This is a genomic window from Pseudomonas sp. S36, from assembly GCF_016647875.1.
Classification (GTDB): domain Bacteria; phylum Pseudomonadota; class Gammaproteobacteria; order Pseudomonadales; family Pseudomonadaceae; genus Aquipseudomonas; species Aquipseudomonas parafulva.
This window is the reverse complement of record NZ_JACVVG010000036.1, coordinates 1-52508: the sequence shown is the minus strand read 5'-3', so window position 1 is coordinate 52508 and position 52508 is coordinate 1. Positions and strand designations below refer to the sequence as shown.

Sequence of the window (52508 nt, the reverse complement as noted above, 5' to 3'; positions counted from 1 at the left end):
GTATGGCACCGGCTTTGCCGGTGTTCGCGGCTGAAGCCGCTCCCACAAGGTAGATTGCGCCAGCGTTCAGATTTTGTGGAAGACAGTTGCTCCCACAGTGATTGCGCCAGTTTTGAAATCTTATAGAAGACAGTTGCTCCCTCGGTGTGGGTTGCGCCAACTTCCAGCTTTTAGGCAAAACAGCTGCCTTCAAAGAGGCACCGATACCCGCTTAATGGGGTTTGATATCCACACGCTGTAGTGCCCGCCGTTCATACAGGGGGTACAGGTGGCTGACACTGCGGATCAGCTCGTACCGGGCCAGGCGGATGCTGGCGAACCGTTCAGGGATTGGGGTGCGGATCACCTCGGTCATGTCATCCCCGCGCTCGGCACCCTCGCGCATCAGCCCATCCAGCCAGCCCAGGTAATCACGCATCTGCTCCAAGGGCTGCGGATCGCTGGCCAGCGGCCCATGGCCCGGCACCAACTGCTTCCAGGGCAGCGCCTGCAAGGTGTCCAGGTCGTGCAGCCAGGTGTCCAGCCCGGGGCTGTTGGGTGTGGTCAAGGCGCGTTGATAAAACACCAGGTCACCCGCAAACAACACACCGGTGGTTTCATCGAAAATCGCCAGGTCGGCACCGGTGTGGCCTGCCAGCCCCAGCAGGCGCAAGCGGTGCCCACCCACAGTATGCAGCCCTGGTTCCAGCACGTGTGTCGGCAGCACCACTTCGGTGCCGCGCATCCAGTCCCCGACCAGCCGATACATGTTCTCGGCCATGGCATCGCCCTGCTGGCGCAGCAGTTCAGTGGTGCCCGCCAAGGCCCTGATGGGCACGTCGGCAAAGGCCTGATTGCCCAGCACATGGTCGGGGTGATGATGGGTCAGCAACACCTCGACCACAGATTTGTCGGTAATGCTGGCAATGGCCTGGCGCAGCGCCTCGCCATAACGCTTCGAGGGCCCGGTGTCGATGACCACAACGCCGTTGTCAGTGACGATGAAGGCCGTGTTCACCACGTTGCCGCCATTGTCCTTGGCAAAATTGTCGGTACTGCCCTCCAGCAGCCAGGTGCCCTCGGCGATCTGCCGGGGTGCCAGCCGGTATTGCAGGTCGGCCAGGGCGGGCAAGCCCAGGCCCACCAGCAGCAATAACATCCAACGCATGACGGCTTCCCCCGTTAGTCATAAGCCAGGCATGGCATCACGGCACAGCGGCCTCGAAGCGGTTGCCGCTGTTGTCCTGCAATACCAACCGGGTCAGCCCGTGACCCTGCAGATCAAAGCCCAGGTTGGGGTTCTCGCTCACCGCCGGGTACAGCGCCAGCGTGGCAAGAACCTGGCCCTCGGCGCCCTGCAACTCGGCATGGTCGATGAAGAATTCAGGGATGCCACTGACCAGCCCGTTGTCCATCGGGTGCGCCACCTGCACCCGCAGACGGTCGCCGGCCCCACGCGGGTAACGCCCGCCCAGCACTTCACCCAGGTGCTCCTCCCAGCCGGGTTGCGTGCGCACCACGCTGGGCGCTGTACAGCCGCCGCCGGCGGCGTCGATCAGGGTCGAGCCCACATGCCAGGTACCGTCGCGGGTGAGTACCGCCGCGCGTAACGGCGTTGCCTGCTCGATGCGGATACGGATGGACAGCCACGGCAGCACGCCCGGGCCGGGTTCGAAGTCGACGATGCGGGGCAAGGGGTTGAGCTCGGCCCAGGCGATGATCCGCACCACCTCCGCACCCAGCGCCCGGGCGTCGATTTCCAGCGGCACCTGGCGGGCATCTTCGGCAAATGGCGGCGCCAGGAGCTTGACCCGCTCATCGAAGACAAACGCGCCCTGCCCCAGCAGTTGCTTGTGGTAAAAGGCCCACATCACCGAAGGCACCGGGTCGGCGTTGCCGCGGCTGTCGCCCGCCATGGCGGGGCTCGCCAGCCAGCACAGCAGCAGTGTGGGCAGCAGCCCGGCCAGGCGCATGGCCGTCACTCCTCGACGTGAACGCTGTCGAGGTAGGTACGCACGGCCCACAGGGCTTCCTGGCTCAGGTAGTCAGCCATTTTTGGCATGTACACCCGGCCATCGCGCACGGCGCCGTTGCGCACGCGCTCCACAAACCATTCGTCCCCGGCATCACCGGCGTCGAGCATGCGCAGGTCCGGGGCGATGCCACCGGATTTCGCCTCCAGGCCATGGCAGGCCGCGCAATTCTGGTTGTAGGCAGAAGCGCCGATCTCCACCGCCCTGTCGTGCTCGGGGGAGGTGCGGTACGGGTTGGCCATGGCCCAGCCGTTATCGTCGAGGGTGGCGCCGGTATCCTTCACCGGGGTCAGGCCCTTGGTCTCCACGGCCTCGGGCACCACATTGCCATGGGCCCAGGCCGTTCCGGCCACCAGCGCGCCGACCAACAGGCCTGAAGCAAGCACGACGTTGCGTTTGGTTTTCATTGTTATGCCCTCACGGTTGCACGCAAAGCCTCAACCACAGAGGCCGTGCCGCCATACTAGAAACCGCCCTGCAAGGCCCGAATGCTGCTTTGGTGGCCGCGGCCTCGTCCGTTGGTAGTAGGGCTTGTGGCGAAGGGCCAAAAGAGGTGGGCAATGGGAAGTTTTCCCGTGTTCACCGGGACTTTCTCCCTATGCCCAGGCCTCACGCAGGACCACCCTGTGCTGGCCAAAACTCCACAGGGAATTGCAACCATGACAACAAGATCGCTACCCGCCCCTTCCCCCCTGGCCCTGAGCGTGCGGGCCCTGTTGCTGGCCGGGAGCCTGGCCATGGGGACAGCGGCCACGGCGGCCAACCCACCCGCGGCACCTGCCACCAAGAACGTGACCTGGGAAGACATCGCCAACGACCACCTCACCACCACCGATGTGCTGCAGTACGGCATGGGCACCAATGCCCAGCGCTGGAGCCCACTGGCCCAGGTGAACGACAAGAACGTGTTCAAGCTGACGCCGGCCTGGTCGTACTCGTTCGGCGACGAAAAGCAGCGCGGCCAGGAGTCCCAGGCCATCGTCAGCGACGGCGTGGTGTACGTCACCGGTTCGTATTCGCGGGTGTTCGCCCTCGACGCCAAGACCGGCAAGCGCCTGTGGACCTACAACCACCGCCTGCCAGACAACATCCGCCCGTGCTGTGACGTGGTCAACCGCGGCGCCGCCATCTACGGCGACAAGATCTACTTCGGCACGCTGGATGCCCGCGTCATCGCGCTGAACAAGAACACCGGCAAGGTGGTCTGGAACAAGAAGTTCGGCGACCACAGCGCCGGCTACACCATGACCGGCGCACCGGTGCTCATCAAGGACAAGACCAGCGGCAAGGTGCTGCTGATCCACGGCAGTTCCGGGGATGAGTTCGGGGTGGTGGGCCAGCTGTTCGCCCGCGACCCGGAAACCGGCGAAGAAGTGTGGATGCGGCCCTTCGTCGAAGGCCACATGGGCCGCCTGAACGGCAAGGACAGCACCCCGACCGGTGACGTCAAGGCGCCCTCCTGGCCCGACGACCCCACCACCGAGACCGGCAAGGTTGAAGCCTGGAGCCATGGCGGCGGTGCACCGTGGCAAAGCGCAAGCTTCGATGCCGAGACCAATACCATCATCGTCGGCGCCGGCAACCCCGGCCCCTGGAATACCTGGGCGCGGACCTCCAAGGATGGCAACCCGCACGACTTCGACAGCCTCTACACCTCTGGCCAGGTGGGCGTGGACCCCAGCACCGGCGAGGTGAAATGGTTCTACCAGCACACCCCTAACGATGCCTGGGACTTCTCTGGCAACAACGAGCTGGTGCTGTTCGACTACAAGGACAAGGACGGCAAGGTGGTGAAGGCCACCGGCCACGCCGACCGCAACGGTTTTTTCTACGTGGTGGACCGCAACAACGGCAAACTGCAGAACGCCTTCCCCTTCGTCGACAACATCACCTGGGCCAGCCACATCGACCTGAAGACCGGCCGCCCGGTGGAAAACCCCGGCCAGCGCCCAGCCAAACCGCTGCCGGGTGAAACCAAAGGCAAGCCGGTCGAGGTTTCGCCACCGTTCCTGGGTGGCAAGAACTGGAACCCCATGGCCTACAGCCAGGACACCGGCCTGTTCTACATCCCCGGCAACCAGTGGAAAGAGGAATACTGGACCGAGGAAGTGAACTACAAGAAGGGCTCGGCCTACCTGGGCATGGGCTTCCGCATCAAGCGCATGTATGAGGACCACGTCGGCACGCTGCGCGCCATGGACCCCACCACTGGCAAGCTGGTGTGGGAACACAAGGAGCACCTGCCGCTGTGGGCTGGGGTGCTGGCGACCAAGGGCAACCTGGTGTTCACCGGCACCGGCGACGGCTTCTTCAAAGCCTTCGACGCCAAGACCGGCAAGGAACTGTGGAAATTCCAGACCGGCAGCGGCATCGTCTCGCCGCCCATCACCTGGGAACAGGATGGCGAGCAGTACATCGGCGTTACCGTGGGCTACGGCGGCGCGGTGCCACTGTGGGGTGGCGACATGGCCGAGCTGACCAAGCCCGTGGCACAAGGTGGGTCGTTCTGGGTGTTCAAGATTCCGAGTTGGGATAACAAGACCGCGCAGCGTTGACCCTGCCGGGGGCGGGCTTGCCTGCCCCCGTCATGCCTCTACAAGCCAGGAGACCTCGACCATGAACTACCTGCCACTCGCCCTGCTGCTGGCCCTGAGCCCCGCTTTCGCCACCCAGGCGGACGACGACGGTGGCGATGAACCGTTGGTGATCAACGGCTGCGTGATCGCCGAAGCCAGCCAGTGCCCAGGTGCAAACCTGCGCGGCGCCAAACTGGCCAACCAGGATATGCGCAAGATGAACCTGGCCGGTGCAGACCTGCGTGATGCCGACCTGCGCCATACCCGGCTGGACCTCGCCAACCTGGAAAAAGCCCGCCTGCAAGGCGCCAACCTGACCCGCGCCAGCCTGCAGCAGAGCAACCTGCGCCTGGCCGACCTCAGCGGCGCACGCTTGATGGCCGTGCAGGGCTGGGGCCTGTTCGCCCAGGGCGCGCAGTTCGAGAAAGCCGACCTGAGCGCGGCCTACCTGCAGTTCGCGCGGTTGACCGGCGCCAAGATGCAGCAAGCCAACCTGCAGGCCGCCGACCTGGAAATGGCCTGGTTGAGCAAAACCGACCTACAGGGTGCCCACCTCAACGATGCCAACCTGCAGGAGGCCAAGCTCGGCCAAAGCAACCTCGCCCGCGCCGACCTCACCGGTGCCCGCCAGCACTATGGCAACTTCCAGGATGCCGACATGGAAGGCTGCAGCGGCTGCCCCGACAGTTGGGACCATTGAGCCCCGTCAACCGGCAAGCCTCACCACGCCCAGCTGTATCCCCAGGTGCACCAGTTCTGCATGGGAGCTGACCTGCAGTTTGCTCTTGAGCAATGTGAGGTGGTTGGAAACGGTCTTGGTGCTGATGCACAGCTGGCCTGCGATGGACCGCGTCGGCGTGCCGTTGGCCAGCATCATGAAGATCTCCAGTTCCCGTTGGGTCATGCGCTGCAACCGTGGGTCCTGGGCGCTTGGCTGGGAGGCGCAGGCCAGTTGCGTGGCCAGCGGCTGCTCGATGTAGGCGTGCCCGGCCATGACCCGCTGCACGGCCTCGACCAGTACGTGCGGGTCGGCCTGCTTGGTCACATAACCCATTGCGCCCGCATCCAGCACTTGCCGCACGATCAGGGGTTCGTCGTGCAGGCTGAAAAACAGCACCCGCAACTGAGGCAGGCGTTGGCGCAGGCGGCGCAGGGTTTCCAGGCCGCTGATGCCCGGCAGGCCAAAGTCCATGATGACCAGGTTGGGCACCTGCTCATGCACCCGGGCCAGCGCCTCTTCACCATTGGCCGCTTCGCGCACCTGCAGCGCGGGGAACGCTGCGAGCAGCAGGCTGGCATAGCCACGGCGGACCACAGCGTGGTCATCTACCAGCACGATATTCATGGCGACACTCCTGCGCGGCTTTTTGGCCATCGTAGGGCCGCCCGGCCGGGTGTTGGCTACTACTTTGGTACTGCCCGGGCCGTCTGATCGTCGCATTCACAATTGCGCAGCCCTGGCATGTAATGGCGCTATAACAAGAAGGATCTGACCATGCCACGTGCCCTGCCCCGGCTGCCATGCCTCCTGCTGGCCGCCGCCTCGTCATGCCTCTCGCCGGGCGGCGCCCACGCCGAAACGCCCGCGCTGTTTACGCCCGATGGCTACCGCGCCACCTTGTACCGCAGCCCTACGCCCCAGGAGGTTGCAGGCGGCACAGTGATCGACACCGCCACCTTGCAGCACTTGCTGAACCAACAGCCACGCCCTGTGCTGATCGACGTCTACCGCCGCCAGTGGCTCCAGGGCCGCTTCATCGAGGACGAGCCCCACGCCAACCTGCCGGGCAGCCTGTGGCTGGCCAACACGGGCGATGGGCAGCTGACGCCGGCCTGGCAGGCCTATTTCGCTCACAACCTGCAACGGGCCACCGCCGGCCAGGCTGAGCAACCGCTGGTGTTCTATTGCCGGTCCGATTGCTGGCTGAGCTGGAACGCGGTAAAACGCGCTGCAGGGCTGGGGTACAGCACGCTCTATTGGTACCGCGACGGCCTGGATGCGTGGCAGCAGGCCGATTTGCCCGTGCAACCCGCGCAACCTGTGCCGTTCCCTTGAAACTGCCGCCATGCCAGAGCGTGCCAGGGCCATCCAATAACAAAAAGGTGAAAAGGCCATGTACAAAATCTTGATCGCCGACGATCACCCGCTGTTCAGAGAAGCCATCCACAACGTCATCAGCGACGGTTTTCAGGGCACCGAGGTGATGGAAACCGCCGACCTGGACAGCGCCCTGGCGTTGACCCAGGCGCATGACGACCTCGACCTGATCCTGCTGGACCTGAACATGCCGGGCATGCACGGCCTGAACGGCCTGATCACCTTGCGCAACGAGGCGCCCACCACCCCGGTGGTGATCGTATCCGCCGAGCAGGACAAGCAGATCGTGCTGCAGGCCATTACCTACGGTGCGGTAGGGTTCATCACCAAGTCCTCCCCGCGCGGGCAGATGATCGAGGCCATCGAGCAGATCCTCAACGGCAACGTGTACCTGCCCCCCGATATCATTCGTGCGCAAAAAAGCACCACCAGCCGGCGCCTGAGCGATGCCCCCAGTTTCCCGCCGGAGATGCTGCAAGCCTTGACTCGCAAGCAGTTGCTGGTGCTCGAACGCATGACCAAGGGCGAGTCGAACAAGCAGATCGCCTACACCCTGGACATTGCCGAGACCACGGTAAAGGCCCACGTCTCGGCCATCTTGCGCAAGCTCAACGTGCACAACCGGGTACAGGCCATTCTCAGTGCCGGGGACATCGACTTTACCGACTACCTGCGCCGCTAGGCGCTCGGGGGCTGATGCATGGCCAGTAAATGAGTCATGGCAGTTTTCAGCTTCATGGGCCGCACCGGCTTGTGCATCAGCGTGTGGCCCAGCTCGCGCACCTGCTGCTTGAGCTCATTGCTGTAGTTGGCCGTGATCATCAACGCGGGGAGTGGCCGTGCCCGGCGCCCATTGATGCGCGCCACTGCATCCACACCGTTGCAGTCGTTGTCCAGGTGGTAATCGGCAATCAGCAAGTCGGCATGGGCGTGGAAGTTGTCCACCTGGCGGGCCAGGTCCTGCTCCGAGAGCGCGGTAACCACCCGGCACCCCCAGCCCTCCAGTAACGTGCGCATGCCGGCACAGATGGCGGCGTCGTTGTCCAGCACCCAGACCTGGGCGCCACGCAGGCACTCAAGCATCGGCTCGCACACGGCCTGGGCCAGCGGTGCTTTGGGTGCAGCAGCGCTCAACGGCACCTCCACGGCGAATACCGACCCTTTGCCAGGCCATGACCGCACCGCGATGCGGTGGCCCAGAATGCCCGCGATCTTTTCCACGATCGCCAGCCCCAGCCCCAGGCCACGGTCCTGGTCGGGCCGCTGCACGGCCCCGCGCTTGAACTCCTGGAACATCTCCTCCAGGTGCTCTTCGGCGATCCCGATACCGCTGTCCCAGACCTCGATGCGCACCCGGTCGCGCAAGCGACGGCAACCCAGCACCACCCGGCCCGACGGGGTGTAGCGGATGGCATTGCTGAGCAGGTTGCGCAGCACCCGCGCCAGTAACAGGATATCGCTGCGCACCACCGCCGAGCAGCCCACAAAGTGCAGCGCCAGGCCTACACTGCGCGCCACCTGGGCATATTCGGCGGCCAGGTTGTCCATCAGTTCGGCCAGGGCGAAGGGCGCGATATCGGCCTTGATCACCCCGGCGTCGAGCTTGGAAATATCTACCAGGGTACCCAGCAGGTTCTCCACGTCCTCCAGCGAGTTGCTGACGTTACGCACCAAGTGCGCGCTGGCCTGTGGGTCGCGGCGTTCGAGCAAGGCCGCGGTGAACAGCCGTGCGGCATTGAGCGGTTGCAGCAGGTCGTGGCTCACAGCCGCCAGAAACTTGGTTTTCGACAGGTTGGCCTGCTCGGCCTCGCGCTTGGCTTCTTGCAGCCGCGCTTCGGCGCGGCGGCGTTCGTCGATTTCGCGCAGCAGCTGGCCGTTGAGCGAGGTCAGTTCGGCGGTGCGCTCGCGCACGCGCAATTCCAGATGCTGGTAGGCCTGGTGCAATGCCTGCGAGGTATTGCGCCGCTCGGTGATGTCGCGGATCAGCACAAAAATACCCACCACCTCCCCCGCCAGACGGTTGGGCACATAGGAGCGCAACATGTAGCGCTCCTGGCCGCTGGTGTTGGTTTCGGCGAACTCGAACGTGACGCTCTCCCCAGCCAGGGCCCGTGCCACATAGGCCTCCAGGCGCTGACAGTGTTGCTCACTGTGGGCTTCGCGCAGGCTCTGGCCCAACATCAGGCCACTGGGCCAGCAGTACCATTGCTCGTACACCTTGTTGGTGAACTCGTAGACCAGGTCAGCGTTGAGGTAAGCGATAAGGGCCGGCACATGGTCGGTGATCAGCCGGATCCAGCGGGCGCTTTCACTCAACGCTTCCGCATGCTGGTAACGCTCGGTGATGTCGGTGAAGGTATTGACGAACCCGCCGGTGGGTAACGGGTGGGTGCGGATCTCCAGCATGCGGCCGCCGAACAGGCGTTGTTCGCACTCGTGCAGCACGCGCCCGTGCGCATCACGGCTGTCGGGGGTAAGCAGCCGCAGCTCGCTGTCGGCGATCACGTCGGCGAAGGGGCGGTGTGCAGCCACCGGTGCCAGGCCGCTAAGCTCCAGAAAACGCCGGTTCCACAGCTCCAGTACGCCCTCGGCATTGACCATGGCCACGCCCTGAGACAGGTTGTCCACCGCCCGTTGCAGCAGGTGCGACTTCTGCGCCAACGCCTGCTCGCGGCGCAGGGTCTCGCTCTGCTTGACCTCGGTGATATCGGTGAACAGGATCACCCGTCCACCGTCGCAGGTAGGCCGCTCGCTCACCTGCAACCAGCGCCCGTTGTGTTGCCGGTACAGCACGTTTTCTTCAGCATGGCCGCGCGGCTCTTCACTGAACAACCCGCTGCCGGCCATCAACCGCCTGACTTCGGCCAGGCGCATGCCGGCCATGATGCGCACCCGTCGGTTGGCCCAGAATGCCTTGAAACGGCTGTTGCACAGCACCATGCGCAGGTTGTGGTCGAATAGCACGAAAGCATCCGAAATACTTTCGATGGCATCGACCAGGTGCTGGTGAGCCGTTTCGGCGCGCAAACGGGCCTCGCTGAGCAACTGGTTGCCCGCCTTGAGTTCGGCCATGGCCTGGTTGAGGGCGTCGGTACGCTCGCGCACCTGTTCGGCCAGCACCACCGAATGCTGGAACGCCGCATACGGGCCGTTGCCCCGCGTGGCCCCGGTTTCGATGCGCTCGATCAGCGCACCATTGATGCGTTGCAGCTTGTGGTTTTCGTGCTGCAGCCGAGCGATTTCGGCGTGCAGCTCATCGACCGATGGGGGGGTGATTGCGGGCAATGGCAACGCCGGTGAAGGTCTGGTTGATGTGCATGCCATTGAACTGTTCTCCGTAGGTGTTGAAGCCGATCACCCGTTGCTCGCGCAGAAACGCCCCGACCGGCTCCAGGCCGCGCTGGCCCTCGAGCTCCAGGCGGCGCAGAAAACAGTCGCAACCAATGGTCAGCAACAGCGGGCCCAGGCGCTGCTGCAAGCCTTCGAACAGCTGATGCAGGTTCGGCAACAGCGGGCCTGGGGTCATGGCGGTCAGCACGATGCCGGTTTCCACAGCGCAGTAGAAGCTCAAGCTCAGGTCGGCGTGCACCTGCTGGATGGCCCGTACGTAATGCTGGTCGTGCATGCGCACGGCCAAGGGGTGGGCGGCGAATACACGGTGGTCCAGCGCCGCCACCGGCACACCGATCAGCCGGGCATATTCCTCGGCGGCAGGCTCGGCGTTCAACTCATAGACCCTGCGCTGGGTGCTGTCGGCGCCGGTAACCACCAGTTTGTCCTGCCGGGGCAGGATGTGGTGGGTGGTGAACACCTCGAAATCGAGCCAGGTGTTGACCAGCACCACCACAGCCGCCCCGGTGTGAAACGCCCCGGCGTAGTAAACGTGGGTACGGGTGAGGTAGTTGTCGTCCCCGGCCGACCCGCCAAAATGCGGGATGTCACCCAAGGCTGCGCTGAAGGCTGCCAGCACTGTCTCCTCGCGGCTGGATAGCCCATCGAGCAAGGTCAGCGCAAAACTGTGGCCTTTAATGGGCGCCAGGGTGTTGCTGCGACAGCAACTCACCAGCCGTTCGACCGTCTGCTGGGCGTCGATCAGGCTGAAGCGCTCCATTTCGTCGATCAACTCTGCGGCGATCGAGAAGTGGCGGTGGTCAAAACCGACCGCCGTGACGCAATTGCGCCCATAGCCTTGCGGGGTGATCTCACCGGCGCTGGTGCAGCCCACCAGGCGAATGCCGCCAAAGCCCTGCTCCAGGGCTTCGGCCAGCGTCGGCAGGTCGTACTCGGCCGTGCAGAAAAACAGCACGAACCCCAGGTGCGGATGCAGCAGTTGCCGCGCCAGTTCCTGGGCGGCCAGGCGGGCATCGCTGGCCTGGGACATGGCGCTGACCACGCCCTCGTTGTGCGCCTGCTGCATCGTGGTCTCCGGCATGGGCTGGCTGAACGGTCAGTGTACGAAGCCCGCGCCGGGGCACGAATGCTACTTGGGTAGCGGGTGGGGGCTTCGATGGTTGTAGTAGCTGCTGCCGCGCTTGGCCGGCTGCTTACCAGGTGAGTACCGCACCTACGGCAAAGGTGTCGGTGTCTTCGTTCTGGGCGCTGGTGGCATGCCCATCGATGGAGAACTGGTTGTACTCGGCCACCAGTTTGAGGTTGTCGTTGATGTCATGGAACAGCGCAATGACGCGGGTTTGGTAATCTGCGCCGCTGCCCACCGCGCCATTGCCGTCGTCCTTGGTCTTGCCGTAGGACAACGCCAGGCGGTTCTTGCCCAGCTTGTACGACGCCTGCAGCAAGTAGCCATCACTGTCGACGTTGCGCAGCGCCGGCTCCCCCGCATTGTTGGTGAAGAACGGGTTGATGCCTTTGGCCTGGAACCCTGAACCGGTCACAGAGAAGCCACCCATCTTGGCCTGGACGCCATAGCCAAGCCCCTTGGAGGTGACGGCGTGCACGTCGGCGTCGGTGTTGTCGGAGGTCTGGTAGCTGCCGTTGAGCCAGCTGTAGACCTGCGCACCGCCCAGGTCGAACTGGTAAGTGATTTCAGCCTCGGTACGCGGGTTTTTCTGGTAGGCCTTGCCGGTTGGGCTGCTGTCGTTGGTGTCCACCGGGTCCATGATGCCCACCGCTACCCGCAGCCCCTGCATGACCGGCGTACGGTAGGTGATCTGCGAGGTTGGGAACGGGTACGGGTAGCCGCTGCCGATATTGCCGAACGAGACACCGCCACCGTCCACCAGCCCGAGCGTGTCGCTGACCTGGCCGTAGCCGGCAAGCAGTTGGTCCAGCAGAATGTTGGAGCGGGCGAACAGCCCGAAGTCCTTGCCGATCAGCACTTCACCCCACGCCGGGTTGGCCACGGTGCCGTAGAACTGCCTGACATCGATGGCGGTATCGGTGCCGTTGCTTTCGCTGTCATTGATGCTGACCCAGAACGAAGCGCGTGCACCGAGCTTCAGGTCATTCACCTGTTTGCCCATGTTGAAGCCCAGGTAGTTGGGCAGAAACCCCATCTTTACCCGCGACTGGCGGCGGTCGAACTGCTCGCCTTCACGGTCGACCTTGCTGTTGACGTAAAAGGCATTGATGTAACCATCGGTCGAGAACGTGGTCTGGTCCTTGTCATACAGCATTATTTCGGCACTGGCGGCCTCGCTCAGGCACAGCGCTGCAACGCTCAACGTGGCAGCTGCGAGCAGACGGGGGTGCGGGTTCTTATTGTTGTACATGGCGCGCTCCGGAACGGGGACGGGTTGTCGGAGGCGATTATCAGAAGCCGCATGGGCGCACGGTACGCTGCTTTGGGTGGCATTGGCCTGGGCTTTGGGCAGCCTGGCCGGGCGCAATGATTCAGTGCCGGGACCGGGCTAAGCCAGGTCTCGGCACTTCAGGCCTACGCCTGAGTAGCAGGCAGGGCCTGGCACTTGCGCAGGCCGCGGGAAGGACATACATGAGGAGTACCAGGCAAGCACCGCCTGGCAAGCGTTGGCGTCAGGAGACCAGGGCCGAGGGGCGCTGGGATACCGGCCTTGGGAACCTGTGCGGTTGCTGCCAGGCCAATTGCGCCTGCACCTCGCCGGCTGCCTGCAGCACCTTCTGTGCCCAGTGCCGGTCCTTGGGGCACACCACCACCACGCGGAAACCATGGTCTACGCCTTCGAGGCGCACGCCTTCGGAATCGTCGACATGCAGGTCGATGTCGAACGCCGACGGCAACTTCGACGGCGCCAGGGTCAGGCCCTTGTCAGCCAGCACCTGCTGGTGCCGGTCGCTGTTGACCACGCCATCGACGCGGATGCCATACAGCATCAGCCAGCGGCGGATATAGGCCGGCGTGCGGCCGGACGAGGTATAGATCCAGATGCTGCAGCCCTGCCGACGCAAGTCACGGATGAGCGCGCGGGTACCCTTGCGCAGCGGCTCGCCCCACCAGCGGTGGACAAACGCGGGCAAGCGGCTGCCCTCTGCCGCCGCATGGTCCGGCTGGCAGGCCAGCGTGTCGTCGATGTCGAACGAAATACGCACCTGTGGGCGGCGCAGTGTACGCGCCAGGGCCCGTTGGCCTCGCTGCAGCATTGAAATACGCTCCATCAGCGGCTGCCCCCATGAGCATGCGCCCCACGCAGGAAGAACTTGCCAGGGGCAGGTGCCTTAGCTTCAAGGAAGGCAGCGTATTTTTTCTTGATCTTGGGCAATTCGTACAAAGCTTTCACACCATGCTTGGCGGAGTTGCGAATGACCGAGGACGGGTTGAAGTAGCCCTCGGCGTTGTCCAGCGACAGCACGAACGGTGGTAACCCTGCGCGCATCAGCAGGTAACTGACGATCAGCGAACCGGTGCGGTTGTTACCTTCGATGAACAGCTGCGGCTTGCTGAGGATGCGCACGTAAACGCCCGCTGCACGTTTCCAGATCGAATCGCTGCCGTAGGAGCAGTACCAGTTGTACAGGTCCTTGATGCCGCCTTCGACGTTGTTGAAAAAGTGCGCCTCGGTGGCGGCCAGGTGCGGCGCGAATTCCTTGCGCCGCTCAGGGTCGCTGCCGCACAGCACGGTGGCGTTGATTTCGAGCATCAGGTTCAACTGCTGCAGGTCGAACAGGTCGATACCGCGAGCGACATAGTCGTCAATCAGCGCATAGCCTTCAAGCACATTCAGCAGCACCTCGTCGGTGAACGGGTCGCGGGGTTCGGTAAAGTGCCGGCTGAGTTCGGCAAAGTGCCCCTGCACCTCGCGCAGTGCGCGCTCTATCGCTGAAAGATCAAGTCGGGGTATGGCTGCCATCGGTTATCCCTGGTTACATTTTAGTGACACACATGCAGCCGGGTGCAGGCGCCTTCCTGGCCCCTGCACCCGGCTGCCTGAAGCGCATCAGCGTCAGCTGAACTTGCCGCTGATGTAGTCGGAAGTGAGCTGCTCACGCGGGTTCTGGAAAATCTGGGTTGTCGGGCCCATCTCGACCAAGTAGCCGGTGCGGGTACCCTGGGTGATGTCCACCGAGAAGAACGCGGTGGTATCCGCCACACGGATCGCCTGCTGCATGTTGTGGGTGACCAGGGCGATGGTGTAGTCCTTTTTCAATTCCACCATCAGTTCTTCGACCCGGCGCGTGGCGATCGGGTCCAGGGCCGAGCACGGCTCATCGAGCAACAGCACTTCAGGCTCGGTGGCAATGGCGCGGGCGATGCACAGGCGCTGCTGCTGGCCGCCGGACAACGACAGGCCGCTGACCTTGAGCTTGTCTTTCACCTCGTCCCACAGCGCGGCCCCTTGCAAGGCGTGTTTCACGCGGTCGCCGATATCACCCTTGTAGCGGTTCAGGCGCAGGCCGAAGGCAACGTTGTCGAAAATGCTCATGGAAAACGGGTTGGGCTGCTGGAACACCATGCCGATGTAGCGGCGCACCACGACCGGGTCAACACCTTTGCCGTACACATCCTGGCCCAGGAAGTGCACGTGGCCTTCGAAGCGGAAGCCCTTCACCAGGTCATTCATGCGGTTCAGGCTGCGCAGCACGGTACTTTTGCCGCAGCCGGACGGGCCAATGAAACCGGTTATCTCGTTTTTACGGATAGGCACGTGGCTGTCGCGCACGGCCATGAAATTACCGTAGAAAATCTTGTCCAGCTTGCAGTCCATGACGATGGGGGCTTCGCTGGCCAAGGGAGCGGCTCTTTGGGCGGTGGATACGTTCACGGTCGAATGCTCCCTTTCTCAATACTTGGGCTTGCCGAAAACTCGGCTAAGAATGTTGATTACCAGCACGATCATCACCAGTACCAGCGAGGCCGCCCAGGCGAGCTCGAGCTGGTTGTCGAACGGCATGCCGGAGAAGTTGTAAATGAGCACGGCCAACGACGCAGTCGGGTTCATCACCGCCAGGCTGCCGTCGTGGTAGATCCAGTAGTTGCTGAACAGCGCGGTGAACAGCAGCGGTGCGGTTTCGCCCGCAGCCCGTGCCACGGCCAGCATGACGCCGGTCAGGATGGCCGGCAGCCCGGTGGGCAGCACGATTTTCCAGATGACCTGGGCACGGGTGCAGCCCATGCCGTAGGCAGCGTCTTTCATGATCTTGGGTACCATCTTCATCGCTTCTTCGGCGGTGAGCACCACGATCGGCAGCATCAGTACCGCCAGCGCCACACCACCGGCCGGGGCCGAGTAGGTGCCCGTGGTCATCACCACCAGGGCGTAGGCGAACACACCCGCCAAGATCGACGGCAGGCCGGTAAGCATCTTGGCCGCGAAGCGTGCCGCGTTGGCCAGCTTGCTGTCAGGGCCCAGTTCGGCGAGGAACACCGCAGCCAGGATACCCACCGGTACTGCGATGGCGGCCGCAATGCCGACCATGACAAAGGTACCGGCCATGGCGTTGCCGAAACCGCCGCCCATTTCGAAGCCGGTGGGCGGCAACTCGGTGAACACTTCGAGGTTGAGCCGCGCACCGCCGCGGGTGATCAGCATGTACAGCACTGAAATCAGCGGTACGCTGGCCACCAGGGCGGCGAACCATGCCAGGCTGGTCAGCAGCACGCTGCGCAGGGCGCGGCCTTCGAGCTTGCGCTGCAGGCTGGGCAGCGCGGCAACAGGGGTCGAGAGGTCAGTCATCATTTATTACCCCGCTGGGCGTAGAGCATGATCATCGAGCCGAGCACGTTCACCAGCAGGGTGATGAACATCAGCACCAGGGCGGCGTACATCAGCACCTCCACCTCGTTGGGGCCAGCCTCCGGGAAGTTCAGCGCCAACAGCGCAGCCAGGGTGTTGGCCGGGGCGAACAGCGACAGGGAAATGGTGTTGGCGTTGCCCACCAGCATGGCCAGTGCCATGGTTTCCCCCAGGGCGCGGCCCAGGCCGAGCACCAGTGAGCCGAAGATGCCGGTTGCAGCGGAGGGCACCATCACCTTGAGGATCGCTTCCCAATGGGTGGTACCCATGCCGTAGGCGGCCTGCTTGGTCTTCATCGGTACGCTGGTCAGCGCGTCCTGGGACACCGCCGCGATGGTCGGCAGAATCATGATTGCCAGTACCAGTGCCGCTGGCAGCAGGCCAGGGCCGCTCAGTGAAGTACCGAAGAAGGGGATCCAGCCCAGCTCGCTGTTCAGCCACGCCGTGAGCGGGCGGATGGCCGGGATGACCACGTAGATGCCCCACAGGCCATAGACCACGCTGGGGATGGCAGCCAGCAGCTCGACGATGGTGCGAAACACCGCCGCCAGCCTGGCAGGAAGAAAGTCCTGGGTCAGGAAAATAGCCATGCTGACGCCGAAGAAGCCTGCGATCAGCAATGCAATCAGGGCGCTGTAGAGCGTGCCCCAAATGGCAGGAAGAATGCCGTACTTGCCTTGGTTGACGTCCCAGACGCTGCCGAACAGCACGTCGAAACCGTGCTTTTCGATGCCGGGCAATGCCTTGCGGCCCACTTCATAAACCAGCGCGAAGACCAGCGCCAGCACCAGCACCACGCCAATACGGGCGAGCGCACGGAAGGTGCGGTCCACCAGAAAGTCTTTTGTCGACGGTGGCTGGCACGCGGAGTCTGGGTTATCCGGTATGGCAAAGGGTGTGTTCATTGGCAGGTTCCGGGACAGGGTGCAACACCCCCGGCGCGGTACACGCACGCCGGGAGCGCCTGGGTGTTACTGGATGTTGGCGGACGCTTTACGCACTTGCTCGACAACCGACGGTGGCAACGGGATGTAGCCCATGGAGTCGGCGATCTTCTGCCCTTCGGTCAGGCTGTACTCGACCATTTCACGCATGGCCTTGGCCTTGGCCGGGTTGCCGTTGTCCTTGCGGAAGATCATCCAGGTGTACGAGGTGATCGGGTAGGACTTGGCGCCATCCGGGTCGGGCAGCCAGGCCACCAGGTTTTCCGGCATGTTCACGGCAGCCAGGGCTTCTGCACCGCTCTCGGCGGTCGGTACCACATACTGGCCGGCCTTGTTCTGCAGCTGGGCGAAGTCCACTTTGGCCAGCTTGGCGAAGCCGTACTCGATGTAGCCGATGGCGCCTGGGGTCTGGCGAACGGTGGCGGTTACGCCATCGTTTTTGGGCGATTTGATGAACTTGTCGGTGGCGGGCCAGTTGACGGTGTTGCCCTCACCCAACCCCTGCTTGAAGTCTGGGTTGATGGCCGACAGGTGCTTGGTGAAGACGGCGGTGGTGCCGCTGGAGTCGGCACGTACCACCACGGTGATCGGCGTGGCTGGCAGTTTCAGGTCAGGGTTGGCCGCAGCGATCTGTGGGTCGTTCCACTGGGTGATCTTGCCCAGGAAGATGTTCGAATACACATCACGTGGCAGTTTCAGGCCCTTGGGGTTGCCTGGCAGGTTGTAGGCCAGAACGATTTCGCCGGCAGTCATGGGCAGCAGTTGCACGCCCTCGCCTACTTTGGCGATGTCCGCTTCGCTCATGGCCGAGTCGCTGGCAGCGAAATCGACGGTCTTGTTCAGGAAGTCCTGAACGCCTGCGCCGCTACCCTTGGATTGGTAATCAACGGTGACACCCGCGGTCTTCTTGCTGAAGTCCTTGAACCAGGTCAGGTAGATCGGTGCAGGGAAACTGGCGCCCGAACCGGTCAGGCGGACGTTTTCTGCGGCGATGGATGCCGAGGTGGCGCAAAGGGAGACCGCAACGGCGAGTGCAGCAGACTTCATCAGGCGTATCATGGAAAAGCGCTCCGTGTGATGGCCGGCACACTTTGCATCAGCTGTGTTACAGCTTTGTGACCATCCGGTGGCACCCCGCTAGCCAAGGCACCGGCGAGGGCCTGGGCACACCGATGGAACGCTGCCGGCGCACCGAACTCCCACTCTTCAGGCAGCGCGTTTGGCGCTGCGCGCCCTTACCTGGAGGAAGCCCTGCATGAAGAAAATCCTGATGGTGCTGACATCCCATGATCAACTGGGTAACACCGGCAAGAAAACCGGCTTCTGGCTGGAGGAGTTCGCCGCTCCTTATTATGTCTTCATCGACAATGGCGCCGACGTGACCCTCGCCTCGCCCAAAGGCGGCCAGCCACCCCTGGACCCTAAAAGCGACGAGGCCGATGCCCAGACTGATGCCACCCGGCGCTTTGCCAGCGATGCCGAGGGGCAGGCGGCCCTGGCTGATACCGTGCCCCTGGACCAGGTGGACCCCTACCACTTCGATGCCGTGTTCTACCCAGGTGGCCATGGGCCGTTGTGGGACCTGGCCGAAGACAAGCATTCGATCACCCTGCTGCAGGCATTCTATGCAGCCAACAAGCCGATTGCCGCCGTGTGCCACGCACCTGGGGTGCTGAAGAACGTCAAGGCGCCTGACGGGCACCCTGCTGTGAAAGACAAGCAGGTTACGGGCTTCACCAACAGCGAAGAAGCGGCTGTAGGGCTTACCGATGTGGTGCCGTTCCTGGTCGAAGACATGCTCAAGGCCAAAGGCGGTGCCTACTCCAAGGGGGCTGACTGGTCCAGCCATGTGGTCGAGGATGGGCATTTGATCACGGGCCAAAACCCCGCTTCCTCCGAAGCCGCAGCCGAGGCGCTGCTTGCCCGGCTGGCACGGGAACCTGGCGCCTGACCGCCCAGCCCTGGCACTTGCGCCCTTGAAGCAAACGTTTACGGAATTATTGCTCAGGGGCGGTGGTCAGACGGGTAGCGCACAGTTATCGCTCGCGCGTTACCTTGCGAGCCAACACGGATGTCCCCTCTAAAACCTGAGTGCGCCTAGCCTGAGTACTGCCATGAAAGTGTGCGAACTTCCAAGATGTCCGACTGTCCTGCTGGTCGAGGACGAACCCATCATTCGCGAACTGATTGCCATCGCACTTGAAGACCTGGGCGCCACAGTCACAAGCGTTGAAACCGCGCAGGAGGGCCTGGAAATGACCTCGCATTCCTCCTTCTCGATGCTGCTGACCGACGTACGTACCCCCGGGACCGTAGACGGGCTGGAGCTGGCGCGCCAGGTCGGCAAGCAACAGCCGGATACGCGTATCGTGGTCATGAGTGGCTATCACGACCCCTCCAGCCAGGCGCTGCCGTTGGGTGCTGTGTTTCTGTCCAAGCCGTGGACGCTTGACCATTTCATTGGTGTGGTCAGCGACCAGTTATCGCGCTCGGTAAAACCGCTGGCACAGCCATTGAGGTGATGCCGTATCAGCGCCCTGGCCTGCAGGGCGCTGATGGGGTTCTCAGGCGATCCCCGTTGGCCCGTCCAGCACCTGCCTTACCCGTCTTGCCAAATCATGTGGCTGGCAGGGCTTGGAAATCACATCAAATTCCGACCCTCCAATATCCGTGCGTTCAATGGAGTTCTCCGCGTAACCGGTGGTCAGCAGCACCTTTATTTGCGGCTGCAGGCGGCGCACCTCCCGCGCCAGCATCACCCCGTTCATGCCACCTGGCATGATCAGGTCGGTGAACAGCAGGTCGTAGCGCTCACCCGCCTGGATCAGCTTCAGGGCCTCGCGCGCGTTAAGCACCATATCTGCGTCATAGCCATAGTTTTCCAGCACCATCTTGGCCAATTCGGCGACGTCCGGGCGGTCCTCGACAATCAGAATGCGCTCTGTGCCCGAGCTGCGCTCCGCAAGCTTTACGGGTTTTTCCTGCACCGGGCTTGCTTCATCCACCGGGAAATACAAGCGCAACGTAGTGCCCTCGCCCTCTTCGGTATAAATACGCGCAGCGCCCCCGGACTGCCTGGCAAACCCATACACCATCGACAGCCCCAGCCCGGAGCCTTTGCCCTCCTCCTTGGTGGTGAAGAACGGGTCCATCACCCGGTCGCGGATGCTGGCTGGCATCCCGATACCATTGTCGGTAATCGAGATGCTGACATAGCTGCCTGGCAACAGCCCATCAAAGGACTGGTTGATATCGCTCACCTGGATATTGCGGGTTTCGATGAACAGGTGGGGCCGTTTGCGGCCGATGAGGGCGTCCCGCGCATTCATGAAGATATTCAGCAGCGCGACCTCGGCCTGGGTGCCATCGATACGGCAATTGCGCAGTTGCGGATCCAGGTCGTAATCCACCGTCACCTCGCCGCCGAAGGTGCGCTCGATGATGGGGCGCACGTCATCAATGAGGTGGTTGAGGTTAAGCACCCTGCCGTGCAACTTCTGTTTGCGGGCGAATGCCAGCAGCTGTTTGGTCAGCGTGCTGGCCCGGTCCACGGCGGTTTGCGCGTGGCCCACACTGCGGCGAATGCGGCTCAGGTCGGGCTGGCCTTTGTCGGTCTCGTTGGCGACCAGGCCCATGTAGCCGCCCATCACCTGCAGCAGGTTGTTGAAGTCATGGGCGATACCGCCAGTGAGCTGGCCGAGGGCTTCCATCTTCTGCGCTTGGCGCAGGGCGTCCTCGGCATCGCGCCGACGGCTTACATCCAGCTGCGAGGCGAAGAAATAAATCAGGTCACCCCGTTCGTTGAAGATCGGCGAAATGAACAAGGCATTCCAGAAGCTTGAGCCGTCTTTGCGGTAGTTGAGCACTTCCGTGGCGATATCGACCCGGCGGGCGATGGCGTCGCGGATGGCATCCACCACTGCCACTTCGGTTTCGGCGCCCTGCAGAAAACGGCAATTGCGCCCCAGGATCTCGCTGCTGGCATAGCCGGTCATCTCCAGAAAGGCGCGGTTGGCGAAGATGATCGGGTTGTCCTCGCGGTTGGGGTCAGTCACGATCATCGGCATGCGCGTGGTTTGCACCGCCGCGAAAAACATGTCGTGCGGCAGCTTGGAGATATCCCCGGAAGCTTGATTGCTGACGCGTGCCTTCTTGTCCGTCACGGGACTCTCCTGAATGAGCAGTGGTGCAAATCGTCAACTCTTGACAACGGCGCAGCCCAAGTTGCTCATTCGGCATTCACCGTTTACGAAACTTATGCCGAACACCCACTGTCGACTCGTTCACGCCTGGCCTATCCTGCACAATGAACTGCCAGGCCCCGCACCTAATAAGCATGATGCTGCTGCCCGTGGAATCTCATGAATCTATCGCTGCGTAACAACGTACAGGTCACCGGTAGCGGCCCAGCCACCCTGGTGTTTTCCCACGGTTTCGGCTGCGACCAGTCCATGTGGAAGTACCTGCTGCCCCACTTTCACGGGCGTTTCAGGGTGGTGACCTACGACCTGGTAGGCGCCGGGCAATCGGACCTCACCGCCTACGACCGCCGCAAATACGACTCGCTGCAGGGCTACGCCCAGGACCTCAACGAGGTTATCGATGCCTTCGCCGAAGGCCCGGTGATCGTGGTCGGCCATTCGGTCAGCGCAATGATCGGCGCCCTGGCCGACCGCAAGCGGCCAGGGCGCATCGCTGCCCATGTAATGGTCGGGCCGTCCCCTTGCTACATCGATGACGGCGACTACATCGGGGGCTTCAAGCAGGCCGATATCCAGAGCCTGCTCGACACGCTCGACAGCAATTACCTGGGTTGGTCCAGCACCATGGCCCCCGTGATCATGGGGGCACCCGGGCAGCCGGCGCTGGGCGATGAGCTCACCAACAGCTTCTGCCGTACCGACCCAGAAATCGCCGGGCACTTCGCCCGCGTCACGTTCCTGTCGGACAACCGCCAGGACATTGCCGGCCTGACCACACCCGTACTGATCCTGCAGTCCCACGATGACCTGATCGCCCCCGTTTCGGTGGGTGAGTATCTGCATGCGGTCATGCCCAACAGTACGCTGTGCCTGATCGAGAACATCGGCCACTGCCCGCACATGAGCGCACCCACTGCCTGCTCCCAGGCCATGGACGCGTTCTTGCAGCCCTGGGCACTCGGCCAATGACCCCCGAAGACGCCCTGCCGCTGGTAGAGCAGCTGTACGAAGGCGCCCCCTGCGGCCTGGTCGTCACTACCGAAGCCGGTATTATCGTGCGGGCCAACCAGACCTTCTGCAACTGGCTGGGGCACTCGTTGGAAACCTTGTTGCAGCGCAGGTTTCAAGAGCTGTTGACCATGGGCGGGCGCATTTTTCACCAGACCCACTGGGCACCGTTGATGAAAATGCAGGGCTCCGTGGCGGAGGTGAAACTTGAAGTGCTGCACCGCGACGGCCATGTCATCACCATGCTGCTCAATGGGGTGCGGCGCGAGCACGCCCATGGCGTATTCCACGAAATGGCCCTGTTCGGCACCATCGAGCGTGACCGCTATGAACGTGAACTGCTGGCTGCGCGGCGCCGGGCCGAACAGTTGCTGGCCCAGACCACTGAAGCGGAAGCGGCGCTGCAACACGCCAAGCAGGAGCTTGCCGACGCCTATCATGATGCCCAGCGGCGCGCGGCCTTTGCCGAACAGATGGTGGCGATCGCCAGCCACGACCTGAAAAATCCGCTGACGGCGATAAAGATGGCCACCCAGTTGCTGGAGCGCGGCGAGCACCGGGAAAAGGAGCGGCGCCTGCTGAGCAGCATCAGCCATTCTTCGGAACGGGCGCGGCGCATGATTGCCGACCTGCTCGACTTTGCCTCGGTGCGGATCGGCGAAGGCATCACCATCCGGCGCAGCCCTACGGACCTGCCAAGAACCGTGGATCAAAGCGTCAACGAGTTGCGCGTGGCCTTTACCCACGCCCACATCCGCCACCTGTCCCGTGGCCATGGCGAACTGGACATCGACGGTGATCGGCTGCAGCAGATGATTGGCAACCTGGTTGCCAACAGCGTGGCGTACGGGGACCTCGCCCACCCCATCACCCTGACCACCGACCTGCAGCCGCACGCCGCCGTGATCGCCGTGCACAACCATGGCCCCTGCATCCCCGAGCGTTCGCTGCCAACGCTGTTCGCCCCAATGACGCGCGCCAGCAGCCACCGCGACCCGGTGCGCTCCATCGGCCTGGGCCTGTTCATCGTCAGCGAGATCACCCAGGCGCATGGGGGCGCTGTCACCGTCAGTTCCGACGCGGTGTACGGCACCACCTTCACCATCCGCCTGCCAGTCGGGGCAGGTGCCTGCTGAGACCGGTGCGCGCCGGCAGCTGAACTATACTCACGCCGTGGTTAACCCTGAACTGCACAACCGACCTTGCAGGAGCTGAACCATGAGAGCACTGACCTTCCACGGCGCGCAGGATGTCCGGGTCGATACGGTTCCAGACCCAACGCTCCAGGCCGATGACGACGTCATCTTGCGCGTGACTGCCACGGCCATCTGCGGGTCGGACCTGCACCTGTACCACGGCAGGATTCCGCAGACCGAACCGGGCGATATCTTCGGCCATGAATTCATGGGTATCGTCGAAGAGGCAGGCCCCGGCGTTACAGACCTGAAGGTCGGGGATCGGGTAGTCATCCCCTTCGTGATTGCCTGTGGCAACTGCTTCTTCTGCCAGCACGATCTGTTTGCCGCCTGCGAAACCACCAATACCGGGCGCGGCGCCATCATCAATAAAAAAGTGATCCCGCCAGGGGCAGCCCTGTTTGGCTACAGCCACCTGTATGGCGGCATACCGGGTGGCCAGGCAGATTACGTGCGGGTACCCAAGGCCAATGTGGGGCCGTTCAAGGTGCCCACGGCGTTGCCGGACGACAAGGTGCTGTTCCTCTCCGACATCCTGCCGACGGCTTGGCAGGCCGTGACCAACGCCCAGGTAGGCCAGGGCTCGACAGTGGCCATCTACGGCGCCGGGCCTGTCGGGCTGCTGAGCGCGGCCTGTGCCCGCATGCTGGGCGCCCAGACCATCTTCATGATCGATCACAACGACTACCGCCTGGCGTTCGCCCGCGATGCCTACGGGGTGGTGCCCATCAACTATGAACAGGATGATGACCCGGCAGACAGCATCATCCGCCTTACCCCAGGCAAGCGCGGCGTCGACGCGGCCATTGATGCGGTGGGCTTCGAAGCCAAAGGCAGCACTGCCGAGGCGGTACTGACCACCCTCAAGATCGAGGGCAGCAACGGCAAGGCCTTGCGTCAGTGCATTGCCGCCGTGCGCCGGGGTGGGGTTGTGAGCGTGCCCGGCGTGTATGCGGGGTTCATCCACGGCTTCATGTTCGGCGACGCATTCGAAAAAGGCCTTACCTTCAAGATGGGCCAGACCCACGTGCACAAATACCTGCCGCAATTGCTCGAGTACATTGAGGCAGGCCGGTTGCAGCCGGAACAGATCGTTACCCACCGCATGGCGCTCGAAGAGGCCACCCTGGCGTACAAACTGTTCGACCAGAAAAAAGACGATTGCCGCAAGGTGATTCTGGTGCCTGGTGCGGCGAGCGCGTCGGCGAGCGGCATGTCGGCCTGATCGCAGGGTTGACTGGCCGGGGCCGCCTATCGGCCCCGGCCATTACCAGAAACTACAGGCTGAGGGTGTTGAGCGCCTTGATGAGCGCATCAAGCGTGAACGGCTTGCTCAACACCGCCCCCGCCTCCCCCGGCCAGCCGACAGTTGAAGGCTCGGTCGGCGCATAGCCAGTCATGAACAACACCGGCAGCCCTGGCCGGGCAGCCCGGGCTGCTTCGACCATCTTTCTGCCATCCAGCCCACCCGGCAGGCCCACGTCCGTGATCAGCAGATCGATGCGCGTGTCAGAGCGCAGCAACTGCAAACCTGCCAGGCTGTCGGCTGCTTCGATGACCACATACCCCAGCCCATTGAGGATCTCGCTCACATACATGCGCACCGAGGCTTCATCATCCACCACCAGCGCCGTGTGCCCGGGCACTGCGCGGTGGCTGGTGGCGCTGGGCGGCGGTGCTGTAGCCACATGGCGCGGCTCCCCATGGCTGGGCAACTGCAGGTAAACCCGGGTACCCACCCCCTCGGTGGACTCGATGCGCACCTGCCCGCCACTCTGTTTGGCAAAGCCATACACCATCGACAGGCCCAAGCCCGTACCCGCACCTACGGGCTTGGTGGTGAAGAACGGCTCGAAGGCCTTGGCCAGGGTGTCCGGGGCCATGCCTGTACCCCCATCGGCCACGCAGATGCACAGGTAGTCGCCAGCCTGCAACTCAGGGTCGGCTCCGTCCCCGAGATGCTGGTCTTCAGTGTGAATACTGATACAACCCGCGCCGGCGAGTGCGTCACGGGCATTGATACACAAGTTGACCAGCACATTCTCAAGCTGGGCCGGGTCTACCAGGCAGGTGCTGGCCAAGGCCTCAAGGCGCACCTCAAGCGTGATCGAAGGCCCCACCGTACGGCGGATCAACTCCTCCATGCCGCCAATCAATGCATGTACATCGGTTTCCACCGGCAGTAACGTCTGCCTGCGGGCGAATGCCAGCAGCCGGTGGGTCAGTGCCGCCGCCTTGCGGGTAGCACCATGTGCCACGGTCAGGTAACGCTCGACATCGTCCATACGCCCTTGTCCCAACCGCGCGCGGATCAGGTCGAGGCTTCCCGAAATACCTGCCAGCAGGTTGTTGAAGTCATGGGCGATCCCGCCCGTCAACTGCCCCACCGCCTCCATCTTCTGCGCCTGGCGCAGGGCTGCTTCTGCCTCCTCACGCTCGGCCACCGCCTGGCTGATGCGTGCTTCAAGCGTGCGGTTGAGTTCCAGCAACTGGGCCTCGGCCTGCTTGCGGGCCGTGACATCAATGGACGAACCAATCAGCCCGATCACTTCGCCATCGTCGCCGAGCAGGGGTGCTTTCAACGACAGCCAGTAGGTGGCAGAGCCATCAGGCATATCCACGCGCTCCTCGACCTCCACGGCCTTGCCGGCTGCCATGACGCGTTGATCGGTTTCCATCACCTGCTGCGCCTGCTGCTTGTCTTCGAGGAACTCCAGGTCGGTCTTACCGATGTAGTACTCAGGTGGCTTGCCGATCAGCACGGTGGTGCCGTGGTTGGCTACCAGCATCCGCCCCTGGCGGTCCTTGGCATAGACCACACCCGGCACCGCAGCCGTGAAGGTGCGCAGCATGGCCATGACCCGGTCCCGCTCGGCCTGGGCGGCGCGGCGTGACTCGATGTTCATCAGCACACCCGGGAAGCGTACCGGCGCCCCCTCCCCGTTCAACTCAACCCGCCCGCTGGCCTCTACCCAGCGGTAGCAACCATCGTCATGACGAACCCGGTACTCGCAGCGAAACGCACCGCCACAGGCCATGGCGGCCTGAATGGCATCGGCCACATGCTCACGGTCTTCGGGGTAGATGGAGTCGAATGCCTCGACCAATGGCATACCCGCCAGGCATTTGGCCAGTGGCAAACCGAACGAATGGGAAAAGCGCTCGTCAGCGGTTACCCGGTCGTTGGGGATGTCCCACACCCAGGTGCCGATAATCGCGCCCGCGCTAAGCGCAAGCTGCAGCCGCTCGGCCGTCTGAGCAGCGTCATCCTGGCCACTGGCACCGCTGCCAGCGGGTTGTTGTTCCATGAGTCGACCTCGAACATCGTGAAGGGTCAGCACAGCCAGGGCGCCACGGCCCGCGTGCTGCAGGTGCACATGATGGGCACGACACACGGGGCTTGAAAAGGGCTTGGCGCTAAGCCAGCTGAATAAACAGGGCGTATGCGCCCAGCAGCACCCAACAGGCGAGGAAAATCCACGGTGTACGCAGTGAGAACAACAGCGATTTACGATGCCCGGCTCGGGAGGTTTCCGCCTCACTGAACAGTGGAGACTCATCGTAGGCCAAGCCCATCATGGGCTCGCTGCGCAGTAAGTGGCTTTGCTTGAGCTGCCAGTGTTCGATGATCTTGAACGCTGCGCGAATACCCGGCCACGCATTAAGTGAGCTGAGCACACCGAGCAGTGCCAGAAACGGAGGAACGACCAGGGTAAACATCTCACCCCAGCTTTCGTTCAGGTTGCCCATGGCCGAGACGAACGCGATGACCAGAAATGACTGAGCCGCCAGGTACGCATCCGTGCGGTTGGCCAGGATACTGGTTTCGTACTGGATTTCCTGCCGGTAAAAATCCAGCCGCTCCTTGGGGGAGCCGAACATGCGTGCGCTTTGCTCCTCCAGATCCGTCTCAGGCGTAGCCGGGGTGATAATACGTGGCACGTTACAGCTCCTTGGTGTGCTGGCGACTCATTACTGTTTGCGTGCTTTCCGGGGTGTTTCCCGGGCGGCTTTCTGTGCTGTTGAATCTTGCGAGGTACCGGTTGAACCCTCAGGGCGGTGAGCATCGTTGTCGCGCTCCTGCTCACCGTTGGTTTTAGCGAGGTCAGCGCCCTTGCGTTGTTCGTCACGTAGCTTGCTCATACTGCCACCTCAACCTTTGCTGTGTTCCGGCGAGGAGGGCCCGGTGCCGCGCTTTATGCCACGCGGGCCCCACACACCCCATATCCCCAGGCCGATAACCGGGAGCGCCAGCAGTACGAGTGCCCACAGCGCCTTGGTGGTGTCTGCCTTGTCACTGCGAAACACGCTGACGATGGCCCACAGGTCCACCAGAAGAATGATCACCGCCACGGCAATCCAGAAGTACGTCACAGGCTCAGTCATGATCACGCCCTCAGTTGGCGGCCAGCGATCCCGACCTCCTATGTAGAGGAAGCCTATGCCTACCACGAAGTTCAGCCCGGCTTCTCGAAGGTGGACGGGTGGGCGTGAATGCGCTGAACCAAACTCGCTGGCAAACCGTCCACCCCTGAAGAGCACTACGAGTATGCGTCCATGCCAGACAACGCCATTGCGCAAGCGTTCGATTACCTCGAGGCCCATGACCTTGTGCTGACCACAGCCGAATCCTGCACAGCCGGCGCCATGATCGCTGCGTTAGCCAGCATTCCAGGCACAGGTGCTGTGTTGGAAAGCGGGTATGTGGTGTACTCGCCAGCCGCCAAGCAACGGCTGCTCGGTGTAAGCCCCCTCACCATCGAGCGCTACGGCCTGACCAGTGAAGCGGTCGCCTGGGAAATGGCGTTGGGTGCACTCAAAGACAGCCAGGCCTCGGTGGCGATTGCCACTACCGGGGTCGCAGGGCCCGACGCCCAAGGCAGCATAGCGCCCGGTACCCTCTGCTTCGCCTGGGCATTCGCAGGCCACCCCACAGCAGTGTTCACCCGCACGCAACGCTTTTTTGGCCAACGGGGAGACGTGATGCAACAGGGGGCCGTCTATGGCCTTTCACAACTTGCCCACTATCATCAGCGCTGGTTACGCGGCGAACGCGCGTAACCCGCACCGACAACCCTCATTTGCTAACAGCGAACTTTTTCATATCCACCGCAGGCGCCACGAATTCAGGGCCTGTGCCAGACAACCGCCATTTCACATTGGCCAAGCCATACCGCTCAGCCATCGGGCGGCTGACTTTCTTGATGGTGTGCTGCCCAAACCGGGGAATGATCCCGACTCCGGCATCGCAACTGGCCCAATGCCAAGCTTCGCTATTGTCCATGCGCTCAAGGCGAATGATGAACGTGCGGTAGTCCCCGTGAAGCTCATACTCGATCACATACAGTTGCTGCCCTGCCATTGGACTCTTCTCCATCAAACCCAGCCTAATGGAGCGAACAGCCGAGCAAAAGATTCCATTTATTTTGACTCACTGGTCATGCCGGTAGCTTTGCGTCTGAAGCCTAGAACTCTTCGCGCAACCCTCTAGTCCCAGCACTACGACTGACGTTGGAGCTTGCCTGTGGACGACGATACGAAAAGCCTGGCGCAACAAGGGGAACCCCAGCGCGATGCCGGGGGTTGGCTTTTGGTGGAACATTACGCAGCACTTGGCGACGGGCGCTCAGTGGCCCTGGTCGGCCTGGACGGCTCCATCGATTGGTGGTGCGTGCCGCACATGGACTCGCCGCCCTTGTTCGACAGGTTGCTGGCGCCGACCACCGGGGGCCACTTTGCCATTACCCCAAGCCAGCCCTATGTGGCTGAGCGGCGCTACCGGCCGGGCAGTAATGTGCTGGAAACCGACTACATCACCAGCAGCGGCAGGGCCAGGCTGACTGAGTCGCTTAACAGCGGCCCGGCCGGGCGGCTGCCCTGGGCGGAACTGGCCAGGCGAATCGAAGGCATCGAAGGCTCGGTGGCATTCCACGTGGCCATCGATTTCGGCACCCAGGCCGATACTGTCAGCCCTTATCTTTCGCCCAACGATAATGGCTGCGTATTCCATGCCGGGCACATTCTGGGCATGTTCCTGCACGATGACCGGGTGGATGTACAGCGCAAGGATGACCTCGGCGTGCGAGGCACCGTGGAGATCACGGCCGGCCAGCGGACGGTGCTCGGCCTTATCGCCGGTTACGACGAACCGCTGGTGGTGCCTGCGCTGAGCTTGGTCGATGCCCGCATAGATGGCTCTGACAGGGAGTGGCGGCAATGGTCCCAGGGCCTGGATTACCAGGGCCCCTACGAAGCGGTAGTGGTACGCAATGCGCTGGCGCTGAAACTGCTGCTGTCATCGCCCAGCGGGTCGATCATGGCGGCGGCGACCACATCGCTGCCAGAGCGTATCGGCGGCTTCAAGAACTACGATTATCGCTTCGCCTGGATACGGGACGCGGGTTACACCATCGAGGCGTTTCTGGGCATTGGTGCCCAGCCCGAAGCAAAGGCTGCCTATACCTGGTTGCTGCGTCGGCTGGACGAGCATGGCGCACGTGTCTTTTACACGCTCGACGGGCACGTCGGTGACGGCATCCACCCCATAGACCTACCCGGTTACAAGCAATCGCCGCCTGTAGTGGGCAATGACGCACACAATCAACTGCAACACGGCGTGTTTGGCGACATCTTCGAAACCACCAGCTGCTTCATTCAATGCGGCAATATCCTCGACAACGTCAGCGCAGCGCTGCTGGCACGCCTGGCCGACGACTGTGCAGACTGTTGGCGCCAGCCCGATTCCGGTATCTGGGAGCTGCACGAGGTACGGCACTACACCTTGTCCAAGATCAGTTGCTGGCAGGCCCTAAGCCGCGCCATCGAGCTGGCCGACGGCGGGCACCTGCCCACCACCTGCCGGGAACGCTGGGTACGCGAACGGGGCCGCATCCAGGAATGGGTAGAAAGCCATTGCTGGAGCGAGCGGCTACAGGCTTACGTGTTTTACCCCGGCAGTGAACGCCTTGACGCAGGCATTGCGCTAGCCGTGCGTTTTGGCTACCCGCAGCGAGAGCGCCTGCGCAGCACCCTGCATGCAGTACAGCAATCGCTGGGCAGTGGCCCCTTCCACTATCGCTACAGCGGGGCCAGTGAAGAGGAAGGCTGCTTCCTCGCCTGCTCGTTCTGGTTGGTGGAAGCCTGGGTGCTGCTTGGGCATGAGGCTGAAGCGCAAAAGGCTTTTCACGCGGCGCTGGAAGGCCTTGGCCATGGCGCAGGCATCTACTCGGAAATGGTAGACCCCGACTCGGGCAACTACCTGGGTAACCTGCCACAAGGGCTGACACATCTGGCGGCACTGCGCGCAGCTCTGGCGCTAAGCGGTCGACGCCCGCCGTGTTGAAAGCCCGGGCTGCGCGCCAGGCTTGGCGCGCGGGCCGTTGGTTACTCGGTGGGTGATTCGGTAGCCACCATCGGGGGCACTTCGGCGAGCGGGAAAGCCCTGTGCTGCTCGCGGCGGCGAGCCTGCTGGCGAGCCGGCAGAGGTTCGAGCTGCTGCGGCTGCCCCGTCTGCAATGCCCGTTCGATGGCCGCGATCACGCGCACGTCGCGCAACCCCTCTACCCCGTCCGGCTCCGGCGCCTGGTCGCGCAGGATACAGTCGGAGAAGTAGGCGGTTTCACCTGCAAACTGGTCCACGACCGGGTTCACATGCACGCGGGTTTCGCCGTCGATTGTCGCCCGGTAGCTGATCGCCACCCCCTCGCCGTAGCCGAAGCACGGTGAGGCCTCGATTTCCCCTTTGCTGCCCAGCAACTGGAAACGCTCGGTGTCTGGCAGCGTGTAGCTCACCGTGAACTGTGCCAGACGCTCGTCCGGAAAGCGCAGGCTAACGGTGACGGTGTCCCAGGTGTTCACAGCGCTACCCGGTGACTGCACACCGATTGCCGCCACCTCGATGGGCTCGGCGTTGAACAGCTGGCGCACCATATTCAGCGGGTAAGGGCCCATGTCTGGCACTGGCCCTGCGGCAAAGCCATTCTGGGCACGGTGGTTACTGGGTTTGACTCGCTGCGTGAAGATCGAGGTAAACAGCCGGGGGTCGCCGAAATCGCCTTTGTGCACACGCTCGATCATGTCCAAGGTGCCGGGTTCGCAGTGCAGCCGGTAAGCGACCATCAGCTTGGCGCCTGTGCGCGCTGAGGCATCGATCATCGCCTGGCAGTCGGCCTCGCTGGTACCCATGGGTTTTTCCAGCAGTACGTGAATGCCCGCTTCAAGGGCCGGGATCACGAACTCGCGGTGGCGGAAGTTCGGCGTTGCAATATAGAGGGCGTCGACTTCGCCGGCCGCCAGCAGTGCCGGATACTCCTCGTAGGCATAGGTACGGAGCCCATACCGCTCGCCGAGTTGCCGGGCTTTTTCGGGGTCACCCGTCACCAGCGCGGTGATCACCGAGTTATCGGTCTGGCCGACACCCGGCATGAATGCACCCTGGGAAATAGAGCCGCCGGCAACCACGCCGTAGCGAATCTTTTTGGGTGTATCAGGCATGACAGTCCTCCTCGATGTCGCGATCAGGTGGGTGGCGTACTGCGGACCGAGCGCCCGCCTACCGGCCCACCTTTTTTTCCACATCCTGCAACCGGCGCTCGATGGCCTCGGTTTGCGCTTCCTGTTCCTTGATCGAGGTGGGGGTAATCACTTTGTCGACCACCTCGGTATCGGGGTCGGGGCGCTGGAGTATCGGGTCCGGCACTTGTTCACCTTGTTGCGCCTCTTCAGAGGACAGTGGACGCGGTACCTTGTCGCCAGCATGGGGGTGGTTGTCTTTCATCGGGCATCTCCAGAGTGAGCGGTGTCTTTCAGAAGAGCGCAGAGAACCGCGATAGTTTTATCTTTCTGAACAGTTGGTTTTGTCGAACAGGCGCAACGCTGGGCGGAAACCCGGTGCATTCGGTCTGCCTTGCCCCAGGCAGTGCTGTTACTTTTGCCGTCATGCGTGTAAATTCCCGCATGATTTGGACACTGCGTTGTGCGCTGGCCCAGGCAATGTGGCTGTGCCCTACCCCTCCATGCCAAGAACTGTTGCCTATCTCCCCCACCTGCCTCATGCCGGATGCACCCCATGCCCGAATTGTCGACTGACGAAATCATTCGTGCCGCCTTGCAGATCTCCCACACACGCTTACGCAAACAGCATGAACTGGTGGTCGGTTTTGGTGTGCAGTCGCTGAAGCTGACAGACCTCGATGAGCTTCTGGACCAGGCCTGTGAAATAGCCGCGAAAGGCATGGAGACGCCGTTCGCAAAGGTATTGCGGCCAGTGCCTGGCGAACCGCTGTTGGTGCTGGCCCATGGTGTAGGCTGGAAGGCCGCAGACATTGGTACTGCAACGGTAGGGGCCGACGAAGCCAGCCCGGCAGGTTATGCGTTCGCCACCAACCGCCCCGTCATCTCGAATCACCTGGGCGAGGAGCTGCGGTTCAGAACCCCCTCATTGCTCAGGGCCTATGGCATTGAACGTGCCATCAACGTTCCCGTCCGAGGGGTGACGGGCACGTTCGGCATTTTGGAGGCAGACAGCCGCGATGGCGACGATTTCATCGAAAGTGACGTCGTTTTCCTGGAAGGGCTGGCCAATATCATTTCCATGGCCATCGAGCGCCTTGCTGTTCAGTTCGAATCAAAAACCTCCCCTGCCTACTCAGAGAGCGTCCTCAATGCGAGCCCGGACTGCGTCAAGATCCTCTCAAGGGACGGCAGGGTAGAGTTTTTCAACGCAGCAGGCTTGTGCCGCATGCAGATTGACAGCCTGGACACCGTGTCAGGCCAGCCTTGGGTAAACCTGTGGCCGGAAGGCTCCAGGCCTGTGGTGGATAATGCACTCGCACGGGTTGCTGCGGGTGAGTCTGTGCGGTTCGAATCCTTCTGCCCAACCGCCAAGGGCGAACCAAGGTGGTGGGACGTGACAGCGGCCCCCATTCTCGACCCACAGGGCCACATCGACAAGATCATTGCCGTTTCCAGGGACATCACGGAACGCCACGAGCAGGAAGCCCGGCTAGAGGCCTTGATCGACGCGCAGAACGTAAAGCTGACTGAAAAGGGTTTACACCTGGAGGAAATCCACCATCGGGTTAAAAACAGCCTGCACCTGGTTAACACCCTGTTGATTTTGCAGGCCAACCTCTCGAACGAAGAAGCCGTCCAGTCCCAGCTGCAAATCGCAGCCAACCGTGTACTCACCATCGCAACCGTCCACGAACGCCTCTATCAGAATGCCTATTGCGAGGGCGTCAGCGCGTCGGAGTACTTGAGCGGGCTGGTTGGGGATATCGGCAAGGCCTTTGCAGAGCGCAAGATCGAGCTGGAGATCGAGGCATTCCAACTGTCGTCAGAACGGATGGCGCCGTTGGGGCTGGTAGTTTCGGAACTGGTTACCAACGCGCTGAAGTATGGCCGAGGCCTCATTACGGTCAACGTCACCCGCGATGGCAAGGATGCTGCAATCGTGGTCACCGATGAAGGTGACGGTTTTCCCGATTCCTACCCGAAACCCAGTGGAACGGGGTTGGGCATGCGGCTGGTGAAGAGCTATTCGGGCTATGGCGCGCAAGCCATCCGCATTGATGCTTCAGCCCCGCTCAGCACGATACGGGTGCGCTTCAAGCTCTAGCCCCGCCCCTCGGTTTTCGACAATTCGATCGAACCCATGGCACCGAATTCTGACCAAGCACTGCGAGGCCTGTATTTCGCGCTGCACGCGAAGCCGTCGAAACCACAGTAGGAGGAGGCAAGCCTTTCATGAGCGATCGCATCATCACACTGTTCACCGACACCACGCTGTTCGGTATCTCCATACTCAATTTGCTGCTGGCGATCACGGTCGCCGTACTCACCTTCCTGGTATCGAGGGCGGCAATCAGTTTTCTACTGCGCCGGGTCCAGCGCTGGTCAGAGCACTCCGGGGCGCTGAGTCACGTTGTGGCGAGGGTGCTGTCGGGCACCAGCAATTCCTTGCTGTTCCTCGCTTCACTGCTGGTAGGCCTGAGCATGCTGGACCTGCCTGAACGGTGGCTTAGCCGGGTGGGCAGCCTATGGTTCGTGGTAGCGGCCCTGCAGATCGGCTTGTGGGTGAACCGCGCCATCAGCCTGGGCCTGGACCGCTACTTCCTGCACAACGGCGCCGACGGCACCAGCCAGGGCAGTGCACTGGCGACACTGTCGGCCTGGGGCGCGCGCGTGTTGCTATGGTCGGTGGTGCTGCTGGCCATGCTGTCCAACCTGGGGGTGAACATTACCGCGTTCGTTGCCAGCCTGGGGGTGGGCGGTATTGCGGTTGCGCTGGCCGTGCAGAACATTCTGGGCGACCTGTTCGCCTCACTGTCGATTGCCGTGGACAAGCCCTTCGAAGTGGGGGATTTCATCGTCATAGGCCCGTTGGCGGGCACTGTGGAGCACGTTGGGCTGAAAACCACCCGCATCCGCAGCCTGGGCGGTGAACAGATCGTCATGGCCAATGCCAACATGATTGGCAGCACCATCCAGAACTACAAGCGCTTGCAGGAGCGACGCATCGTGTTCGAATTTGGCCTGTCGTACGACACCCCGACCGAGGCGGTGAAACAGGCGCCCGCCATTGTGGAAGAGGCGATCAAGGCTCAGCAACAGGTGCGCTTCGACCGTGCTCACTTGCGCGGGTTTGGCAAGGAAGCGTTGGAATTCGAGTGTGTGTATATCGTCAAGGACCCAGGCTACAACCTGTACATGGACATCCAGCAGGCCATCAACTTTCAACTGCTGGAAAAGTTCTCCAGCATCGGCGCCGCATTTGCCGTACCTGTGCGGGCCATCAAGGTGACTGCACTGCCGCAGGAGGCGACAGGATCCGGCAACGTGCGGGACAGGGAACAGACGCACACAGGGAACAGGGAGCGCGCGGCTTCATTCACCGCCAGGTGACAGGAGTGCCGGGGCGGCAATGGCCGCCTCGGCCGCGCACCTCAGTTTCAGCGCTGATCATCCTTCATCTGGCCACCTTGCTGCCCGGCGTGCCCACCTTGGCGGCCGGTTTCCTCGTCATCCATCTCTGCGGTGCCTGCGGCACCCCCTGCGCCAGTCCCCATCCCACCCTGACGACCCTGGTCAGAATTGGGTCTGGGGTTCTTCGTGATGTCCGGGCCGGGCATTTGCCCGCCTTGATGGCCAGTGTCGGGGCTACGATCACGGTCTTGGTCGGTGCCATGTGTGTCTGCCGTGCCGCCCTGAGTGCCTGGCATGTCTTGATTGTTAGCCATGGTGATTCACCTCATGTCTGCTACACAGATAAGCCTGTGTACACGTAGGACTGAGCGACGTTGCATTCAGCCGGCTTTTTTCACGCAATCCAGACCAAACGCATGAAGCACTCGCACGCGATATGCCTATGCACCAGCGCCCGTTGCGCTGGCTTAAAGGCCCCCGTTAATCCACGCTCCAATCGCTATGAACGCAAGAGGGACGCTGGCTCAGGCCTGGACCTGGCGCTCGGCGAACCGAATGCTGTCCCGCCCACCACGCTTGGACTGATACAGCGCCACATCACCCTGCTCAATCAGCGCCGCCAGGCTCACCGGCGCCTGGTCGAACACACTGGCCCCGATACTCAACGTCACCGCCTCTGTTGTAGGGACGGTCACACGCGCGTATTGCTGGAACTGCTCGCGCAGCATTCCCCCCAGCTCCAGCACCTGCTCATTACTCGCGCCACTCAGCAAAATGACGAACTCATCACCCCCAAGCCGCGCCGCCAACGAGCGCTCCGGAAGCACCGCACGGATCATCTCACTCAGGGCCACCAGTAACCGGTCCCCTGCGATGTGCCCATGCAGGTCATTGACCAACTTGAAGTTGTCGATATCAATCAACAGCAAAGCCCCTGGCCGCACGGCGCTTACATCCTTGAAAAATGGCCCTGCCCTCACCTCCAGCGCACGCCGGTTGTAGAGCGCAGTGAGCGGATCCCGCGCCGCCAGCCGGGCAATCCGCTCTTCGCGGCGGTAGCGCACCGTACCGGTCATGGACAAGGCAATCAGCATGATCGCCATGGCCCCCTCCACCAGCGAGACCTGGATGATCAGCCCACCAAAGGTGGCCAGGTCTATCAACGTTCCTGGCGCAATGGCGATGATGGCCTTGATCACGTAGAACAAACCATGAATCAGCAGCACATAGCGCAACTGCACAGCCCCCACGCTCAGCGACTGACCATGGGGCTGCAACAGTGAACTGGCCTTGAGCGTGAGCGACGCCACCAGCAACGAGTTGGCCATCAGCATCACCTTCGACCACTCCGGCCCGGCCGGCAGCATCAGCAACGCGAACCAGATCACCACGATCACCAGCCACGCCCGTGACACGCGGTCTTGGGTAAAGCGCAGCACACCCAGCAAAAACAACCCGTGGGCCACCACCAGCAAGCCGTTGGCGAACCAGATGCCAATGAACAACAGGCCGATGCCACGCATCAAGGCGAGGGTGCAGCCAACCGTGATGGTGGCGAAGCCCGCGCTCCAGTACAGCAATGATTGCTCGCGAACGCTGCGCCACTCGATGGCCAGGTAAAGCGCCGCCGCGGCAGCCAGGGCGATGGAAATCGTGAGCATGGTCGGTGGATCAAGCGCCATGAAAGGTGTGGCCCGTGTGAGTGGTGATGAAAGCGGCGATTGTATGCGCTCTGGATGGCTTTTCAGAGGGGGCCACCTGGCCGCACGCAAAGGTTTTTCGCGATTCTAGGCACCTTTCGGGGCATTGGCATGGCTATTTGCCATCAACCGGACGAACGCCTCGTTCTCGATCGGGCGGCTCAACAGAAAACCCTGCACTTCATGGCACTGATCGTCCCGCAGCATGGCCAGCTGCTCCGGCGTTTCCACCCCTTCGGCCGTGACCGTCATGCCCATTGCGTTGCCCAGGTTGATGATTGCCTGCACCACACTGCGATCGCTGCTGCGTTTGCCCAGCGCCTGTATGAAGCGCTTGTCGATCTTGATGCTGTCGAACGGGTAAGTACGCAAGTAGCCCAAGGATGAATAACCCGTACCAAAGTCATCCATGTTCAGGCGTACGCCCAGCTCCTTCAGCGCATTCATGGTGTGCAGGGCGCCTTCCACGTCGTTGAGCATCACGTTCTCGGTGATTTCCAGCTCCAGGCGGTGCGCCGGCAGCCCTGTGCTGCGCAGCGCCTCGGCAACGTCCCTTACCACATCGCTGCGGCTGAACTGGGCGGGCGACATGTTGACCGAAACCAGTATGTCCAGCGGCCAGGCTCGGGCCAGACCGCAGGCCTGATGCAGTACCCAGTTGCCCAGCAGCACGATCAGGTCCGACTCCTCGGCCAACGGGATGAAGCGGTCCGGCGCCAGCAAGCCAAGGCGCGGGTGGTGCCAGCGCACCAGCGCTTCGGCGGAGGCGACGGTTACCCCATCGACCTTGAAGCGTGGCTGAAAATGCAACCTCAATTCGCCGCGCGGGATGCCCTCGCGCAGTTCCTGTTCCAGCACGCGTTTGTCCAGCAGCGCGGTGTTCATCTGCGGCGAAAAATAGCGCCAAGTGTTCTTGCCCGCCTGCTTGGCACCGTACAGCGCCACGTCGGCGAAGCGAATCAGGTCGCTGGGGGTGCCAGGGTAATCGGCAGACAGCACGACCCCCAGGCTACCCCCGACCTGCACCCGGTGCTGGTCGATCGCCATCGGCCGCCTTAGCGCCTCGATGACGCGGGCGCAGAAGCGGTCGACCTCCTCGCGTGTGCCGGGCCCTGCCAACACCAGGACGAATTTGTCGCCCCCCAGGCGTGCCACCAGGTCGGTGCCCCGGGTTACCTGGCCGAGCCGGGCGGCGACTTCGATCAGCACCGCATCCCCTGCCGGGTGGCCCAGGCTGTCGTTGATGGGTTTGAAATTGTCCAGGTCCAGCATCAACACCGCCTGTGAAGCCTTGCCGGCGTCTTCCAGAAAACGGAACAACTTGTTGCGGTTGGGCAGCCCGGTCAGGGGGTCGTGCTGGGACAGATGCTGGATACGGGCGTGGGCCGTGACCTCGTCGGTGATGTCGGTGCAGGTGCCACGAAAGCCCTTGCAGATCGTGTGTTCGATGATAGCTTTGGCGGCTACCCGGCACTCGCGCCGCTGCCCGGCCTGGTCGTGGTACTGGCAACGCAAGCTGCCCGTGGCTTCGCTGGCGCCCAGGCCATGCAGCCAGGTTTCGACATGCCCGGTTTCGCAATCGAATAGCTCGCTGACGGGCTTTTGCAACCAGTGTTCTGCAGGGTGCCCGGTCAACTCGGCAAACCGTGGGGACAAGTAGGTCAGGTGCTGCTGGGCATCGGTTTCCCATATCCAGTCGGAGGCCGCTTCGGCCACGGCCTTGAAGCGCGCCTCACTGGCCTCGAGCGCCTGCTTGGACGCCGCCAGCTGCCGGTGGCTGCGGTCGATGCCGGCGCTGGTGCGCATGGCATAGCGGGCAAACAGCGCCATGATCAAGACGATGATCAGCACCGCCACGATCAAGGGGCCAAACACCGCGCGGATCAACGCGCTGCCAGGCTGCTCGATGTGCCAGGTCAGGCTGTGGCCGCTCGCCTCCAGCGGCAGGTGCCCTTTGCCTTTTGGTGGCTGGGCACCGGCAGTGACCGCAAACTCTGCCAGCCCGACAGATTGCCCGAGCTGGCCCAGAACCGCCGGCGCCAGCACCCGAATGAACACCAGCACGGTTTTAGGCGCCGGCAGGTGGTGAGAAAGCGTTGGTGGGCGAATGACTGCGGCGGTGAACAGCGCTGGCTGGCCGGCGAATACCAGGTAACCGGACGCCGGTTGCTGGCGCTGCACGGCCTCCCGTGCCTGCTGCAAGATACGGCCACTGCTGGCGCTGTACTGCTCCAGGCCCTGATCACTGAGGCGCCCGCGAACAACGGCGTAATGTGTACCGTCGTCATCGAGAACGAATACGCCCTCGTAGCCGTCCTCGGTAAACAGCGTTGCGCCGACGTTGTCTTCCTCGAACGCCCAATGCGGGTCTACCGCCACCACAAGGTGGTCGTAGGCCGCTTGCCAGGCCGCGTGGGTCCACAGGTAGCTGCGCTCGCTTTTCTGCAACTGCACCAGCGCAGATTCGGCGTGGAAGCGGCTTTGCACCAGCTCCCGCTCGTCCAGCCCCTGTGCGATGCGGTACAGCGACACCATGCCCAGCACCAGGGCCAGCAACAGCAGGCCGGAAAACGCCAGGATCAGCTGGCGAACCACGTGACTGCGCGGCGAATCATTGCCAAACGTTGCTTCCATTCCGTGAGCGCCTTTAGCCGAGGTCCACAGGGTTGACTCACAGCCCATCACGTTGATCGCAACAACTGACCACCGGCCTGCGCACTACACCCTTGCTGGCCGCTAAAGCACCCGCTTGATCAACGGTTCCAACCGGCTATAGCGTAGCCTGCGCAGCAATTTGCGCACGGGCTTGGGGTGATCGGCCTTGATACCCAGTTCATCTGCCGACCCGATAGCGGGGGCGACCCGGCGCAGTGCGGCCAGTTCCGCCTCCCGTGGCGCCAGCCACTGCCGCTGCGGGTCGTCGATCAGCAGGCCGTTTTCCAGGTCTAGGTTGAAGCCACGCGGGTTCAGGTTGTTGCCGGTCAGCAATGAGTAGCGTTGGTCTACCCACATGCCCTTGGCATGGAAGGTATGGCCGGGGTCGTTCCAGATGCGGATCTGCAACTGCCCACTGGCCAGGCACACGCGCCGGCGGCGGGCAAAGGCCCGCAGGTTGTCTTCATACAGGTAAGGCAACGCACCGCTCGCGCTGAACGGCTCCCCCGGGGCGATGTAGAAATCGTTGGCGGTACGGTCGCCCACGATCAGCTCCACCTCGACCCCCCGCGCCAGGGCCTGGTCGATTTCCCGCATCACCGCCCTGGGCGGGTTGAAATACGGGGTGCAGATGACGATGCGCTGCTGCGCCACGGCCAGCAACGCACACACCGTACGGTTCAAGGTATTGCCCCGGCCCACGCCAAGCAGCGGCACAACCCGCATGCCCTGCCCTGGGCGACTGGGTACAGCCTCATACACCAGCCGCCGAAGCCGCGCCCGCAGGCGGCGGATGTCGCTGCGCAGGCTGCCTGTGGCGGGCGGCTCGGGCAGGTCCAGACGCGGTGTGGCCACAGGGTGCAGCAGGCGCTGCACCAGGCCGGCCATGGCATCGGCAAGGGCCGGCGACTGGAACACGTGATAACGGTCCAGGCGATAGCGGTCAAAGTGGTGAAGGTAGACGTTATTCAGGCTGGCACCGGTGTACAGCACACAGTCGTCGATGATGCTGCCCTTGAGGTGCAACACCCCGAACAGCTCACGGGTTTGCACCGGCACGCCGTAAATCGGTACGTCCAGGCCCTGCAACTGGCGCTGGGCCTGATACCAGGCGGCATTGCCGGGTTGCCGCCCAGCACCCAGCAGGCCGCGCCGGGCGCGGAACCAGTCGACCACCACGGTGATGTCCAGCGCTGGCCTGGCGGCCTTGGCCCGGTACAGCGCATCGAGTACTGCCTGCCCCGCCTCGTCCTGCTGCAGGTACAGCGCCACGATGACAATGCGCCGCTCAGCGGCGGCGATACGCGCCAGCAGGCAGTCACGGTAGGCCCTTGCATCGGGCAGCACCTGTATCGCGTCGGGGGTCAGCTCAATGCCTGGCAGGTCAGCCAACAGGGTTTCAGGATTCACTTGCGGTCACCTTCGCGGCAAACTGTGCCCCAGCTTGCACAGGAATCGCGCAATGGTCCACCCCGCGTCGGAAAAACCGCAGCCCGGCACGTTGAAGACATTTGGTTTTCTGATCGTGCCCAACTTCACCACGATCGGCCTGGCATCGGCGGTGGAAACCTTGCGCATGGCCAACCTGGCGGCCCACCAGCCGGTGTTCCGCAGCGTGCTGCTCGCGGCAGACGACGCCCCGGTGGTTGCCAGCAACGGCATGCGCGTGCTCCCGGACTGCAGCATTGCCCGTGCCCCCGCACTCGATGCCGTACTGGTGGTTGGCCCCAACCCCATCGAACGCGGCCGTGCTACCCGGCCACTGGTACGCTGGCTGCAGCAACTGGCCCGGCAGCGTGTGCCATTGGGCGGCATCTGCACCGGCAGCTACCTGCTGGCCAAGGCAGGGTTGCTGGATGGCTACCGCTGCACCATCCACTGGGAAGACCTGCCGACACTACAAGCACACTTCCCCAGCATCATCATCTCCCAGCAGTTGTTCGAACTGGACCGCGACCGCTACACCTGCTCTGGCGGGGTGGCGGCGATCGACATGATGTTGCAACTGGTGGCCCGCGAACCCCAGGGCGTCGACATGGCGGCCAAAGCCGCCGAGCTGATGCTGTGCGACCGGGTACGCGGCGAGCGCGAGCCCCAGCGGGTGTCCCTGCGCACCCTGCTGGGTAGTGCACAACCCAGGCTCAGCCAGGTGGTGGCGCTCATGGAAGCCAACCTTGAGGAGCCCCTGGCAGTGGAAGAACTGGCCAGCCTCAGCCAGGTAACCGTGCGCCAGCTGGAGCGCCTGTTCAACCAGCACCTGCAACGCACGCCCAGCCAGTATTACCTGCAACTGCGCCTGGCCCGGGGGCGTCACCTGCTGCTGAACGGCGATGCCCCGGTGGGCGAGGTGGCGCTGGCTTGCGGGTTCAGCTCGCCGGCGCACTTTTCCAAGAGCTTCAGCCGCCTGTTCGGCGAATCACCCTCCGCGCAACGCCGCCGGGCCCGCCTCACCCCCGCGTGCGAATGATGTTGTGCTCGGGGCCATAGGGGAAGCCGGTAATGTTCTGCGCCCCGTCCTCGGTGACGATGAGGATGTCATGTTCGCGGTAGCCACCGGCCCCCGGCTGGCCCTGGGGCAGCATGATCATCGGTTCGATCGACACCACCATGCCCGGCTCCAGTACTGTTTCGATGTCTTCTCGGAATTCAAGCCCGGCCTCGCGCCCGTAGTAATGGCACAGCACGCCAAAGGAGTGGCCATAGCCGAACGTGCGGTACTGCAGCAGGCCGTGACGCAGGAAAATCTCGTTCAGCTCGTGGGCAATGTCGCAGCAGCGCACACCCGGGCGAACCAGCCGCTGACCCGCTTCGTGCACCTCCACATTCGCCTGCCATAGCCGCAGGTATTCATCCGGGCAGTGGTCGAGAAACACCGTACGCTCAAGCGCTGTGTAGTAGCCGCTGATCATCGGGAAGCAGTTCAGGCTGAGGATCTCGCCCTTGCCGACCCGGCGGCTGGTCACCGGGTTGTGCGCCCCATCGGTGTTGGGCCCGGACTGGAACAGCGTCCAGGTGTCCATCAGTTCGGCGTGCGGAAAACGCCGGGCAATCTCCCGCACCATGGCCTGGGTGGCCTGCTGCGCCACCTCGTATTCCGGCACCTGCTCGGCCAATGCCTCCAGCGCAGCGGCCGCGCCGACGTTGGCCACCTGCGCGCCCTGGCGGATCAGCGCCTGCTCCTCGGCTGACTTGACCAGCCGCAGGCGCATGCAGCCTGCGCTGATATCCAGCAACTCGGCATCGGGGTAGCACGCGGCCAGCTTGGCGTGGTTGACCCGGTTGAGGTGGTCGTCCTCCACCCCTATGCGGCTGGCACGTGGCAGCGCCTGGCGTACGGCAACGAAGAAGTTGTCCCGCTGCCAGTCGGTGTACACGATGTTGTCGGTGCCCACGGTGCGGCGCCAGGGTTGCCCACCGTCGATGTTGGCACTGATGCTGATCACCTGATCATGGGTCACCACCAGCGCATAGGGCCGACCGAACGAGCAGTACAGAAAATCGCTGTAGTAATTGACGTTGTGATACGAGGTGAACACCGCGGCATCGATGTGCTGCGCGGCCATCAGCGCCCGCAGGCTGGCGTGCCGGCGCGCATATTCCTGCGCACTGAACGTGGGTTCGGTTTTGCTGCCATTGCGGATTCGAAGGGTGCTGGGCAGTTGCATGTTCTGGCTTCCTTGTAATGGTGAGCACGCTGTTCAGGCCGGCCGCCCTGTGAGCCATTGCAGCAAAAAGGTGTGGTGCACGCTTGTATTCACCCGACCCGAAGTTGGCAGTAACCCCCTCCCCCGACGTGTCAGCACAGCTTTGCGAAAAAGACAGGCCGTTTCGATACAAGGCGCTTGACATATCAAGTAGCAAATATTCTCATTCGCTCCTTATTTTTCATTCGGAATAGCCTTCATGACGCACCCGGCCTCATCACGTAGTTTTGGCCATGCCCGCAGTCTGCTGGCCGCAGCCATCTGCCTGGCTACTCTGACGCCTGCGCAAGCTGCCGACGGCGGCAAGACGGCGCCAACCAATACCCCCGGTACCCTGGAGCTTGGCGCAACCGAGATCGTGAACACCCAGCTGGGCAGCGTTACAGAGGGCTCGGCGTCTTACACCACTGGCGCCATGGCGACTGCGACCAAGCTGCCAATGACCCTGCGTGAAACACCGCAGGCCACCACCGTCATCACCCGTCAGCGCATGGATGACCAGGGCATGACCAGCATCAACGATGTGGTGAAAAACACGCCGGGCCTGTTCCTCGATTTCTCCAGTGGCCCCGGCAGGCAAACCTACTCGGCCCGCGGCTTCGACATCGACAACCTGATGTATGACGGTATCCCCAGCGGTTACAGCGGCTGGACCGTGGGTTCGCAACCTAACCTGGCGATGTTCGACCGCGTGGAGATCGTGCGCGGCGCCACCGGCCTGGTGACCGGGGCCGGCAACCCCTCTGCGGCCATCAACCTTGTGCGCAAACGCCCCCTGGCAGAACAGAAACTCACCCTCACCGGCGCCGCCGGCAGCTGGGACGACTACCGCGGCGAACTGGATGCCTCCAGCCCGCTGAACGACAGCGGCACGCTGCGTGGCAGGGTAGTGGCCTCGTACCGTGACAATGGCAGCTTCGTGGACGATGTCGACGAGGACCATGGCCTGTTCTATGCCGTGACCGAGGCCGACCTGAGCGAAGACACCACCCTCACCCTCGGCTTCTCGCACCAGAAGGACAAGACCAATTATTTCTGGGGTGCCTCCATGGTTGGCCTGGATGGCCATCACCTGAACCTGCCACGCTCCTACAACCCTGGCACATCATGGGAAGACAAGGACCAGAACATAGACACCGTGTTTGCAGAACTGCGCCAGCGCCTGGCCAATGACTGGCAGTTGCAGGTCAACGCCAACTACAGCGACCAGCAGGCCACCTTTTCCGGGTCATACCTATCGCGGTGGGCTGAGGACCTGAGCCTGGCCCGAACGGTTTATCAGTCCAGGCATGACCAGAAGCAGGCCGGGGTGGACGCATTCGTAAGCGGCCCATTCGACGCATTTGGCCGTACGCACGAGTTGGTGGTGGGCGCCAGCCGACGCGTCGCCGACCTCAAGGAAAAAAACTATGCGCCTTATGACATGTACTGGCCGCTGGAGGCTGGCAAGCCTGATTTTCAACGCTCGGGCAGCAGCCGGGCAGTCACCACCCAGGACGGCGTCTACCTGACCACTCGCCTGAGCCTGGCCGACCCGCTGAAACTGATCCTGGGCGGCCGGCTGGACTGGTACGACTACGACAGCAAGGACGATTCGGCAGCCGATTACAAGGTCACCCGCAATGTGACCCGCTACGGCGGCCTGATCTACGAACTGGACGATCACCACTCGGTCTATGTCAGCTACAGCGATATCTTCAACCCGCAAAGCTACCAGGACACCGCTGGCAGCATCCTCAAGCCGGTGGTGGGCAAGAACTATGAAATCGGGCTGAAAGGCGAATACTTCGACGGTGCGTTGAACGCGAGCGTGGCGGTGTTCCGGGTAGACCAGGAGAACCGCGGCGTTCAGGTCACCGGGGCGGGCCTGGCAGGCTGCGCGGACCCCAACAACTGCTATGTGGCTTCCGGTGAAATCCGTAGCCAGGGTGTCGACTTCGAACTGCAGGGTGCACTGCTGCCCAATTGGCAGGTGGGCGCCGGTTATACCTATGCCCGTACGCACTACGTTAAAGACTCGTCCAACCCGCAAAACGAAAACCAGCGCTTCGACACCGACATGCCTGAACACCTGTTCAAGGTTTCGACCACCTACAGGTTCCAGGGCCCGTTGGAGAAGCTGCGCGTTGGGGGCAGCGTCTACTGGCAGAGCCGCATGTACAACGACTTCACGACGGCGACCGGGGCGAGCTACCGCCTGCAGCAAGGCAGCTACGCCACCACCGACCTGATGGCAGGGTACAAGGTCAACGAGCACCTGGACCTGCAGCTCAACGCCAACAATATTTTCGACCGCACCTATTACTCGGCGATTTCGAGTTCGGTGTATTACGGCGGGGATGTATACGGCGCGCCACGCAACCTGATGCTGACGGGGAAATACAGCTTCTGATGCTGCTGGGGCCGCTTTGCGGCCCCAACACCTCAGCTACCGCAGGTCAAAACGGTCCAGTTCCATCACCTTCTCCCACGCTGCAACAAAGTCCCGAACGAATTTGCCCTGCGCGTCGCTACTGCCATACACCTCGCTCAACGCCCGCAGCTGAGCATGGGAGCCAAACACCAGATCGACCCGGCTGGCCGTCCACTTCACCTGCCCGGTGGTGCGGTCGCGGCCCTCGAAGGCTTCGTTGTCCGCAGAGGTTGGTTTCCACTCCACCCCCATGTCCAGCAGGTTGCGGAAGAAATCATTGCTCAGCACGCCGACCTTGTCGGTGAACACCCCTTGAGTACTGCCAGCGTGGTTGGCCCCCAGCACCCGCAAACCGCCCACCAGCACAGTCAGTTCCGGCGCTGTAAGCGTCAACAGTTGTGCCCTGTCCAGTAGTAGCTTCTCGGCCTTGACGCTGTAGCGGGCCTTGAGAAAGTTGCGCAGGCCATCAGCCACCGGCTCCAGCACGGCGAACGACTCCACATCTGTCTGCGCCTGCGAAGCATCAGCGCGCCCGGGGCGGAAGGCCACGGTCACACTGTGGCCAGCGTCAGCCGCCGCCTTCTCCACCGCTGCTACGCCCGCCAGCACGATCAGGTCTGCCAGCGACACCTGCTTGGCGCCGGCATTGAATTCGGCCCGCACCGTTTCCAGCGCTGCCAGCACCTTGTCGGTGCCCTGGTTCACTGGCCAGTCTTTCTGTGGAGCCAGGCGCAAGCGCCCGCCGTTGGCGCCACCACGCTTGTCCGAACCGCGGAACGTGGAGGCCGCCGCCCAGGCAGTGGCCACCAGGTCCCCGACCGCTAGGCCGCTGGCCAGTATTCGGGTTTTCAACGCAGCGATGTCCTGCGCATCGATCAGCGGGTAGTCCACCTTGGGGATGGGGTCTTGCCAGAGCAGCTCTTCGGCAGGCATTTCCGGGCCCAGGTAACGCGCCAGCGGCCCCATGTCCCGGTGGATCAGTTTGTACCAGGCGCGGGCGAAAGCGTCCGCCAGCTGGTCAGGGTTGTCCTTGAAGCGCCGGGCAATAGGCTCGTACACGGGGTCGAAGCGCAGGGCCAGGTCCGAGGTGAGCATCATCGGCGCGTGCCGCTTCGCCGGGTCGTGGGCGTCGGGCACAGTGCCGGCGCCCTTGCCATCTTTCGGCCGCCACTGGTGCGCGCCTGCCGGGCTCTTGGTCAGTTCCCAGTCGAAGGCGAACAGGTTGGTGAGGTACTCGTTACTCCACTTGGTTGGGGTGGACGTCCACGTCACCTCCAGGCCGCTGGTGATGGCATCGCCGCCCTTGCCGGTGCCGAACGTACTGGCCCAACCGAAGCCTTGCTGCTCCAGGCCCGCAGCTTCGGGCTCGGCCCCGACGTTGTCGGCTGGGCCGGCGCCATGGGTCTTGCCGAAAGCATGGCCGCCTGCGATCAGTGCCACGGTTTCTTCATCGTTCATGGCCATGCGGCCAAACGTTTCACGGATATCACGGCCTGAGGCGACCGGGTCGGGGTTACCCTCGGGGCCTTCCGGGTTGACGTAGATAAGCCCCATCTGGACGGCGGCCAGGGGGTTCTCAAGGTTGCGCTCACCCCCTAGGTTGCGGCTCTGTTCTTCGCCGTGCTTGGCCGGCTCGGCCACCAGGTCGCCCTCCCCGGGGGGTTGGGCCTTGGCCTGCTCCTTGCCGTAGCGGGTGTCGCCGCCCAGCCAGACCTTTTCCGAGCCCCAGTACACATCTTCGTCTGGCTCCCACACGTCCGCACGGCCACCGGAAAACCCGAAGGTCTTGAAGCCCATCGATTCGAGGGCGACGTTGCCGGTGAGTACGATCAGGTCGGCCCAGGAGATCTTGTTGCCGTATTTTTGCTTGATTGGCCACAGCAGGCGCCGGGCCTTGTCCAGGCTGACGTTGTCGGGCCAGCTGTTGAGCGGCGCAAAGCGCTGCTGGCCAGAGCCCGCACCCCCGCGGCCATCGCCGGTGCGGTAGGTCCCGGCGCTGTGCCAGGCCATGCGGATGAACAGCGGCCCGTAGTGGCCGAAGTCGGCCGGCCACCAGGCCTGCGAGTCGGTCATCAGCGCTGTCAGGTCGGCCTTCAGCGCCTGGAAATCCAGGCTCTTGAATGCCTTGGCATAATCGAAATCAGCGCCCATGGGGTCAGACAGGGACGCGTGTTGGTGAAGTATTCTCAGGTTCAGCTGGTCCGGCCACCAATCACGGTTGGTGGTGCCGCCACCGGCGGTTTGATGGAACGGGCATTTCGGTTCGTTCGACATCTGCGGATACCTTCAGGTCGGTTGTCCAGATTCCCACCCGAAAGCCTAGCCGAGGCCGTGCAGAGGTCTAATAGAATGGCTATTGCGGGGCGATAGCCTGACGCTCTCGACTACTTGCCCCGCTGCATCCAGGCCGCCCCCAGGCCGCTGATACAGATGACCATGATGCCCACCAGGCTAAGGGTGTCGGGTACCTGGCTGTAGAACAGCACCCCAAGCAGGCCGGCGAACACGATCTGGCAGTAGCTGAAGGGCGCCAGCAGCGCCGGCGCTGCGAACCGGAACGCCTGGGTCAGCAGCAAGTGGGCGGTCATGCCGAAGCCGCCCAGGGCCAGCATCAGCAGCGCATGGTCCCACCGGGGCGTCTCCCAGAAGAACGGCACCAGGGCACTCATTGCCAGTGTATTGCACAGCCCTGCGTAGAAGTTGCTGGTGGTGGGGCTGTCGTGCGCCGCCAGAATGCGCGTGAGCAACTGGTAGAAGCAAAAGCCCAACGCTGAACCGAACGGGAACAGGATGGCCGGGGTAAACATGGCCCCGCCCGGGTGCACCACCACCAGTACGCCGATGAAGCCCAACACCACGGCCACCCACTGCCCTACCGTTACCCGCTCCTTGAGCAGGGGTGCCGACAACGCGGTGACCAGCACCGGGGCGAGGAAGTTGACCGCCGTGGCCTCGGCCAATGGCAGGTACTGCAAGCCAGTGGTGAACAGCAGGCTGGTACTGAGCAGGCTGAGGGCGCGCAGGGTCTGCAGCACCGGGCGGCGCGTACGCAGCACATTGAGGCCCGACTTGGGCAGGAAGATGCCGGCCATCAACAGGGTGTGCACCACATAGCGGGCCCACACCACCATGACGATCGGATAAAGGCCGCCGAGAAACTTGGACAGTGCGTCGTGACTGGCAAACAGGAACGTGGCCCCGACCACCAGCGCGATGCCGCGCAGGGGTTGGTTGACGCCGGACAGCGGGGTGCTGGAACTCATGGCTCTCTCGATGGGGGCGCCACACCAGGTGGCGCCGTTTGAATGCCGCGCGGGCAATGCCGTGCGGGGGCAGCACTGGGATTCTAGAAGAGATGCGCGACCAGAAGGAAGTTCAATCGCCGCCTGGGCCGGCTCAGGTCAATTTGTGTGCGTTAATCGACCACTTTGCCGCCTGCCGGCGTGGCCCGTGGCCTGCCTATCGCTCACCATCGGGCAGGCACCCAGTGTTCATACAAGGATTCTTCAATGCACACGCTCACCACTCACAACGGGCTGGCCCTGCCGGCAGTCGGCCTGGGAACCTGGCCGATGACAGGCACCGCCTGCACCCAGGCGGTTGTTCAAGCGCTGGAGTTGGGCTACCGGCACATCGATACCGCGACCGCCTACGAAAACGAGGCAGATGTGGGTGCGGCACTGCGCGCCAGCCACGTGCCGCGCGAGCAGATCCACCTGACCACCAAGGTGTGGTGGGACAGCCTGTCGCCCAAGGCGATGCGCCAGTCGCTCGAAGCCAGCTTGCGGGCGCTGGGCACCGAGCACGTGGACCTGTTCCACATCCACTGGCCGGGCAAGGACTGGGACCTGGCGCGCAGCATCGAAACCCTGGTGGCGCTGCGCGAAGAGGGCAAGGCGCGCCACATCGGGGTGGCCAATTTCCCTCTGGGCCTGCTACGCCAGGTGATCGAGACGTTGGGTGCGCCGCTGTCGGCCATCCAGGTGGAATACCACGTTTTGCTCGGCCAGCAGGCGCTGCTGGACTACGCCCGCAGCAACGACTTGCTGCTCACCGCCTATACCCCGCTGGCCCGCGGCCAGGCGGCAGCACAACCGGCCATCCAGGCTATCGCCCGCAAGCACGGGGTGCTGCCCAGCCAAGTGGCGCTGAAGTGGCTGCTGGACCAGGACGGGGTGGCGGTGATTCCGAAGGCCAGCAGCCGCGAAAACCAGCTGGCCAACCTGGGCTCACTGCAGGTCCAGCTCGATGACGAAGACCGGGCGGCAATCGCCGCACTGCCCAAGGACCAGCGCGTGGTCAGCCCAGCGTTCGCGCCGGACTGGAACAGCTAAGCGGCACGCTGGCGCTCAGGCGGGTTGTGGCGAGCCCGCCACGTCAATGTGCTTCAAACGCTCGCTGGCAGGCACGGGCCGGCCATACAGGTAGCCCTGCAAGTGCGAACAGCCCTCGGCCGCCAGCCGCTTGCGCTGCTCTTCCGACTCGACGCCTTCGGCTGTGGTCTTGATCATCAGGCTGTTGGACAGGCCAGTAATGGCGCGGATGATCGACATGGCCTCGGGGCTGTCGCACATGTCATGCACGAACGACTTGTCGATCTTGATCCGATCAAACGGGAACGATCGCAGGTAACCCAGCGAAGAGTACCCCGTGCCGAAGTCGTCCAGCGAAATGGACACGCCCAGGTCTTTCAGCGCCCGCAGCACACGCACGTTCTCGTCGCTGTTGCCCAGCAGCACCGACTCGGTGATCTCCAGCTCCAGGCGCTGCGCCGGCAGGCCTGAGTCCGCCAGCGCCAACGCCACAGTGTGCACCAGGTTGGCGTTCTTGAACTGCACGGGCGACAGGTTTACCGATACCGTCTGCTCGCTGTCCCAGCGCACTGCTTCCTGGCAGGCCAGGTTCAGCGCCCGTGTGCCCAGCTCATGGATCAGCCCGGTTTCTTCGGCAATGGGTATGAAGTCCATTGGCATCACCATACCGCGCGTTGGGTGCAACCAGCGCAGCAATGCCTCGTAGCCTGTCACGCTGCTGGTCAGCTGATCCACCACGGGTTGGTAGTGCAGCTGCAACTGGCCCAAGTGCAAGGCCGTGCGCAGGTCGGTTTCCACCAAGCGACGCTGACGCGCCGCTACATCCAGCTGCACGGCGAAACACTCATAACGGTTACGCCCGTTGCGCTTCGCCTCATACAGCGCCATGTCGGCGTAGCCGAGCAACTGGTCAGCGTGCTGGTGATCATCCGGCGCGATGGCAACGCCGATGCTCACCCCCACACTGAACTGGTGCCCTTCGATCTGAAACGGCGGCGTGATCGCATTGATCAGGCGCTGGGCAGTATTGTGAGCGGCCTCACGGCTATCCAGGCCGGTGAGCACGATGGCGAACTCATCACCCCCCAGGCGCGCCAGGGTGTCGCGCTCGCGCAACTCTCGGCGCAGGCGCTTGCTCAAGACCCGCAGCAGTTTGTCGCCAAAGGCATGGCCCAGCGAGTCGTTGATGTTCTTGAAGTGGTCCAGATCCAGGCACAGGGCAGCCGTCAGCTTACCCGCCTCGCCACCGCGCAGCAGTGCCTGGCCCAGCCGTTGGCTGAACAGGGTGCGGTTGGGCAGCCCGGTCAGCGCATCATGATGAGCCATGTGGTGAATCTGGGCATGGGCTGCCAGCTGCTCGGTGGCGTCTTCGGCCACGAACAGCACGTAGTCGGCCTGCCCTTCCCGGTTCTGGCTAAGCAGCGTACGGCTGCGCAACATGCGTGGGCCACAGGCGGTATCAACCCGGGTTTCAGCCGCATGCCCTTTGGTGCTGCGGGCACCACGCGCCAGCTGTTGCTGCACGTAGGCCGCAGCGCCAGGTGCCAGGCATTCTGCTGGCAACTGCCCGACCATGGGCTGTTGCGGCACGGCGAACAGGCGCCGGGCCTGCTGGTTGGCCAGCAGAATACGCTGGCTCTCCAGCCCCAGCACCATGACACTGGCGGGGATATTGGCGATGACCGAGTCAAGAAACTGCGAGAGCCTGGCCATCTCCTGGCTGTATTGCTCGGCCAGCTCCTTGGCCTGCAGCAACGCCTGCTCTTGCTGGTAGCGCTCGGTAATGTCGCGGGTGACCTTGGCAAACCCGACGAGGTTGCCTTCATCGTCATACACCGCGTCGATGACCACATGCGCCCGGAAGGCGCTGCCGTCCTTGCGCAGGCGCAGCCCGGTTTCTTCGAAACGCCCGGTGCTGCGGGCCTGGGCCAGGTTATGCGCGGGTGCGCCGGCGCGGCGTTCGGCTTCGGTGTAGAACAATGAGTAATGCTGGCCGACGATCTCATCGGCGCTATACCCTTTGGCGCGCTGCGCGCCGGGGTTCCAATTGGCGACGAGGCCCTCGGGTGTGAGCATGTAGATGGCGTAGTCGACCACGCTCTGGATCAGCAGCCGGTACATGGCGTCGGGGCTTGCGGCTAGCGGCATGGGTTTTTACCTGGGCCTGGGGAGGCGAGCGTTGACTGGCGGCAGGGCCGGCCTTTGATCAATGATGGCATTATGCCGCTAATGAAGGTTTTGTGAAGGGTGGTGGCCATTTGGCCTGCCGAGCGGCGGGTTGCGTTGAGTGGTGGTGGGGGCCTGACAGTGTCAACCATGTGCCCGTAGACGTGTCCACCCTGTGTCCGGTCTGTATAGCCACGACAAAAAGTTTTCCGCCTTGAACGCTGAGTTGTGAACTTATTCAGTGTAGGCGCGGACACCGCGCAAATATTCATTCGCGCAAGTGGCGCTTAGTCACCTTTCCGCCCTTACGGCGGGTTACTTTGGTCACGGCCAAAGTAACCAAAGCCGCCCCGCTCCCGTCATCCGGCCCCTACGCTACGCTCCGGGGTTCCCTCGCTCCGGGCTTGCTCCCGGGAGGACCGCGCCGAA

The 52508-nt window shown here is 63.0% G+C and carries 44 protein-coding genes; 16 read left to right on the top strand and 28 right to left on the bottom strand.

The genetic code is table 11. The annotated features are described in order from the left end of the window. Positions 1 to 211: 211 nt before the first annotated feature. From IAE36_RS18230 to pedF, 3 genes are all read right to left on the bottom strand, one after another. Positions 212 to 1147 carry a quinoprotein relay system zinc metallohydrolase 1 gene (locus IAE36_RS18230; RefSeq protein ID WP_201213890.1) on the bottom strand — a complete coding sequence of 312 codons (936 nt, stop codon included), beginning with the start codon at positions 1145 to 1147 and terminating at the stop codon, positions 212 to 214. Between the two features lie 37 nt (positions 1148 to 1184). Continuing rightward, positions 1185 to 1895: a quinoprotein dehydrogenase-associated SoxYZ-like carrier gene (locus IAE36_RS18225; RefSeq protein ID WP_042141091.1), complete on the bottom strand. Its 711-nt coding sequence runs from the start codon at positions 1893 to 1895 to the stop codon at positions 1185 to 1187. 62 nt (positions 1896 to 1957) lie between these two features. Further along, entirely contained in the window at positions 1958 to 2419 is a 462-nt protein-coding gene (pedF, locus tag IAE36_RS18220; protein WP_201213888.1) for a cytochrome c-550 PedF, read from the bottom strand. Between the two features lie 252 nt (positions 2420 to 2671). On the opposite strand from pedF, the gene exaA reads away from it, so the two are divergent. Both exaA and IAE36_RS18210 read left to right on the top strand, forming a co-directional pair. Further along, positions 2672 to 4567: a quinoprotein ethanol dehydrogenase gene (gene exaA / locus IAE36_RS18215; RefSeq protein ID WP_201213887.1), complete on the top strand. Its 1896-nt coding sequence runs from the start codon at positions 2672 to 2674 to the stop codon at positions 4565 to 4567. A gap of 61 nt (positions 4568 to 4628) precedes the next feature. Further along, complete coding sequence (locus tag IAE36_RS18210; protein WP_201213886.1) at positions 4629 to 5288, top strand: pentapeptide repeat-containing protein; 660 nt, start codon at positions 4629 to 4631, stop codon at positions 5286 to 5288. A gap of 6 nt (positions 5289 to 5294) precedes the next feature. Here IAE36_RS18210 and IAE36_RS18205 read toward each other — a convergent pair whose 3' ends face one another. After that, positions 5295 to 5933, bottom strand: a complete 639-nt coding sequence (locus IAE36_RS18205) for a response regulator (protein ID WP_028634290.1) — start codon at positions 5931 to 5933, stop codon at positions 5295 to 5297. Positions 5934 to 6083: 150 nt separating this feature from the next. On the opposite strand from IAE36_RS18205, the gene IAE36_RS18200 reads away from it, so the two are divergent. Together IAE36_RS18200 and IAE36_RS18195 are read left to right on the top strand one after the other, a co-directional pair. After that, positions 6084 to 6644, top strand: a complete 561-nt coding sequence (locus IAE36_RS18200; protein ID WP_201213885.1) for a PQQ-dependent catabolism-associated CXXCW motif protein — start codon at positions 6084 to 6086, stop codon at positions 6642 to 6644. Between the two features lie 58 nt (positions 6645 to 6702). After that, complete coding sequence (locus IAE36_RS18195; RefSeq protein ID WP_028634292.1) at positions 6703 to 7368, top strand: response regulator transcription factor; 666 nt, start codon at positions 6703 to 6705, stop codon at positions 7366 to 7368. Here IAE36_RS18195 and nahK read toward each other — a convergent pair. The 9 genes from nahK to pstS form a co-directional block, all read right to left on the bottom strand. Beyond that, positions 7365 to 10010 carry a hybrid sensor histidine kinase/response regulator NahK/ErcS' gene (nahK, locus tag IAE36_RS18190; RefSeq protein WP_442967469.1) on the bottom strand — a complete coding sequence of 882 codons (2646 nt, stop codon included), beginning with the start codon at positions 10008 to 10010 and terminating at the stop codon, positions 7365 to 7367. The two genes, IAE36_RS18195 and nahK, sit on opposite strands and share 4 nt — an antisense overlap. After that, positions 9940 to 11103, bottom strand: a complete 1164-nt coding sequence (nosP, locus tag IAE36_RS18185; RefSeq protein WP_060481839.1) for a nitric oxide-sensing protein NosP — start codon at positions 11101 to 11103, stop codon at positions 9940 to 9942. Before nosP ends, nahK begins: the two co-directional genes overlap by 71 nt. 127 nt (positions 11104 to 11230) lie before the next feature. Then, a complete protein-coding gene (locus IAE36_RS18180; protein WP_201213881.1) occupies positions 11231 to 12415 on the bottom strand; it encodes a porin in 1185 nt (394 codons plus the stop codon). A 262-nt stretch (positions 12416 to 12677) separates the two neighbouring features. Next, positions 12678 to 13277, bottom strand: coding sequence for a hypothetical protein (locus IAE36_RS18175; RefSeq protein WP_060481837.1), 600 nt, complete (start codon positions 13275 to 13277; stop codon positions 12678 to 12680). Further along, a complete protein-coding gene (locus IAE36_RS18170) occupies positions 13277 to 13969 on the bottom strand; it encodes a hypothetical protein (RefSeq protein WP_028634297.1) in 693 nt (230 codons plus the stop codon). Before IAE36_RS18170 ends, IAE36_RS18175 begins: the two co-directional genes overlap by 1 nt. A gap of 93 nt (positions 13970 to 14062) precedes the next feature. Further along, positions 14063 to 14824: a phosphate ABC transporter ATP-binding protein PstB gene (pstB, locus tag IAE36_RS18165; protein WP_042141089.1), complete on the bottom strand. Its 762-nt coding sequence runs from the start codon at positions 14822 to 14824 to the stop codon at positions 14063 to 14065. A 75-nt stretch (positions 14825 to 14899) separates the two neighbouring features. Next, positions 14900 to 15793 (bottom strand): phosphate ABC transporter permease PstA, encoded by an 894-nt coding sequence (gene pstA / locus IAE36_RS18160; RefSeq protein WP_028634299.1) that lies wholly within the window; start codon positions 15791 to 15793, stop codon positions 14900 to 14902. Next, positions 15793 to 16758, bottom strand: coding sequence for a phosphate ABC transporter permease subunit PstC (pstC, locus tag IAE36_RS18155; protein ID WP_028634300.1), 966 nt, complete (start codon positions 16756 to 16758; stop codon positions 15793 to 15795). Before pstC ends, pstA begins: the two co-directional genes overlap by 1 nt. A 66-nt stretch (positions 16759 to 16824) precedes the next feature. Continuing rightward, entirely contained in the window at positions 16825 to 17856 is a 1032-nt protein-coding gene (pstS, locus tag IAE36_RS18150; protein ID WP_028634301.1) for a phosphate ABC transporter substrate-binding protein PstS, read from the bottom strand. Between the two features lie 196 nt (positions 17857 to 18052). Here pstS and IAE36_RS18145 point away from each other — a divergent pair, with 196 nt between their 5' ends. Together IAE36_RS18145 and IAE36_RS18140 are read left to right on the top strand one after the other, a co-directional pair. Next, positions 18053 to 18748 (top strand): type 1 glutamine amidotransferase domain-containing protein, encoded by a 696-nt coding sequence (locus IAE36_RS18145; protein WP_201213879.1) that lies wholly within the window; start codon positions 18053 to 18055, stop codon positions 18746 to 18748. A 163-nt stretch (positions 18749 to 18911) separates the two neighbouring features. After that, the gene (locus IAE36_RS18140; protein WP_201213877.1) at positions 18912 to 19319 is read left to right on the top strand and encodes a response regulator; all 408 of its coding nucleotides are present in this window, start codon (positions 18912 to 18914) and stop codon (positions 19317 to 19319) included. Between the two features lie 42 nt (positions 19320 to 19361). Here the strand turns inward: IAE36_RS18140 and IAE36_RS18135 are convergent, their stop codons facing one another. Then, complete coding sequence (locus tag IAE36_RS18135; RefSeq protein WP_201213875.1) at positions 19362 to 20960, bottom strand: histidine kinase famiy protein; 1599 nt, start codon at positions 20958 to 20960, stop codon at positions 19362 to 19364. A gap of 198 nt (positions 20961 to 21158) precedes the next feature. Here IAE36_RS18135 and IAE36_RS18130 point away from each other — a divergent pair, with 198 nt between their 5' ends. The 3 genes from IAE36_RS18130 to IAE36_RS18120 all read left to right on the top strand — a co-directional run bounded on the left by IAE36_RS18130 (position 21159) and on the right by IAE36_RS18120 (position 24428). Next, positions 21159 to 21968 carry an alpha/beta fold hydrolase gene (locus IAE36_RS18130; protein WP_201213873.1) on the top strand — a complete coding sequence of 270 codons (810 nt, stop codon included), beginning with the start codon at positions 21159 to 21161 and terminating at the stop codon, positions 21966 to 21968. Then, a complete protein-coding gene (locus IAE36_RS18125; protein WP_060481832.1) occupies positions 21965 to 23143 on the top strand; it encodes a PAS domain-containing sensor histidine kinase in 1179 nt (392 codons plus the stop codon). Before IAE36_RS18130 ends, IAE36_RS18125 begins: the two co-directional genes overlap by 4 nt. An 82-nt stretch (positions 23144 to 23225) precedes the next feature. After that, positions 23226 to 24428, top strand: a complete 1203-nt coding sequence (locus IAE36_RS18120; protein ID WP_201213871.1) for a zinc-dependent alcohol dehydrogenase — start codon at positions 23226 to 23228, stop codon at positions 24426 to 24428. A gap of 52 nt (positions 24429 to 24480) precedes the next feature. Here the strand turns inward: IAE36_RS18120 and IAE36_RS18115 are convergent, their stop codons facing one another. The 3 genes from IAE36_RS18115 to IAE36_RS18105 all read right to left on the bottom strand — a co-directional run bounded on the left by IAE36_RS18115 (position 24481) and on the right by IAE36_RS18105 (position 27589). Beyond that, on the bottom strand, positions 24481 to 26511 hold the full coding sequence (locus IAE36_RS18115) for a hybrid sensor histidine kinase/response regulator (protein WP_201213869.1): 2031 nt from the start codon (positions 26509 to 26511) through the stop codon (positions 24481 to 24483). 109 nt (positions 26512 to 26620) lie between these two features. Continuing rightward, positions 26621 to 27145 carry a hypothetical protein gene (locus IAE36_RS18110; RefSeq protein ID WP_028634309.1) on the bottom strand — a complete coding sequence of 175 codons (525 nt, stop codon included), beginning with the start codon at positions 27143 to 27145 and terminating at the stop codon, positions 26621 to 26623. 210 nt (positions 27146 to 27355) lie between these two features. Beyond that, a complete protein-coding gene (locus IAE36_RS18105; protein ID WP_201163209.1) occupies positions 27356 to 27589 on the bottom strand; it encodes a PLDc N-terminal domain-containing protein in 234 nt (77 codons plus the stop codon). 171 nt (positions 27590 to 27760) lie between these two features. Here IAE36_RS18105 and IAE36_RS18100 point away from each other — a divergent pair, with 171 nt between their 5' ends. After that, complete coding sequence (locus tag IAE36_RS18100; protein WP_201213868.1) at positions 27761 to 28264, top strand: CinA family protein; 504 nt, start codon at positions 27761 to 27763, stop codon at positions 28262 to 28264. A 16-nt stretch (positions 28265 to 28280) separates the two neighbouring features. Here IAE36_RS18100 and IAE36_RS18095 read toward each other — a convergent pair whose 3' ends face one another. Continuing rightward, entirely contained in the window at positions 28281 to 28565 is a 285-nt protein-coding gene (locus IAE36_RS18095; RefSeq protein WP_028634312.1) for a DUF6555 family protein, read from the bottom strand. Between the two features lie 231 nt (positions 28566 to 28796). Here IAE36_RS18095 and IAE36_RS18090 point away from each other — a divergent pair, with 231 nt between their 5' ends. After that, positions 28797 to 30545: a glycoside hydrolase family 15 protein gene (locus IAE36_RS18090; protein ID WP_328822872.1), complete on the top strand. Its 1749-nt coding sequence runs from the start codon at positions 28797 to 28799 to the stop codon at positions 30543 to 30545. A gap of 41 nt (positions 30546 to 30586) precedes the next feature. Here IAE36_RS18090 and IAE36_RS18085 read toward each other — a convergent pair whose 3' ends face one another. Both IAE36_RS18085 and IAE36_RS18080 read right to left on the bottom strand, forming a co-directional pair. Beyond that, positions 30587 to 31696 (bottom strand): Gfo/Idh/MocA family protein, encoded by a 1110-nt coding sequence (locus IAE36_RS18085; protein WP_201213867.1) that lies wholly within the window; start codon positions 31694 to 31696, stop codon positions 30587 to 30589. A 58-nt stretch (positions 31697 to 31754) separates the two neighbouring features. Next, on the bottom strand, positions 31755 to 31979 hold the full coding sequence (locus IAE36_RS18080) for a hypothetical protein (protein ID WP_028634315.1): 225 nt from the start codon (positions 31977 to 31979) through the stop codon (positions 31755 to 31757). A gap of 291 nt (positions 31980 to 32270) precedes the next feature. Between IAE36_RS18080 and IAE36_RS18075 the strand changes: the two genes are divergently transcribed. Together IAE36_RS18075 and IAE36_RS18070 are read left to right on the top strand one after the other, a co-directional pair. Then, positions 32271 to 33821 (top strand): sensor histidine kinase, encoded by a 1551-nt coding sequence (locus IAE36_RS18075; RefSeq protein WP_201213866.1) that lies wholly within the window; start codon positions 32271 to 32273, stop codon positions 33819 to 33821. A 128-nt stretch (positions 33822 to 33949) separates the two neighbouring features. Then, complete coding sequence (locus tag IAE36_RS18070; RefSeq protein ID WP_201213865.1) at positions 33950 to 35107, top strand: mechanosensitive ion channel family protein; 1158 nt, start codon at positions 33950 to 33952, stop codon at positions 35105 to 35107. A 47-nt stretch (positions 35108 to 35154) separates the two neighbouring features. Here IAE36_RS18070 and IAE36_RS18065 read toward each other — a convergent pair whose 3' ends face one another. The 4 genes from IAE36_RS18065 to pssA all read right to left on the bottom strand — a co-directional run bounded on the left by IAE36_RS18065 (position 35155) and on the right by pssA (position 40893). Beyond that, the gene (locus IAE36_RS18065) at positions 35155 to 35442 is read right to left on the bottom strand and encodes a hypothetical protein (protein ID WP_201213864.1); all 288 of its coding nucleotides are present in this window, start codon (positions 35440 to 35442) and stop codon (positions 35155 to 35157) included. A 210-nt stretch (positions 35443 to 35652) separates the two neighbouring features. Next, positions 35653 to 36789: a GGDEF domain-containing protein gene (locus IAE36_RS18060; protein WP_236409014.1), complete on the bottom strand. Its 1137-nt coding sequence runs from the start codon at positions 36787 to 36789 to the stop codon at positions 35653 to 35655. A 126-nt stretch (positions 36790 to 36915) separates the two neighbouring features. Continuing rightward, positions 36916 to 39462 carry a bifunctional diguanylate cyclase/phosphodiesterase gene (locus IAE36_RS18055; protein WP_201213861.1) on the bottom strand — a complete coding sequence of 849 codons (2547 nt, stop codon included), beginning with the start codon at positions 39460 to 39462 and terminating at the stop codon, positions 36916 to 36918. Positions 39463 to 39564: 102 nt separating this feature from the next. Further along, entirely contained in the window at positions 39565 to 40893 is a 1329-nt protein-coding gene (pssA, locus tag IAE36_RS18050) for a CDP-diacylglycerol--serine O-phosphatidyltransferase (protein WP_201213858.1), read from the bottom strand. A gap of 52 nt (positions 40894 to 40945) precedes the next feature. Between pssA and IAE36_RS18045 the strand changes: the two genes are divergently transcribed. Then, on the top strand, positions 40946 to 41950 hold the full coding sequence (locus tag IAE36_RS18045) for a GlxA family transcriptional regulator (protein WP_201213856.1): 1005 nt from the start codon (positions 40946 to 40948) through the stop codon (positions 41948 to 41950). On the opposite strand, the gene IAE36_RS18040 is transcribed toward IAE36_RS18045, so the two are convergent. After that, positions 41931 to 43148, bottom strand: coding sequence for an aminopeptidase P family protein (locus IAE36_RS18040; protein ID WP_201213854.1), 1218 nt, complete (start codon positions 43146 to 43148; stop codon positions 41931 to 41933). The two genes, IAE36_RS18045 and IAE36_RS18040, sit on opposite strands and share 20 nt — an antisense overlap. A 238-nt stretch (positions 43149 to 43386) precedes the next feature. Between IAE36_RS18040 and IAE36_RS18035 the strand changes: the two genes are divergently transcribed. Further along, a complete protein-coding gene (locus IAE36_RS18035; RefSeq protein ID WP_201213853.1) occupies positions 43387 to 45579 on the top strand; it encodes a TonB-dependent siderophore receptor in 2193 nt (730 codons plus the stop codon). Between the two features lie 36 nt (positions 45580 to 45615). Here IAE36_RS18035 and katG read toward each other — a convergent pair whose 3' ends face one another. After that, a complete protein-coding gene (gene katG, locus IAE36_RS18030; RefSeq protein WP_201213852.1) occupies positions 45616 to 47874 on the bottom strand; it encodes a catalase/peroxidase HPI in 2259 nt (752 codons plus the stop codon). A 110-nt stretch (positions 47875 to 47984) separates the two neighbouring features. Then, positions 47985 to 48863, bottom strand: a complete 879-nt coding sequence (locus IAE36_RS18025; protein WP_201213851.1) for a DMT family transporter — start codon at positions 48861 to 48863, stop codon at positions 47985 to 47987. Between the two features lie 246 nt (positions 48864 to 49109). On the opposite strand from IAE36_RS18025, the gene IAE36_RS18020 reads away from it, so the two are divergent. Continuing rightward, positions 49110 to 49934 (top strand): aldo/keto reductase, encoded by an 825-nt coding sequence (locus IAE36_RS18020; RefSeq protein WP_060481821.1) that lies wholly within the window; start codon positions 49110 to 49112, stop codon positions 49932 to 49934. Positions 49935 to 49949: 15 nt separating this feature from the next. On the opposite strand, the gene IAE36_RS18015 is transcribed toward IAE36_RS18020, so the two are convergent. Then, positions 49950 to 52061 (bottom strand): putative bifunctional diguanylate cyclase/phosphodiesterase, encoded by a 2112-nt coding sequence (locus IAE36_RS18015; protein ID WP_201213850.1) that lies wholly within the window; start codon positions 52059 to 52061, stop codon positions 49950 to 49952. Positions 52062 to 52508 lie beyond the last annotated feature (447 nt).

Coding starts and splice junctions, on each gene's coding strand:
- IAE36_RS18230 (WP_201213890.1), bottom strand. CDS start 1,147: ATGCGTTGGATGTTATTGCTGCTGGTGGGCCTGGGCTTGCCCGCCCTG.
- IAE36_RS18225 (WP_042141091.1), bottom strand. CDS start 1,895: ATGGCGGGCGACAGCCGCGGCAACGCCGACCCGGTGCCTTCGGTGATG.
- pedF (WP_201213888.1), bottom strand. CDS start 2,419: ATGAAAACCAAACGCAACGTCGTGCTTGCTTCAGGCCTGTTGGTCGGC.
- exaA (WP_201213887.1), top strand. CDS start 2,672: ATGACAACAAGATCGCTACCCGCCCCTTCCCCCCTGGCCCTGAGCGTG.
- IAE36_RS18210 (WP_201213886.1), top strand. CDS start 4,629: ATGAACTACCTGCCACTCGCCCTGCTGCTGGCCCTGAGCCCCGCTTTC.
- IAE36_RS18205 (WP_028634290.1), bottom strand. CDS start 5,933: ATGAATATCGTGCTGGTAGATGACCACGCTGTGGTCCGCCGTGGCTAT.
- IAE36_RS18200 (WP_201213885.1), top strand. CDS start 6,084: ATGCCACGTGCCCTGCCCCGGCTGCCATGCCTCCTGCTGGCCGCCGCC.
- IAE36_RS18195 (WP_028634292.1), top strand. CDS start 6,703: ATGTACAAAATCTTGATCGCCGACGATCACCCGCTGTTCAGAGAAGCC.
- nahK (WP_442967469.1), bottom strand. CDS start 10,010: ATGGCATGCACATCAACCAGACCTTCACCGGCGTTGCCATTGCCCGCA.
- nosP (WP_060481839.1), bottom strand. CDS start 11,103: ATGCAGCAGGCGCACAACGAGGGCGTGGTCAGCGCCATGTCCCAGGCC.
- IAE36_RS18180 (WP_201213881.1), bottom strand. CDS start 12,415: ATGTACAACAATAAGAACCCGCACCCCCGTCTGCTCGCAGCTGCCACG.
- IAE36_RS18175 (WP_060481837.1), bottom strand. CDS start 13,277: ATGGAGCGTATTTCAATGCTGCAGCGAGGCCAACGGGCCCTGGCGCGT.
- IAE36_RS18170 (WP_028634297.1), bottom strand. CDS start 13,969: ATGGCAGCCATACCCCGACTTGATCTTTCAGCGATAGAGCGCGCACTG.
- pstB (WP_042141089.1), bottom strand. CDS start 14,824: ATGGACTGCAAGCTGGACAAGATTTTCTACGGTAATTTCATGGCCGTG.
- pstA (WP_028634299.1), bottom strand. CDS start 15,793: ATGACTGACCTCTCGACCCCTGTTGCCGCGCTGCCCAGCCTGCAGCGC.
- pstC (WP_028634300.1), bottom strand. CDS start 16,758: ATGAACACACCCTTTGCCATACCGGATAACCCAGACTCCGCGTGCCAG.
- pstS (WP_028634301.1), bottom strand. CDS start 17,856: ATGATACGCCTGATGAAGTCTGCTGCACTCGCCGTTGCGGTCTCCCTT.
- IAE36_RS18145 (WP_201213879.1), top strand. CDS start 18,053: ATGAAGAAAATCCTGATGGTGCTGACATCCCATGATCAACTGGGTAAC.
- IAE36_RS18140 (WP_201213877.1), top strand. CDS start 18,912: ATGAAAGTGTGCGAACTTCCAAGATGTCCGACTGTCCTGCTGGTCGAG.
- IAE36_RS18130 (WP_201213873.1), top strand. CDS start 21,159: ATGAATCTATCGCTGCGTAACAACGTACAGGTCACCGGTAGCGGCCCA.
- IAE36_RS18125 (WP_060481832.1), top strand. CDS start 21,965: ATGACCCCCGAAGACGCCCTGCCGCTGGTAGAGCAGCTGTACGAAGGC.
- IAE36_RS18120 (WP_201213871.1), top strand. CDS start 23,226: ATGAGAGCACTGACCTTCCACGGCGCGCAGGATGTCCGGGTCGATACG.
- IAE36_RS18115 (WP_201213869.1), bottom strand. CDS start 26,511: ATGGAACAACAACCCGCTGGCAGCGGTGCCAGTGGCCAGGATGACGCT.
- IAE36_RS18105 (WP_201163209.1), bottom strand. CDS start 27,589: ATGACTGAGCCTGTGACGTACTTCTGGATTGCCGTGGCGGTGATCATT.
- IAE36_RS18100 (WP_201213868.1), top strand. CDS start 27,761: ATGCCAGACAACGCCATTGCGCAAGCGTTCGATTACCTCGAGGCCCAT.
- IAE36_RS18095 (WP_028634312.1), bottom strand. CDS start 28,565: ATGGCAGGGCAGCAACTGTATGTGATCGAGTATGAGCTTCACGGGGAC.
- IAE36_RS18085 (WP_201213867.1), bottom strand. CDS start 31,696: ATGCCTGATACACCCAAAAAGATTCGCTACGGCGTGGTTGCCGGCGGC.
- IAE36_RS18080 (WP_028634315.1), bottom strand. CDS start 31,979: ATGAAAGACAACCACCCCCATGCTGGCGACAAGGTACCGCGTCCACTG.
- IAE36_RS18075 (WP_201213866.1), top strand. CDS start 32,271: ATGCCCGAATTGTCGACTGACGAAATCATTCGTGCCGCCTTGCAGATC.
- IAE36_RS18070 (WP_201213865.1), top strand. CDS start 33,950: ATGAGCGATCGCATCATCACACTGTTCACCGACACCACGCTGTTCGGT.
- IAE36_RS18065 (WP_201213864.1), bottom strand. CDS start 35,442: ATGGCTAACAATCAAGACATGCCAGGCACTCAGGGCGGCACGGCAGAC.
- IAE36_RS18060 (WP_236409014.1), bottom strand. CDS start 36,789: ATGCTCACGATTTCCATCGCCCTGGCTGCCGCGGCGGCGCTTTACCTG.
- IAE36_RS18055 (WP_201213861.1), bottom strand. CDS start 39,462: ATGGAAGCAACGTTTGGCAATGATTCGCCGCGCAGTCACGTGGTTCGC.
- IAE36_RS18045 (WP_201213856.1), top strand. CDS start 40,946: ATGGTCCACCCCGCGTCGGAAAAACCGCAGCCCGGCACGTTGAAGACA.
- IAE36_RS18040 (WP_201213854.1), bottom strand. CDS start 43,148: ATGCAACTGCCCAGCACCCTTCGAATCCGCAATGGCAGCAAAACCGAA.
- IAE36_RS18035 (WP_201213853.1), top strand. CDS start 43,387: ATGACGCACCCGGCCTCATCACGTAGTTTTGGCCATGCCCGCAGTCTG.
- katG (WP_201213852.1), bottom strand. CDS start 47,874: ATGTCGAACGAACCGAAATGCCCGTTCCATCAAACCGCCGGTGGCGGC.
- IAE36_RS18025 (WP_201213851.1), bottom strand. CDS start 48,863: ATGAGTTCCAGCACCCCGCTGTCCGGCGTCAACCAACCCCTGCGCGGC.
- IAE36_RS18020 (WP_060481821.1), top strand. CDS start 49,110: ATGCACACGCTCACCACTCACAACGGGCTGGCCCTGCCGGCAGTCGGC.
- IAE36_RS18015 (WP_201213850.1), bottom strand. CDS start 52,061: ATGCCGCTAGCCGCAAGCCCCGACGCCATGTACCGGCTGCTGATCCAG.